The sequence below is a fragment of the Olleya marilimosa CAM030 genome (genome assembly GCF_000518485.1).
Lineage (GTDB): Bacteria > Bacteroidota > Bacteroidia > Flavobacteriales > Flavobacteriaceae > Olleya > Olleya marilimosa.
The window spans coordinates 461372-519042 of sequence record NZ_JADR01000001.1 but is presented as its reverse complement, the minus strand read 5'-3'; the positions used below and the strand labels follow the sequence as shown (position 1 = coordinate 519042).

The window sequence follows — 57671 nt, the reverse complement described above, 5'->3', positions numbered from 1 at the left end:
TCTTTGACATTGATGCTAAGCTAATTGCGCTTCAAAACGAAGAAGAGCAAACCTTTGATCCAAGTTTTTGGAATGATTCTAAAAGTGCAGAATTGGTAATGAAATCCATTAGAGAGAAGAAAAAATGGATTAATGACTACAACCAATCAAAAGTTTTAATCGAAGATTTAGAGGTTATTTTTGAGTTTTTTAAAGACAACGAAGCTACTTTATCTGATGTAGAAGATCGTTATGAAAAAGCCCTAACTTTAGTTGAAGATTTAGAATTTAGAAACATGTTATCTGAAGAAGGTGACAGTCTAAGTGCTGTATTACAAATTACTGCTGGAGCAGGTGGAACAGAAAGTTGTGATTGGGCAAATATGTTAATGCGTATGTATTTAATGTATGCCGAAAAAAACGGATTTAAAGTAAAAGAATTAAACTTCCAAGAAGGCGATGTGGCAGGAATTAAAACCGTAACTTTAGAAATTGAAGGAGACCATGCATTTGGATGGTTAAAAGGTGAAAATGGAGTCCACAGGTTAGTACGTATTTCTCCTTTTGATAGTAATGCAAAACGACACACAAGTTTTGCTTCTGTGTACGTCTACCCTTTAGTTGATGACACTATTGAAATTGAAATAAATCCTGCAGATATAGAAATTACAACTGCAAGGTCAAGTGGTGCAGGTGGACAAAACGTTAATAAAGTAGAAACAAAAGTACAATTAACGCATAAGCCAACCGGAATACAAATTTCTTGCTCAGAAACTAGATCTCAGCATGATAACAGAGCCAGAGCTATGCAGATGTTAAAATCGCAATTATATGAGATTGAACTACAAAAGCAATTAGCGCAACGAGAAGATATTGAAGCTGGAAAAATGAAAATTGAATGGGGAAGTCAAATACGTAATTACGTATTACATCCTTACAAATTAATTAAAGATGTTAGAAGTGGTCACGAAACAGGTAATGTTGACGCTGTTTTAGACGGAAATATAGAACCCTTTTTAAAAGCCTATCTAATGATGATGGGACAGCAAGAAGTTGATAATCAAAACCTTTAAAAATGATTAAAATATACCATAATCCAAGATGTAGTAAGTCTAGACAAGGTTTAAAATTGTTAGAAGACTCTAATCAACCATTTGAAGTTATTAAATATTTAGATAATCCTTTGACAACAAAAGAATTAAAGGATATCCTATCACTACTAGACATAAAACCCATAGATTTAGTTAGAAAAACTGAAGCTATTTGGAAGGAAAATTATAAAGATAAAACGCTTACAGACGCACAAGTAATTGAGGCCTTAATTAATAACCCTAAATTAATTGAAAGACCAATAGTTACCAATAAAAACAAGGCTGTTGTAGGTAGACCAACAGAAAAAATAACAACTATTTTATAGCATAAAAAATTAATAGCAACCAAAATTTCCCTTAAAAAAATGATAGTAATTTATCACAATCCTGAGTCTTCAGACTCCAACGCATGCTTAAAAATACTTGAAACACATAAACACGACCATGAGGTTATAAAATATCAAGACAAACCTTTAGATAAAATTAAACTTGTTAAAATAATTAACATACTAAACATTAGACCTGAAGAACTAATAAGAAAAGAAAGCAAAATTTGGGTCGAAAATTTTAAACATTTAGAGGACGATGGTCACATATTTAACGATGATAGCTTAATTGATATAATGATTGAATATCAAGACCTTATTGAAAGGCCTATAGTTATAAATGGAGAAAAAGCTGTAATAGGAAAACCAGCAAAACGTATTTTTGATATCATCCCACAACAAAAAGCATCCTTATAAATACTCATTTTTTATTTAACAAACCTTTAACCAAACCTCCTTAAACCTATCGGTATTTTTGCGGTCATACTAAGAAAACCAAACTTTATGACTAAAAAAATTATTTCCTTTTGCGTATTAATTTTATGCCTAAATCTTGCGTTGGCACAAAATAATGACCAAAAAATGGTAACCATTAAAGGAAAAATTCTAGAAAAAGACACCAATGCACCTTTAGAGTACGCAACCGTTGTCTTTAAAAACGCAACAAATCCAGCAGATCTTTCAGGTGGTATAACTGATGCTTCTGGAAACTACTCTGTAGAAATTAAATCAGGAACTTACAACGTTAGTTTTGAATATATCGGTTTTAAAACCGAAGTTATACCAAACAAATCTATAACAGATAATCAAACCTTTAAAACACAATATTTATCTATTGATGCCGAAGCTTTAGACGAAGTAGAAATTATTGCTGAAAAAACAACGGTCGAAATTAGACTTGATAAAAAAATATACAACGTAGGTAAAGATTTAACTGTACGTGGTGGAACCGTAAGTGACGTTTTAGATAACGTACCATCAGTATCTGTAGATGTAGAAGGTAATGTAGCTTTACGTGGTAATGATAACGTACGTATCCTTATTAACGGTAAACCTTCAGGATTAGTCGGACTAAATTCTACTGACGCTTTAAGACAATTACCAGCAGAATCTATTGAAAAAGTAGAAGTTATTACCTCACCATCAGCTAGATATGAATCTGAAGGAACAGCAGGTATACTTAATATCATTTTAAAAAGAAGTAAGTTAGAAGGACTAAATGGTGCCATAACAACTAATGTAGGTTACAATCCTTCAGCAGGAATTAACGGAAACATAAATTATAGAACAGGAGATATTAACATCTTTAATACTACTGGTTATAGCTACAGAGAAGCTCCAGGAAACTCCTTCTCTTCTACTCAATATAATTCAACCGGAAACTTTTTAGACGAAACAAATACTTTTGATCGTATTAGAAAAGGTCTTACTACAAATTTTGGTGTCGAATGGTATGTAAACGATTCTGCTTCATTAACTACTTCTGTTTTATATAGAGATAGTAATGATGAAAATAACACCACTAACCTTTTAGAGCAATTTGATACTAATCGTAATTTACTTTCAACAACAGTTAGATTAGATCCAGAATTTGAAGAAGATAAAACTATACAGTATGCTTTAAATTTTCAAAAAAATTATAGCGATAGTGGACATGTTTTAACCTTTGACTTTCAATATGAAGATAGCCAAGAAAACGAAAACTCTTTAGTACAAGTAGATAATATTATCTCAGAGCGTGTTGCAACTTTAGAGGACCAACAACAAATATTACTTCAAACAGATTACGTTTTACCAATTGGTGAAAACAGTCAATTTGAAGCAGGTTATAGAGGTAATTTTAACACGACTTCTACGGATTTTCAGGTAGAGTTATTAGATACAAATACTAATCAATTTGAACTAAGTACAGACCTAACTAACCTTTTAAACTTTAAAGAGTACCTAAATGCTGTGTATACACAATATGGTAGTAAAATTAATAAGTTTTCATTTTTATTAGGTCTTCGTTTAGAAAACACCCAATTAACTATTGACCAACCTACAACAGGAGATTACAACAAAAGAAACTTTACAGGATTATTCCCAACAGTAAATCTTAATTACGAGTTTAGTGATAGAGAAAATTTAACTTTAGGTTATGCTAGACGCTTAAGACGTCCTCGTGGATTCTTTTTAAACCCTTTTCCTTCTAGATCAAGTGTAACTAATTATTTTCAAGGTAATCCAGCTTTAAACCCTAGTTACTCTGGTCAATTTGATTTAGGCTACTTAAAGCGTTTTGGAAAATTCACTTTCAATTCTTCATTATACTATGCACACGCTACAGATGTATTTAATTTTGTGAGTTTTGATACAGGAGACACAGCTATTGTAAATGGAGAATCATTACCAATCATACAACGTACACCTATTAATTTAGCGACAGAGGACAGATATGGTTTTGAGTTTACACTAACTTATAATCCTTCAAGAAATTGGAGAGTTAATGGTAACTTCAACTTTTTTCAAAACGAAACAAAAGGAACGACTCCAAACGGTTTATCTTTAGACAACACTAACAATAGCTGGTTTGCACGTATTAACAATAAATATACATTACCAGGAGAGATTGATTGGCAAACTAACTTAAACTATAGAGGACCAAGTGAAGATGCACAAAATAAATCTGAAGGAATTTTTACTACAACAATGGCTTTTAGTAAAGATTTATTTGGCGACAGAGCTTCAATTGCTTTTAATGTAAATGATTTATTTAATAGTAGAAAACGTAAACAAACCACTTCTACTCCAACTTTTGATGCTTATAGCGAATACCAATGGAGAGAACGCAGCTTTAACTTAGCCTTTACATACAGATTTAACCAAAAGAAAAAACGCGAAGAGCGTGGAAGCTATGGTGGAGATGAAGATTTTGAAGGATAAAATATAATACCTATAATTATAAAATGTTGCTAATACTAATTAGCAACATTTTTTTTGATATCATACTAAAACAATTAGTATTTAATTATTAAAAACAAAAAAGGGAAACTCGTTAGAATTTCCCTTTTTTTATATATGATTGATTAAAATTAAGCGTTACGCTTAGCTTTTTTCTCCTCTTTAATCTCGTTTAAACGTTCTATTAAACTTCCTCCAATCCAATAAGGAACTACAAAAGTTATTAAAAATATCATTAACCAAAACCCTATGGTTAAGATAGTTAAAAATGCTAAAAAGCCTAAATATTGGTCAAATTCGAACATAATGTGTTTAATTTCTTGTTTATTATTACTGCAAAGATAAAGTAAACTTGTTTTTTATACAATACAAAGTCAAAAATTATTAACATAGTTGTTAATAACCTTAAATTCTATTTGGGTTTTACAGAACAATGCCCTCTTTTTTATTTAGAATATGCACCAGATGAGTAAGTTAACTCATAACTATGTGTATATACTTCAAACACAATACCAAAAGGATCTTCAACATAACACATTTTAAAAGGTTTTTCCTCTGGGTAATACGCTCTAATTGGCATGCGTTGCTTACCACCATAGGACACTATTTTTTCAACTAACGCTTCAATATTAGGATCCTGAATACAAAAATGAAATAAACCTGTATTAAAAGGATTAAATTCTGGAGCTTCTTTAATTCCATTTGGAAAAGAAAATAATTCTATACCAATACCATCAGACGTTGCAAGATGTGCAATTTCAAAGGTTGTCCAATCCTCTCCAAAAACGTCAATACACATTTGTCCTATTGCTGTGTCCTTTTCTTTTTTAACAATGGATGGTTCCATAATGATATACCATCCCATAACTTCAGAATAAAATTTAACAGCTGCTTTAATATCAGGTACCGTTATACCTACATGAGAAAATGATTTTGGATAATTTTTTATTGTTTTCATATTTATATTTTTTTCAAAATTACTATATATTTGCCTTATAGACAATAACTTACTTAAAAGTAATATAGTTACCTAAATGAGTAAATTGCTGATTTTCAATAAAATAAATTAATATTTAAATTATAATAATGAAATGTCCTTTAAATTATACTATGGGTTTGATTGGTACTAAATGGAAACCTTTAATACTGTTTCACTTATTAGATGGCGGTTTGCGTTCTGGAATACTACAACGTAAAATTGAAGGCATCTCTAATAAAATGTTTACTCAGACTGTTAGAGAATTAGAAAAGGATGGTTTGATTACTAGAACCATTTTTCCTGTAGTGCCACCAAAAGTTGAGTATAAACTAAGTAAACGTGGACAATCTCTTGAATCTATTTTAAGAAGTTTAGATAAATGGGGATTACAAGATTCAGAAATTAATAATTAAAACAACTTTTTATACATTGTTTTCTCTAAGTTATTTTTATAAAAATTTAAATAAGAGAGGATATTAAACCCTACAATTTTCGTAATTTTGTAAACTTAAAATTAATCAATCTTTATAATGGAATATAGAATAGAAAAAGATACTATGGGCGAAGTTAAAGTGCCTGCAGACAAGCTTTGGGGTGCACAAACAGAACGTTCTAGAAATAATTTTAAAATTGGTAACGTTGCCTCTATGCCTTTAGAAGTGGTATATGGTTTTGCTTATCTAAAAAAAGCTGCTGCTTACACTAACTGTGAACTTGGCGTTTTACCAATTGAAAAAAGAGATCTTATAGCTAAAGTTTGTGATGAGATTTTAAACGGTCAGCATGATGATCAATTTCCTTTAGTAATTTGGCAGACAGGTTCTGGAACTCAGTCTAACATGAATGTCAATGAGGTTATTGCTAACAGAGCACATCAAATTGCTGGTAAAACTGTTGGAGAAGGAGAAAAAACAATCCAACCAAATGATGACGTAAACAAATCACAATCATCAAACGACACGTTTCCAACAGGAATGCATATTGCTGCATACACTAAGATTGTAAAAACAACAATTCCTGGCGTAAAACAATTACGTGATACATTAAAAAAGAAATCTGAAACTTTTAAAAATGTTGTAAAAATAGGTCGTACCCACTTAATGGATGCTACGCCTTTAACCTTAGGACAAGAGTTTTCAGGTTATGTTTCTCAACTAGATCATGGATTAAAAGCTTTAGAAAATACTTTACCTCATTTAAGCGAAATCGCTTTAGGTGGTACAGCTGTAGGAACAGGTTTGAATACACCAAAAGGCTACTCTAAACGTGTAGCAGAATATATCGCTGAATTTACTGGACAACCATTTATAACAGCTCCTAATAAGTTTGAAGCATTAGCTGCACATGATGCTATTGTAGAAAGTCATGGTGCTTTAAAACAATTAGCAGTATCATTAAACAAAATTGCTAATGATATACGTATGATGGCTTCTGGACCACGTTCTGGAATTGGTGAGATTATTATTCCAGCAAATGAACCAGGAAGTTCTATCATGCCAGGAAAAGTAAATCCTACACAATGTGAAGCATTAACAATGGTTTGTGCACAAGTCATGGGTAATGATGTAGCTATTACTGTTGGTGGTACACAAGGACATTATGAACTAAATGTTTTTAAACCAATGATGGCTGCAAATATTTTACAATCAGCACAATTAATTGGTGATGCTTGTGTTAGTTTTGATGTTAACTGTGCAGCAGGAATAGAGCCTAATCATGAAGTAATTAAAGAGTTACTTAACAACTCATTAATGTTAGTAACTGCTTTAAACACTAAAATAGGTTATTATAAAGCTGCCGAAATTGCTAATACTGCACACAAAAACGGAACAACATTAAAGGAAGAAGCTATTAACTTAGGTTATGTAACTGCAGAGGATTATGACGAATGGGTCAAACCTGAAGACATGGTTGGTGCATTAAAGTAGCATACTAATTACATATAACAATTAAAAAACCGATAAGCTTACTTATCGGTTTTTTGTTAGTTAGTTATTAATTATAATAGGGATGGTTTAAATAACCATTACAAGTGTATAACTAATTATGTTTTTATTCATTAACATATGTTAATAAATGCTATAGTTTGGCTCTAATCCTACTTAATTGTACTGGAGTGATACTTAAAAATTTTGCAATTTGATATTGTGGTATCAAATTATCAATATTTGGTATTACTTTTCTTAATTTTAAATAGCGTTGTTTTGCATTCATTGTAAGTAACTCTATATGTTTTGCATCATGCTGACACAGTAATTGCTCTAAAAACTTAGCATGAAAACCAAGGACTTCCGTATTGGTTTCACAAATAGCTTTATACTTTAAATAGTCAACTTCGTAAATTTCGCAATCGGTTAAAGTTTCGTAAATACATTCAGAAGGCGATTGGGTTATTAAAGCACGTAGTGAGGCTAAAATAATTCTAGGTACAAAAATAGATTTTGTTACCTCTTTCCCATTTTCCAATCTAACATAGGAGCGCATAACTCCTTTATTTATCATATATATTTTATTAGGAACGTCTCCAATATTTACTAAAACAGTTCCTGATTTAACTTGCTTAATATGAGCTATTTCATAAACTAAATTAAAAGACGCTTCGGATATTGGATAAAATGAATTTATATACGATTTGATTTCATTGTAATACATTAGCTTTTAAACTTCCATAATTATTATTTACACACAAGCTAAATGTATCATTTTAAATGGTTGAGACTATAACTTTTCGATGTAGCGCATTAATTTTAATATAATAAGTAATGTAAAAAGAATTGTTCAGTACTATGCATTTTATCTATATTTGAACTTAAATTACTGTCCATTTTATGACTATACTTATTACAAATATCAAAGAATTACTTCAAGTTAGAGACGAAAATATTTTAAAAGTTTCTGGTAATCAAATGAAGCTATTACCTTCAATTAAAAATGCTTATTTATTAATTGAAAATGATACTATTGTTGATTTTGGAGATATGTCTGATGCTACTGGTATAATTGCTGATCAAACTATAGATGCTAAAGGTAAATTGGTCTTACCTACTTGGTGTGACTCGCATACACATATTGTTTATGCAGGTGACAGATCTCAAGAGTTTGTAGACCGTATAAATGGTTTAAGTTATGAAGATATTGCTAATCGTGGTGGTGGGATTTTAAATAGCGCCAAAACATTACAAAACACTAGTGAAGATGAACTTTATAATCAATCTGTTATACGATTAAAAGCTGTCATGAAATTAGGTACAGGAGCTATCGAGATAAAATCAGGTTATGGTTTAACACCTGATGCAGAAATTAAAATGCTACGTGTTATAAAACGACTTAAAAAAGATTTTCCTATAAAAGTAAAAGCTACCTTTTTAGGTGCACACGCATTACCACTAGCATTTAAAGACAATAAACAAGGGTATTTAGATCAGATTATAAATGACATGTTACCTCAAATTGCTAAAGAAAATTTAGCGCAATATATTGATGTATTTTGCGAAAAGGGATATTTTGATTTAGACGATACAGCACAAATACTTAAGGCTGGACAAGAGTATAATTTAACACCTAAAATTCACGTTAATCAATTTAATGCTTTTGGAGGCATTGCGTTAGCTGTTAAGCATCAAGCTATAAGTGTTGACCATTTAGAAGAATTAAATAACGAAGATATTATTGCTTTAAAAGATAGCAATACAATGCCAGTTGCATTACCATCGTGCTCATACTTTTTAAGCATACCCTACACACCTGGAAGACAATTAATTGATGCTGGACTACCTTTAGCATTAGCAACAGATTATAATCCAGGCTCTACACCTTCTGGAAATATGAATTTTGTTGTAAGTACTGCATGTATAAAAATGAAATTAACTCCAGAAGAAGCCATAAATGCTGCTACTATAAATGGTGCTTATGCAATGGGAATATCTAACCAGTATGGTAGTATTACCAAAGGGAAAAAAGCCAATGTTATAATCACTAAACCTGTATCAAGTTATAATTATCTGCCTTATGCTTTTGGAGACAATCACATAGATACTGTAATTATTAATGGCGAAATAGTTTAATAAAAAAACCTGAACGCATTTGCCTTCAGGTTTTTTGTTATGGAATAAACAATTAATATTAGTTCAAGATATTATCTAAGTGTAAACTCAGTACTTGAAACCAATTCGTTTGAGTTAAAAACGTTTACTTGGTAACGTCCTTTTTCAAAATCATCATCTGTATTATTAGTTACAAACTCACAGATATCTAGATTTCCATTTTCGTAATTAAACTTACTTATAATACTATAATTAAGGGTTTGCTCACCAAACTTAATTTGTTGATTTACACCTAAAATATTGTTTTTAGGGTCAATAACTTGGACATACAATTCTTTGTCTCCTGACTGTACTAATTTGTTTTTTGCAACTGTATAACATACTCTAATTTTATCGCTTCTTCCTGCTCTTTCTGTTGGAATAAGTTTACCATTATTACGTTCAATAACTCCAAAACCTTTTAAATTTGCTGTTGTTAAAACTGCAGCATTTTCAACAACTTCTGCAAGTGCTGTATTTTGTACAACTAGAGAATCATTAAACATTCTACTTTCTTCATATCTAACATTAGTACTATCTAACGTAGTAGCTAACTGCATATTCTCTACTTTTAATCTATCGTTTTCTGTTAATAAAATATCCATTTCATCCTGTAATGCTAAGTATTTCTTTTTATACTTCCATAAACTACTAACATTGTTTTCTGATACTTTTAATGAGTCTATTAAACTTTGAATACGCTCTCTAGCTTCGACTAAATTTTGATTGGTGACTTGACTTTCACTTAAAGCGACGTCATACTTTGCAACCATTGTATTTAAGTCGTTTAAAACGTCATTTTTTTCTTGTGTTAATTGCTGTTCGGTTTGTTGTTTATCCTTATACAAAGTCGATGTATAAATTCCGGTACCAATAAATAATGCTAAGGCTATACCTAATGCAACCTTTAAACCTGTACTTGCTGTTTTATTTGCCATAATTATTTGTTTTTAAATTGTAATCGTTAATTTTCTAGTTATACTTTAATAATAAAAACGTAATTTTATTTTTTCAAAACTACATAAAAGTAAATGGATAAATTAGTTTTATTTGATAACTCAATTATAAATAATCTACTTAATACACGTCTTGGCGAAACTAAATTTGGAGAACATATTAATACGTTAACCTGTGTTTCCAATATATACGATTCACTTAAAAATTTGGACGTCAAGTATGTTGTATTTGGTCTACCAGAAGCTGTGGGTGTTTTTGCAAACCATGGTAAATCAGGGACTTCAACCGCTTGGGAGGCTACAATTAAAGTTTTGTTAAATATTCAAAGTAATACTTTTACTCAGGCTAAAAATGTTTTGGTATTAGGACACTTGGATTTTACAGAAGAACAAAAACAGCTTTCTAAATTAAATCAAGATGACCCAAAGCATATTGCTAAATCTAGAAAATTAGTGGCTCAAATGGATACACATGTTGTAGATTTAGTCTCCAATATTGTAAAAGCAGGCAAAATCCCAATCGCAATTGGTGGTGGACACAATAATGCTTACGGAATGATAAAAGGGACTAGTTTAGCTTTAAAACAACCTATAAACAGTATAAATTTTGATGCTCATACAGATTTTAGAGCTTTAGAAGGAAGACATAGTGGTAATGGTTTTAGTTACGCTTACGCTGAAAGATTTTTAAAACGCTATTTTGCTTTTGGATTACACGAAAATTATACCTCTTCAGAAATATTTAGTCAATTTAAGGATAATAAGCATTTAGATTACAACACCTATGAAGCTATAGCAGTAAGACAAAGCTTAAAATTTAAAAAAGCGTTACGTCGCGCACAAAAACATATTAATACCACACATTTTGGGATAGAAATTGATTGTGATGCAATTATAAATACACCAAGTAGCGCACAAACACCAAGTGGTTTTTCGGTAGAAAACGCAAGACAATTTTTACACCATTTTGCAGCACTTGACAATGCAAAATATTTACATATCTGTGAAGCTGTGGCTAAAAATAAAAAGGCCTCACAAGTTGGTAAACTAATTAGCTATTTAATTACGGATTTTATACGCTCAAACTCTATAAAAAATGACTAAACTACAAATAGAATATATCAGGCTTTCATTTTCATTAATTGTATTTATATTTATAATAACGCTTCTTTTTTTTCATATAAACCAAGTACAGTTACAATGGTTTACTGCCTTAACAAGAGTTATGACTATACCTGCTCTACTATTAAGTATTGCAATTCCTTTATGGATGATTGTAGATTTATTTAGAAAAAAAGTAGCAGACAAGTCAATATTTAACCTGACCTTTTTTATATCTGTAATATCAATTTTATTGTTATTATTTGCAATTTATATTTTAAAATAAAAATGAAACCGACTATTAACATTATCCCTTTTGATAAAAAATACGCTAAAGATTTTTACATACTAAACAGAGAATGGTTAGAACAATATTTTTATGTCGAACCTTATGACGAAGAAGTTTTAAGTAAACCTGACCAATACATTATTAATCAAGGTGGCTATATCTTTTTTGCCAAATTAGAAGATCAAATTGTTGGTACCTATGCCTTTATGCCATTAAAAAACCAAGCTGGATTTGAGCTAACAAAAATGGCTGTATCACCAAGTTTAAGAGGTCTTAAAATTGGTCAACAATTACTAGAACATTGTATTAATTTTGCAAAAGCACAAAAATTTGAAAAGCTACTACTCTACTCTAGTCGTAAGTTAGAAAATGCTATTTACTTATATAACAAATTTGGTTTTAAAGAAGTCCAATTAGAAAAAGACTTGCCTTATAAGCGCGCCAATATTAAAATGGAATTTGACTTAAATAAATAAAAAAAGCACTAAATAATTTAGTGCTTTTAATTTAAAATCTAATAAGTAAACGGTTACTTTTTGATAAACTTTAAAGTATTTCCATCCTCTAATTTAAAAAGATATAAGTCACTAGATAAATTTTGAATATCTATACTTTCATTTTTTTCTACTTTACCTTTTAAAACTTGTTGTCCTAAACTGTTGTAAACTGTATAGTTTAAGGCCTTTTCCATGTTTGAAACTTTTATAAAGTTACTTGATGGATTAGGATATAATTTTAAAGATTCACTTAAAATAAAACTATCTACAGATAATGTAGGTAAGTTATATTTAGAAATTCTATTAGCATCAAATTCAGCAATGTAAACTTCGCTAGTATTAGCTGCTAAACCAATTGGAGTTTGTACTCCTGATACTAAATCTTCCTTAGTTGGTACAGCTGCCAGTATATCAACCTTTGAAACTTTATTTGCATTATATTCTGCTACATATAATGTGTTTGCGTTAATAGTTACATCTATTGGCGCATTAAAACCTGTAACAAAATCTGTACCTGTTGTAGCACCTGATGTAACATCAAGAGTAGATACTTTGTTTCCAGAAAACTCAGCAATGTATAATACATCATCTTTAAAAAAGATTCCGTAAGGTGCATTAAATGCGTTAGCAACTAAAACAGCTGTTGGTACTGCATCTGTAAGGTTTATTTTAAAGATCGAATTACTCCCTGTTTCTGCATAATAAAGTTCGTCACCTTTAATAGCTAAACCTGTAGGGTTGTTTAAACCAGAAATTACAGTTGATATTGTCGCTGTCGGTGTAGAAATATCGATTCTAGATATTTTATTTCCAAAATGTTCTGCAACATAAATAAAGTTTCCAACTGCAACGATACCCATAGGTCTATTTAAGCCAGTAATAACATTAGTTTTTGTTGTTGGTAATGGTGCTGTGATATCTAATTTAGATACAGTCCCTGTATTAAATTCTGAGATATACAAATCGCTACCAGTTAGGGATAATCTGTAAGGATTAGTTGTACCTGTTGTTACAACAGTTGTTTGAGCATTTATTGTAAAAATACCAAATACTAAAAATGATAATAAAATGTAAATGTGTTTCATAAGCGATTTTTAAAGTCCAAAAATTAGGACAAAATTAGAGAAGGGGTTATTTAATTAGGTTAAATAAAATTACAATAATAACTTCTTTATTGCTTTTGCAAAAGTAGATGTAAAAATGATAATAATAATTCCTTTTGTACCAATTTAATTACCATTGGTCGTTTTTTTCTTACAAACACCTAGCTTATTTGTAAAATATTTTATCGTAAAAAGGTTACCTACAACTACTTAATTTGATTACTTGTTTTGTAACGAATCTATTTTACGTTTTAGTTTAGCAATATCATCTGCTTCTCTTTTTTTGAGAATTGAGTCGTATTTACGTTGTAAGACTTCAAGAGACTCTTTTTCTTTTACAGTATTCCCTTTTAGGTCAGTGGTGTCAATAGCAATAAATTGGTCATTTAAATCCTTCATTATAGCTTCTATTGCTTTATCATCATCAACAAAATATTCATCAATACCTTCACTAGCTCTCCAAGCTTCGTTTAATTGATCATATACGGTTTTTTCCCATTGACTTGGGTGTTTAGCATCAATCCAAACAACATCTCTATATTCGCTATCAATTAATGCTAAATCTGGTGTTGCAGATCCATCAAATTGAGAACCTTCTGCTTTTATTGAAGATATTGTTCCTAAAAAAAACATACGCTTACGACCTGCTATATTTTTGATATATGGTCTAAACTCGACAGGTTTATTGACTGACCAATCGTATTCTTTTCTGGACTCTATAACTTTTAATGGCATTGCTGATACTCCTGCATAACCTTGTTTTTTTGAGGCATGGTCATAATAATAAAGTTTATTTGTTCCATCTGCTGGCACAAACACGCTAAAGGTTAAACTTGTACGTTCATCTCCTACTGGCTCTAAACCAAACCAATGATACAAACCGTTGTAAGCATCTGATTTTGAATCTGAAAAATCAAAATCTGTCACAAACGGTTGTTGATTTTGATCATCTGGTAGATTAGGTATTTTAACAGCTGTTTCCATATTCCAAGGTAATGGATCGCTAAATCCTCCTAAAAACTTAAGGGATTCGGCTTGTAAACGTGATACTTTTTCTGATAGTGTATTTTGACGTGTTAAGTAAGGATAGTTTTTCATCTCTTCAGGAGCGATAAAAGTTCCTTTACCAATCGTAACACGCTCTACATAATCACTAAAATCATGTGCACCACTATCTATTACCATTACACCACCAAAAGTTGGATAAGGAAAGAAAAAACCTTTCCATTTAATTAAACTTACCACTTCTACCCATTGTCCTGAATCATTTTTCATGTAAAACGTGTCACTTGGCTCGTAATTAAACAACATCCAAGGATTAAAACGCTGTACTACTGCATTATAAGTGTTTCTACTAAATTTTAGAGACTCACCTATGGAAAATGTAGCTGAAATTCGGTTTTCATTAGAGAAACGAGGAAAAGGTGTTGTGCTTGAGACTGAAAACACTTCTTCCGTATTATCACTAATCCCTTGCCACACATATTTTTCAGTAGGTTGAATAGCCATAGTCCATTTGTTCTCGTCATCCACTCTTACTAAGTGTGGTAATGAAACATCTTTGGTCTCTCCGACGCTTTCATTAGCCATAGAAAAAATGTTTCGTAAAGGTTGGATACGTTCGTTTTGCGTTAATGGCAATTCATTAATTTCAACTTTGTTTAAATTATTAAACACGTTATACGTTTTCATATAATCGTATAGTTGATAATGCCAACCTGCAACATAAAGCACTCCAAAAAAGGCTAATAGTCCAGCAAGTATCCCTAAACGTTTACCTGTAGATGCCGATTTACGGAAAGAACGAAGTCCAAAAAACAAAAGGATTGCACTTAATAAAATGACGAAAATATATTTACGAAAAAATAGTAATAAGGGTTGATAGTCATCCCTTAAAAAAAACAATAATGCTATTACAATTAGTGCCAAAATAATAACTATTGCTTTTTGCTTTCCGCCTTGATTCCAATACTTTTTAATCATATTTCTTTAATTTAGGTATACACCTTTACTTAAACCTAGTTGTGTTTTTTTGCTTAACTCCTAAAAAACTACATTAATCCTTTATCCTTAAGACGTTCTCTAGCGCTTTTTTCGGGTGCTTTAGGTGTCTCTTTTATTTCTTTTTTAGCTTCTTCTACAACTTTAGCATCTTTGTTTTTTAAGTCTTCTAAAAACTCTTTTCCTTTGTTTAGTCCGTCTTTAACAACATCCTCAAGACTGTCTGATTGCTGCTCAATCACCTCACCAGACTTAAGTACAAAGTTTGCTACGTAAGTCCCTATTAAAGTCCCGAAAATAGCAGAAGCAAATGCTGAAATACCATAATAAGTACTAAAAATAGCTATTGGAGTTAAAAACTGAATGATTAAAGCTACTATTAAAAATGTAAATGCAACAAATAACACTCTAGGTAAAACGTCTTGTTTATAGATAAATCCTTTTGGATTCCCTGGTTTCATCTGTAACTCTTTACTATTAAAAACTTTATTAAAAAAGCGATAAACACCATTGCTTTTAGACTCAGTCCAATAAATAAAAATTCCGAAAAGAATTGCTCCAAAAAATATAATAATTTCTAAACCCATGGTTTTACTTGTTTTTTGATTAAATAAAGGTCGCCATTGCAACCTCTACTAAATTAGTCTATAATTTTTAAATATTGTTACTTATGGTTTCAATAACCCAATCTTTAAATGAGTCATCCCAAGTATTATATTGCTTATAAAACTCTTCTTTATCATACCAATACAAGAATAATACATCTTTTGGAGCCACATTAATTAATAACTTCCATATTAAATCTTGATGCTTTGCTGTTAATGAAGAATGTGGTACGTGCAGTGAATTAAACAAATTATTATCGACTATATCTGCTATTTTGTATTGGTTACTTACTTCAAGTTTATCCAAATACAACTCGACTCCCATAACACGTTTTCTGGTTTCAATATCTAGTCTATTTAGGTAACTTTTAAACAAGACAGCGTCATTTAAAATATCTCGTAATGGATGTTGCGTGTCTTTTAAAGCCATAGCAAATTCCATTTTTTTAATACGTTGGTATCTGTCTGTATTTAATGCTTCTTCCAAATCATGCTCTATAATTACATGATTACGCAATTTGTCCATTAACTCTGGCTGCTCAATATGAAAGATGGTTATATCATGAATCGTATCTTTGATAGCTTCTTTATACCATTTTAAATTTTCAAAAACTATAATTGGAGATATAAAGTCACGTAAAACATAAACACCTCCAAACGACTTTGTGTAAAATGAATCTGTTTGATACTGTAAGCTATGTAAACTTAAGTCGCGTCCACGTAAATCGCCATACGTTTGGGCTGACTCTAAAAGTTTTGCATGTAAATCTTCATCAATAAAATTATTACCTTGTTTAAAGGTATCTATTAATTGTTGTTGCTGTTTTTGTATTTGATCTAAATTATTTATTAAATGAAATTTAATATAAACTTTATCGTATTTAAGCACGTCTAAAGGCTCATAAAAGGCATCTATATCTTGGTCAAAATCTATACAAATAGCAGAATCCCTTGTAATATCATTGATTTTTTGACCATGAACTTGAAACACTTGCTTCATCATCTCTCTATCAAAACTATGAAAAGGAGAATAAACAGGTTTTCCTTTTTGCAAAGGTGAAATAATAATGGCATGCGGATTAGCTTCACCATTATTAAGATACATAGTTGTTCCTTTTTCTTCTGCAATCTCTGGACTATAACCAATCCCATCAATTGAAAAATGGGTCAGTTTTGTTGGTGTAAACCCTAATTTTTGAAGGCATAGATTATAACGGTCTACTAACTTACCACTAATTGGAATAAGCTCACTTCTGTAAAGATTTGCTAGTTTAAGTTTTTGCATTACACCTAATTCTTTTCTTTCTTAAATTTTTTAATCATTTTAATATTACCTTCAATAGGAGATATAATCACTTCTTTATCATCTTTAAGAACATAAAATACATATAAACTGTTTTTACCTAGCATTTTAATATCTTGAGTTAATCCGTCTTCAAAGATTAATTTATGAGTTATTTTATAATCATTAGTTTCTACTCGTTTGTTAGTTTTATAACCACTTCCTATGCCTAAACCTATAAAAACAGAGAATACGTAAAAAGCTATCATTGTAATAACAGCGTCTTTAGCTTTGATTTTGGTTTGTGCTTTTTCTAATTTTAATTTATTTTTCCCTGATTGATACTTTGGTTTTTTACTTAACCATTTATAATATTTAGGTGTGATTTTAACCATAAAATAAGCCATAACCATGCTAAATATGACTGCTAAACCTAAGATTAAATTTCCTGTCATTACTGCTATTGGGCTAATTAACACATCTAAAACAGAGGAATATTCTAAAATGTTAATTCCTAAAAACTTATAGTAAATAGACTCGTATACAACACCTAAAATTAGTAAAAATAAATAACCAATAGACAAATAGTCTTGTAATCCAATTTGCGATAATTTACCATCATTTGTTTTATTGCTCATATACTTTATACTAACTGTTGTTAAATATCTTATTTATCTGTGCATACTGCAACAAACAAATGGTTTTTATATCTTCAATTTCGCCAGTAGTTATCATATTAACTGCAAATTCAAAAGGCATTTCTAACACTTCAATATCTTCGTGTTCACTATCTAAACCTCCTCCTTCATTAACCTTCATGTCTTCTGAGTATTCTGCAATAAAATAATGTAAAATCTCAGTTAAAGCACCAGGTGAAGAATATGCTTTAAACAATTTTGTTACCGAATTTACTCTGTAACCAGTTTCTTCTTCAATCTCTCTAATAATACAAGCTTCTGGTTGGTCGTTATCCAACATACCTGCACAAGTCTCTAAAACAAATCCAGAATCATTTCCGTTTAAAAACGTTGACACTCTAAATTGTTTTGTCAGAATGACCATTTTTTTAACCTTATTGTATAATAAAACTGTTGCTCCATCACCTCTATCATAAGATTCGCGCTTTTGATTTACCCAAGATTCATTTTTCATTTTATATGAAAACGATACCTCGTTTAACGTTGCCCAACCTTTATATAAAGTATTTATTACTACATTTTTTATTTTATTGCCCATTACTAAATAAGTCTCGTGCTTTAGTTTCTATATTTAATTGGTTGATTCTAGCATCTACTTTACGTTTAAAGTCGGTATCTGCAATTGTTGCTACATTATCTAAATATCTAACAACTTCTTGTCTTCTAATTTCCGAAAAATTTAAACCTTTCATGTTAGATTTCATTAATTCTTGCAACATATTAAACTTAGTTGTGTAGTCTTTTTTGAAATACGTTTCTGGATTTTCAAACCAGCTTTGTTCCAAATCAAAATCTGTTAAACGTAGTGATACTGCACTTTGGATATTACGTACATCTCTGGAAGAGAAAAATGGAAATATCTTCTGAATCTCTTTATATAAAGTCGCATAAAATTGATGCGAGTTTGTTTTATGTTGTGTTTCTGCTTTATCGTAAGCTTCCAACACACGTAATTCCGTTGGTTTATCTGACACGTTTAATATTTCTCCCATATTTGTTGCTAGACCTTGATCTTGCAAATATTTGTAATCTGCAGGTCCTTGCATATTAACAAAATCAGGCATGGTTTTATCCAATTTACTCCACCATAAATGGTCTTGATCTAAAAAGTCATGCTCACTGCGTGCTCCATCAATTTTAAAACGACCTTGGACACGCGATATAACTGCTTTATCTAACATTTCTGGAAGATTAGTAAACAACCCAATCGAGCTGTTACCATAGTTAACTGCGTAAGCACCTTCTGTATATCTTAAAAAGACACCAATGACCTCTTTTACACCTGCTGACACGCCTTGTGCTGTTCGCTCTTGCAAGTTATTTTCGGCATCATCAATAGGTGCAAAAATTAATTTTGAAGGATCTTGCATTGGTTTCATCCAATCCACCATCTTCTCAGCAGATCCACCTTGAAATGTACTAATTAAAGTATCTGGCATTGGATGAAATAAAAACGGAATATCTAAATGATCGCAATGTTCTTTTAATCTAGTTGCAATTGCAGCAATTAACATACTTTTTCCCGTTCCAGGAATACCGTAACCCATAAAAACTGGCATAAAACCACCAAGCTCTTGAAATGGGTTTTTCTTTGCTTCAAAATCGTAACTCAACATACGCTCTGTCAAACGTCTTGCAAAGTGTTTTGCATCTCTATTACCTACGATTTGCTCGAATTGTATTTTATTAAACTCAACACTTTTTGCGGTACCTTGAAAGGTGTTTTCCCAACCAGAAATAGCAAAATCACTGTTCTCTAGCTTATATGTTCTGTCAACAATAGTCTCGGTATACTCTAAACTACTTCTTCTTAAACTAATCTCTGCTAACAAGGCTTCAAAATATACCACAGTAAAATCTGCAACGTCTTTATCTGACTTAACAATATCTGGATGTGCTAAATATTTATCATAATAAAACAATGCGCAAGAGACACTTTTTAATGGTGATAGTAAAGAAACTTCTGGAATACCAGCAAATTTTTGCTTCATAACACTTAAATCGTCAGAAGCATGAGGTTTTAACAAGTGTAAAATTTTATAACCAGACGCAAATAACATAAACGCACTTGCTGTTTGCATCTTACTTTCATACTCACGTCTACCATCATTATCTAAAGCCGATTTACGCTCGTTGAGGCTAGATAAACCTGAGGCATCATAATAACTGTCTTTGATCCAAATCCCTAAAGTTAAACCTTCTTGTACTGCGTACAATGTTTGATTTAGCATTATTGGTATGGCTACCGAATCTGGTAACAACCGTTTTTTTAATGCTAAAATGGTTTTTGAAACTGAAGTTATTGACGCAGAAGATCCATTGTTTGCTTTTGACAAATACAATAAGATAGACTCGTCTTTAGCGTCTTTATCTTTATTTTTTGCACGTGCACCTTGCTCCCAACTGATACTTTTTAAGTATGATGAAGCTTCGTCACGAAGTACGTCTAATTCTGATTTTTTTATAGGGAAGGTTGAGTTGTGTTCCATGATTTATTGATCTTCTGTGCGCAGTATTTAGTAGTTAAAATGTACTTTTTACTGTTGCTGCTTTTTTATTTTTCTATTATTAAATCTGATACCTGAAAAGGTGGTTTTGCCAACTTATTCATAATCTCTGGATTTTTATTGTATAGTAATTGTATGATACGATGTGGTGCAAATACGTAGCCTTCTTTTATTGGTGTACTCCAATTTTGGAGTGTTTGTTTGCTAAAATATCCACCTTCTTTAAATTGGCCACCTGTAAATACTTCGTGTACTTTAAAAGATAAAGCATAGGCTTCTAAAGGGATTTCTTTTTTACCTATTGCTTCTAGAATGGTGTGCGTTAAATCGTTATCGTCTTTAGCAAACACGTTATGAAAAGCACCTATGTCTAAGCGTTTTATGTGTTTTGGAAATACATTTTTTAATCGTCTATCAATACCATAAGCCATGGTATCCATATTCATTTTACGATCTGCTACTGTTTTTAAAGTGTCATATATGTCTTCCTTTTCTTTTAATGGATCTTTACCATCATAATCAAAGTACATATAGCAAATAAAGGGACGGTTTAAGGAGACATCGTAAAAACTCCAACTGGTCATATAAGTTGCTTGACTACCTTCTGGCGCTTTTATAATTTTACCTTGGACAAAACGATTAAAAATATATTGCTGCTCTACTGATGTGTAATATACTATTGATGCTGCTTGAAATAATTTATCACGTCTAACAGGTTGTTTTTTACGTAATAATTGGTCCAGAAATTCGTCTTGAAGTTCTGACACATCTTTTAATTTGTTTAAATAGTTGTCGCGTAAAGACAGGTCGTTGTATAGGTATCTAAACTCTAAATAATTAGGAAAACCAGAATCTGTAACGTCTACCTTCATGTTGTCTTCCTCGTCGTACATATATTTGACACGCATGGCTTCTATAGAGTATAGTAGCAAGTCACAGTATTGCTTAAAGAAAACAATTTCTTGTGGAGTACATAAGTCATTTTGTTGTACGCCAACAATTAATTCTTTTAAGGCAAAATCTACCTTTTTGTGATAAAACACATATTGATCTTTACTATCTAATATAGATGAATCTAATGGTGTGACAATGTGGTTTATACTCATTTTAAATGTTCAATATTCAGTTGTTATAGTCCGTTTTAAGTCTGTTATAACTTGATTGTTTTAGTTGTAATTATCTTTTTTTTTTGGTCATATATTTAATGAAAGCCCAAACTAGAAAACCTGAAAAAAAGAGAATATTTGTCCAACCTATTATTTGACCTATAAGTGTATTACTGGTTTTTAGAATGTAGGTACCAAGTAAAACAAAACCTATCATGATTATAATTGCAATTACTAATCTTAATTGTTTTGACATTTTACTATTGGCTTTTATTTTTGATTTGCGCTTTAAGGCTTGAGTAAGCGCGTTAAGGATTGAAGTGGTATCCTTTTGCTTTTTTGCAAAAGATATAACGTAAAGCCTGACCTACTTTAGCCCTTAAAAGCTAAAGTAGGTAACGCTAAACTAATTTTAAGACAATAAATCGTCGCTAGAAGCTTCTGGTTTTGGTGCTCCTGCTGGTGCATCATCTCCTGAAGGTGTTGTATTATCTGAGTTATAATACTCTTCAAAAATCTCTTTCATGTCAATTCCGTAACGGTCTGCAAAATTCTTTTGGATATCCACATCTTTTGCTCTAATCTCATGCAACGCCTCTGCATAACTGCGATAAACACCTTGCATAACTTTTTCGTGCACTGGAATGTTGTCCATCATCTCTTGACGTGCTCTTGCACTTGCGGTATGCATTGATGCTAAAGTCTCTCCGATATGCTCGTCTGTTTTAACTCCTAAATGCTCTAAAATAGCAGCAAACTCTTGATCTGTACGTGCTTTTAAAGCCACGACATAACCGTCGTAATATTTAAGACGCTCTTCTGTATCTGACTTTAATTTTGCACGATGCGTTTGCAAATTACTACGTAATGATGTTAATACTTTGATTGTTAAATTATGCTTGTGTACAAAGCTATCTTTTGAAGCTGCTAGTGTTGTGTAAGCATTTTTAAGTCCTTCTAACTCTTCTACTTCTTGCTCTAGTTTTGTTACTTTGGATAATGCTTCTGAGTATTCTGTAGATTGCTTATCTGCAACTTCTTCTAATGCTTGACGTGCTTGTTTAAGTAATGCGTATTGCGTTTCTAATTTAGTTTCAGTTTCGGCTTTTTTCTCTAAAGCTTTGGTATGGTTTTTAGACGCTTCTACGATTGCATCTTGTAACTTATCTTCTACTTCTTTAATTTCTACCTCACGATTTTTAAGACGTGTTACTGCTGCTTGAGATTTGTATGATAACTCACTTAATAGTGTTTGTATATCTGCACTCTCGATACGTTCTTGAAACATTGCTTTTGCTTTATTGTCTGCTCCTGCACGTACTTTTTCGGCTGCTTCTAAAGCTTTTTCGGCAGCTTTAATTTTGCTTTTGCGTCCCCAAAGATTATTCCACCAAGTGTCTGGTTTGTTTTGTGCATCTTCTAACTCGATTTTAGCACGCTCTAATGCTTTTTGAGCATCGTCAATGACTTTTTGTTCAGTCTCGTTTAAAGATGAAAAACGCTCAAACAAGATACCAACCTCGTCTTGGTAATCTGTTAAATCTTTAATAGCATCTAAAAGTGTTGTACGATCTTTTTCTGCCATACCGACAACATCGTCCAAGGTTGCGTTTAAGATTTTTTGACGACTTTCTGGGTCGTCCTCTTGCGCTAATTTAGATTTCATGGTATCAATTGCTTTTCCCCAATTGACATCTACTTTCTCGGTTTTTTCGTTAGCGTTAGTTTCTAATAAATCAAAATCATCAGACATATATATTCTTATTTTTAAGGTTGGACAAATTTTGTGTAAGCAATTTCGTTAAAAAATATTAGTTGTGGAAATATTTGTTGCTCATATTATAAGTATTAATTGTTATAAAAATGTTACAAATAATTTTGACCAATAAAAAAGTAAGTATCTTTAGAATAAAATTTTTTAAAATGAAAACATTAGCACTACCAATAATGGCAATAGCCTTACTAATAACAGGTTGCAAAGATGAACCTAAAACAGAAATTATAAAAACTGACGTTGACACTACAGAAACTGTTAGTAAAACTTTAGAAATTACACCTATTAGTCACGCAACGATGGTATTAAATTATGGCAACGAAACCATATACGTAGATCCTACAGGAGGAAAAAAAGCGTTTGAAGGACAAAAAGATCCAACGATTATTTTAATTACAGATATACATGGTGACCATTTAAGTATTGATACTTTAAAAGAGTTAAATCTAAATAATGCCTTGCTAGTTGTGCCTCAAGCAGTAGCTGATACATTTGAAGCAGATTTTAAGCCTATGATGCGTGTTATAGCTAATGGACAAACTGCTGTGGTAAAAGACATACCGTTAGAAGCTATTGCAATGTATAATTTACCGCAAGACGATACCTCTAGACATCCTAAAGGACGTGGTAATGGTTATATTTTGACGTTTGGTAGAGAACGTGTTTACATCTCTGGAGATACTGAAGATATAACTGAAATGAGAGATTTACAAAATATTGATAAAGCATTTGTATGTATGAATTTACCTTACACTATGACTGTAGATAGTGCTGCAAGTGCTGTTTTAGATTTTAAACCTAAACAAGTATATCCATTTCACTACAGAGGAAAAGATGGTTTGAGTGATGTTTCAAAATTTAAAGCGTTGGTTAATGAAGGTAATCCTGATATTGAGGTTATCCAATTAGAATGGTATCCTGAAGAGAAATAATTATTATATTTGTTATATCCCCAAATTAATAAAATATGATTTTAAAAGACTTAATTTTAAATGTAATTATATTAGAAATTGATACTATTTGGCTACAGAAATTAACCACAATATTGTCCATAGCCTTATTAATAATGATTGTTTTGTGTACCTTGAATATTTATAAAGTATACCAACTTAAGAAAGAAATTAAAAGACTTAAAACTAAATAATCATGATTCTAGCTGTTCAAATAATATTTTGTATTCTAATATATACGTTAGTATTTTTCTTGCCTATTTATAGATCTTTTATGTTAAAAAAGAAAATGGAATAAAGCATTACGCCAATTTAACATTAAAAATAGCGAAATTGAAAGTATAGATTTATTCAATTACAAAACCAATAATAAACATATTTATTAAAGTGAATACCCACTTAATAGTAAATTAAAAAAATATAAACATGGATTTGTGGATGATACTTACTTTTTGGATGCTTTGTTTAGGATTTGTTTTTATTCTTATTTTAATAATAAAAAAACAAATAAAATTAGATAAAAAAGAAATTGCGCTTGATCTGGAGAATAAAAAAATAGAAACGTTATTAAAATCGCAAAAAGATAGTAATAACTATACAGATTTTACAAACGGTCATTTATATCAATAAAAAGAAGACATAAAAAAAAGCAGACTGATTAGTCTGCTTTTTTTATGCTTATAAATAGTAAGTTTATCTTACTAACTTTTTATATTTAATACGTTTTGGCATCAAGTCTCCACCTAAACGTTTTTTCTTATTCTCTTCATACTCACTAAATCCTCCTTCAAAAAAGTAGACTTGAGAATCACCTTCAAAAGCTAAAATATGCGTACAAATACGATCTAAAAACCATCTGTCGTGAGAAATCACTACTGCACAACCAGCAAAGTTTTCTAAACCTTCTTCCAATGCACGTAATGTGTTAACATCTAAATCATTGGTAGGCTCATCTAAAAGTAAAACGTTACCTTCTTCTTTAAGCGTCATTGCTAAGTGTAAACGGTTACGTTCTCCACCAGACAATAGTTTTACCTTTTTATTTTGCTCTCCTCCTGAGAAGTTAAAGCGACTTAAATAAGCTCTAGAGTTTACCTCCTTTCCTCCCATCAAGATTAACTCTTGCTCATCACTAAAGTTTTGCCAAATAGTTTTTTCTGGATCAATATTAGAGTGCTTTTGATCTACGTAGGCAATTTTTGCAGTTTCTCCTACTTTAAACTCACCTTTATCAGGCGTTTCTTCACCCATTATCATTCTAAAAATTGTAGTTTTACCTGCTCCGTTTGGACCAATTACACCAACAATTCCTGCTTGTGGTAAATTAAACTTTAAATCTTCGTATAATAATTTATCGTCATACGCTTTACTTACACCAATTGCATCAATCACGTTAGTACCTAAACGTGGACCATTTGGTATGTAAATTTCAAGCTTTTCGTCAAGTTGTTTTTGATCTTGACTCATTAACTTGTCATAATTTTTTAAACGTGCTTTTTGTTTTGTTTGACGACCTTTAGCACCTTGTTTAACCCATTCTAGCTCACGCTCTAAAGTTTTTTGTCGCTTAGATGCTGTTTTGCTTTCTTGAGCCATACGCTTAGATTTTTGATCTAACCAAGAAGAGTAGTTTCCTTTCCATGGGATACCTTCACCTCTATCTAATTCTAAAATCCATCCTGCTACGTTATCTAAAAAGTATCTATCGTGCGTTACAGCAATTACAGTTCCTTTATATTGTGCTAAATGGTGCTCTAACCAATGTACTGATTCTGCATCCAAGTGGTTAGTAGGCTCATCTAATAATAAAACGTCTGGTTCTTGCAGTAATAAACGACACAATGCTACACGACGTCTTTCTCCTCCAGAAAGAACACCAATTTTTTTATCACCATCTGGCGTACGTAACGCATCCATAGCAATTTCTAACTTTGTGTCTAATTCCCAAGCATTAGACGCATCAATTTGATCTTGAAGCTCTGCTTGACGATTCATAAGCTTTTCCATTTTATCTGGATCGCTATATACTTCTTCTAAACCAAATTGATCGTTAATTTTGTTGTATTCTTCTAATATAGCTACGGTTTCTGCAGCACCTTCACGTACCACTTCCATAACTGTTTTATCATCATCTAATTGAGGTTCTTGCTCTAAATACCCTACAGAATAACCAGGTGAAAAGACAACATCTCCTTGATAATTTTTATCTACACCTGCTATGATTTTAAGTAATGTAGATTTACCAGAACCGTTTAGACCCAAAATTCCAATTTTTGCTCCATAAAAGAAGCTTAAGTATATATTTTTAAGTACTGGTGTTTGAGCACTTTGAAAGGTCTTGGTCAAACCAGACATTGAGAAAATTACTTTTTTATCGTCAGACATTTATTGTAATGTTTTAATTATTAATTTGATTATACTCTTCCTTTAAGTGCGTTAAACACCCAAGCCACAGCAAAAAAACCGACACCAACAGCTGCAAAACCCCAACCTGCTACATCGTCGTATCTAAAGGCGCCTAATGCGATTAATGCTAATCCTACTATTATCATTATTGTGGTAGCCCAAGCTAACACAGTATTTTTATTCATTGCCATAATCTATTTTTAGTAAAATGTGAATTACAAATATCGTTTATTTATACAAAAAAAGCATCCTATTTAGGATGCTTTTTTGATAAAATTATACATATACTAAGACATAGGAACTTCTATAAAAAGTAATTGGGCATTGCTATTAGTATTAATTGTAAAACTATCTGTATCTGATACTCCTAAAGCATCTCTTGTAGATAACATATTATTGTGGATAGTTACGTCTCCAGAGATAGTCATTATATAGGTTCCGTGTGATTTACTTATAGTATTATAAGTGTAATTTTGACCTTGGGCTAAATCTATTCTGGACAGCTTAGCATCTTGGTGGATTTTTAAACCTTCATCCTGATTATCAATAGATGATACAATGGTCTGTAACTTACCTTGTCGCTCTTCCGCATTAAAAAAACGTTGATCATAACGTGGAGTAACATTTGTTTTATTTGGTATAATCCATATTTGAAACAAGCTTAAATACTCGTCTGTTTTAGCATTCATTTCTGAGTGCATTAAACCACTACCAGCACTCATAATTTGTACTTCTCCAGATTGAATGGTTTCCCATTTATTTCCCATAGAATCCTTGTGTTTAAGCGTCCCTTTTAATGGAATAGTAATAATTTCCATATTGTCATGTGGATGCGTACTAAAGCCCATACTTGGTGCGATAACGTCATCGTTTAAAACACGTAAGGCTCCAAATTGAATTTTTTCGGGATTATAAAACTGTGCAAAACTAAAACTGTGATTAGCTTGCAACCAACCATGATTTGCAAAACCACGATCTGATGCTTTATGTAGTATTGTTTTCATAATTATAAATTATTTATCTCATTTTATCTAACAAATCACTAAGCCTTCCTGCTTCTTCTTCCGTCAGTTTGTCTATCAAATTATGCGATGGATTATTGGGCTTAATTTTATCCAATAAAGCCAGTCCACTTTTTGTGATTTCAATTAAAACTACGCGTCTATCCTCTGGAAAAGCAATACGATTAATTAGTTTTTTATCGCAAAGTTTATCAGTCAAACGTGTTAAGTTTGGTGCACGTTCTACCATGCGCTCCTTTATAGTTTGCACTTTTATAGGTTCTTTAGCTCCTCTTAATATTCTTAAAATATTATATTGTTGCGGAGACAAACCGTAGGTTTTAAAAAAATCGTTTTGATAGCTGGTAATATAATTTGCTGTGTACAGAATATTAAGCATGGCTTTTATTCTGTTATTTTCAAATTTAGAATTAATGTCTTTGGCAAAATCACCCATGACTTTTAATTTATTATTTAAGTATTAAAGACGTTCTGCTAAAGTATTAACAGCTTGTACTAATGATGTATTAAGGTCTGCATCAACAATTTTTTCTTCTTTAAAATTATCATTAAATGATGGTAAGCTAAATTTAGCAACAATGTTTGCATCATGAATAGGAAATCTGTTTTCTGCAATTTCAAAGACTGATTGTCCTCCTCTAGCTCCTGGAGAGGTACTCATTAATAACATTGGTTTTTGCTGAAATAATTTTACATCAATCCTAGAGGTCCAATCAAATAAACTTTTAAAAATCGCTGTATAAGCTCCATTATGTTCTGCTAAAGAAATAATTAAACCATCTGAAGCGGTAATTTTATTTAAAAACTGTTGCGCATTGTCCGGAATTCCAGATTTACCCTCTAAATCCACGCTATAAGTTGGAACATCAAAATCGTTTAAATCTAAAACTTCTACTTCTGTATTTTTTAATAATGAAGACGCGTATGTTGCTAATTGTTTGTTGATTGAAGTCTTACTATTACTTGCTCCAAATGCTAATATTTTTTTCATTGTAGTTTATATTTTTTACAAATATACAAAAAATATAATATATGTTACACGGAAACTAATTCCTTGTTTAATATTAAAAATGAAACAAATTAAATATAAGTATACTAGTGCTCTAAAAGTAGATTTATTGTTTATAGCTTACAATTAAAAAATAGTAGTTTCATTAGACTATTTTCTTTTGTATTTTTACAACAAACAAAACAACTACAATGGATATTAACTTCAATAAAAACGAAGATCATAACAAATTATTACTTTCTGAACTTAAAACCAAATTAGCTAAAGTTAAGCTAGGTGGTGGAGAAAAACGTATAGAAAAACTTCATGCTCAAGGAAAAATGACCGCTAGAGAGCGTGTTAATTATCTTTTAGATAGCAACAAAAAAAGTATCGAAATTGGTGCTTTTGCAGGAGAAGATATGTACGCAGAACATGGTGGTTGTCCATCAGGTGGTGTTGTAGTAAAAATGGGTTACATAAAAGGTAAACAATGTATTGTTGTTGCCAATGATGCTACTGTTAAGGCTGGCGCATGGTTTCCTATTACAGGAAAAAAGAATTTACGTGCTCAAGAATTAGCAATTGAAAACAAATTACCTATCATATACTTGGTAGATTCTGCTGGAGTTTACCTACCAATGCAAGACGAAATTTTTCCAGATAAAGAACATTTTGGTCGTATTTTTAGAAACAATGCAATTATGAGTAGTATGGGCATTACCCAAATTGCTGCTATTATGGGAAGCTGTGTGGCTGGTGGTGCCTATTTACCTATAATGAGTGACGAAGCTATAATTGTAGATAAAACTGGAAGTATTTTTCTAGCTGGAAGTTACCTGGTTAAAGCTGCAATTGGTGAAACAATAGATAACGAAACCCTTGGTGGAGCTGATACACATTGCGAAATAAGTGGTGTTACAGATTATAAAGCTAAAGATGATAAAGATGCTTTAGAGAAAATTAAACGTATTGTAGATAAAATTGGAGATTACGACAAGGCTGGTTTTAACCGAAATGAACCACAAAAACCAAAAGAAAATCCACAAGATATTTACGGGATTTTACCAAAATCTAGAGCAGATCAATATGATATGAAAGAGATTATCAAACGATTAGTTGATAACTCAGAATTTGATGAATATAAACAGGACTACGGTAAAACTATAATTACAGCTTATGCTAGAATTGATGGTTGGGCAGTAGGCATTGTTGCAAACCAACGTACTTTGGTAAAAAATGCTAAAGGAGAAATGCAATTTGGAGGTGTAATATATAATGATAGTGCAGATAAAGCAACACGTTTTATTGCTAATTGCAACCAGAAAAAAATCCCATTAGTCTTTTTACAAGATGTCACAGGTTTTATGGTTGGAAGTAAAAGTGAGCACTCTGGTATTATAAAAGATGGTGCCAAAATGGTAAACGCTGTTAGTAATAGTGTTGTGCCAAAATTTACTATAATTTTAGGTAATAGTTATGGAGCAGGTAATTACGCTATGTGCGGAAAAGCTTATGACCCTAGATTAATTGCTGCTTGGCCAAGTGCAGAACTGGCAGTTATGAGTGGTAATAGTGCTGCAAAAGTATTGTTACAAATAGAAACTGCATCGCTTAAAAAGAAAGGCGAAACAATTACTAAAGAGAAAGAAGCCGAATTATTTAATAAAATTAAAGCTAGATACGATAATCAGGTATCCCCTTATTATGCTGCAGCACGTATTTGGACAGATGGCGTAATTGATCCATTAGATACAAGAACATGGATTAGTATGGGAATTGATGCTGCAAACCACGCTCCTATCGAAAAACCTTTTAACATGGGTGTTTTACAAGTATAGGTAAATGAAAAAACGGAGTTTATTTTTACTAATTATCACTTTTATAATCAGCTTTGGACTTTACCAAGTCTATGTATTTTATTTTGATAATAATGACAACATACAGTCTATTTATTTAGTACCTAAGGATGCAGTTTATATTATTGAAAGTCAAAAGCCAATAAATAATTGGAATGATATAAGCAAAAGCGATATTTGGAAACATCTAAACACTAACACCTATTTTAATACCCTTGCAAAAAACTTAAATAAGTTAGATACTATATTTAAGCAAAAGCAAGGGGTTTTTAATCGTATTGGAAACAGAGAAATATTAATCTCTGCGCACGTTTACGCGCCAAAACAATATGGTTTTTTATATGTTGTAGATTTACAAAAAATAGCAAAGCTAAATGTTGTTAAAAACAACTTAAATACTATTATAAACAGCAATTATAAAGTAAGTAAACGTCATTATAAAGAACATGAAATTACAGAAATTTATGACCTAAAAAATCACGAAACTCTTTACATTAGTTTTATTAAAAACCAAATGATTGCGTCCTACACGCATACTTTGGTGGAAGCCTCAATTGATCAATATAGTAATCCTGAGATTGGTAGAAATCTTAATTTTATTGAAGTCAAAAAACATGTTGGTTACAACGATATGTTTCGTTTATACTTTCAGTATGATTATTTAGATGAATTTGTTAATGTTTTTTCAGACACACCTGGAGATTTAACTAAAACCCTTAGTAAAAGTCTAGAATTTAGTGGTTTTAGTTTTGATTTAGAAAAAAACGCTATTATAGCTAATGGTATTACTAATACTAATAATCAAGCTTCAACGTATTTAAAAGCCCTTCAAAAATCAGGACAAGGTAAGCGTACCATTAAAAATATAGTCCCAAAAAACACTGCTATTTACTTAAGCTTCGGTTTTAAAAGTTTTGAAGACTTTTATTCTAATTTTGAAACTATTCAAAAAGAAAATCCTGAACAATTTAAAAGTTATGTTGAAGGTACTTCTCAAATAGAAAGCTTTTTAAAAATAAATCTCAAAACCCATTTTATGAGTTGGATTGATGACGAGATTGCTTTAATCCAACTTCACTCTAATGTATCTGACTCAAAAAAAGATGTCGCATTAATATTAAAAACAAAAGCGATTGACGATGCTAAAGACAACTTAGATTTTATATTAGAACAAATTAGAAAACGTACACCAGTAAAATTTAAAGAAGTTAATTACAAAGGGTACGCCATAAATTTTATGTCTATCAAAGGTTTTTTCAAAATCCTTTTAGGCGATTTATTTTCAAATATTGAAAAACCTTATTTTACAATTATTGAGGATTATGTAATATTTAGTAATGAGCCTAACACCTTAAAAAGTATTATTAATGCTTACACAAACAAAGAGACCTTAAACTATTTTAAACCCTTTAATGACTTTGACAATAGGTTTGATAATAAGTCTAGTGTGTTTGCTTACATTAACACACCTAATTTATATAATACAGCTTATGACTTTGTAGATATTGCAACTAAAAAACAGCTAAAAACTAATAAAGATTACTTTATATGTTTTCCGCAAATAGGCATACAATTAACACCAAGTAAAAACGACTTTAAAAGTCAATTAATACTAGAGTATCAAACGCCTGATAAAGTTAAGTCTAGCTATACTTTTGATGACGCTAAACCAAAAACAGTTATTACAACTCCTACTAGTCTTACAGAAGAGAACATTAATAAAGATACCGTTTTTAACATCCCAGAATTATATCCTTCAGATTTAACTGCTCGAGTGTTTACCAAAAAATATTCCAACGGAAACACTAAATTTTCTGTAGAGTTAAAGGATGGATTAAAACATGGTAGCTACGAAGCATATTATCAAAATGGAAATTTAAAAATTTCGGGTAAATATAGAAAAGACAAACAAGTTGGCACTTGGAAAGCGTATGATATAAATGAAAATTTAATTTTTAAAACACGTTTTTAAATACTAACTTTAAAATCAAAAACAGCCACTTTGATTTATAAAAAAATAGTTTTTCTAGTTACGCTACTTGCTTTTGCTACCAGTTTTTCTCAATCTACAGATTTAAAACCCTTGTTAAAAACGGATTATACCATTAAAAAAAATGTAGATACACTTCACGTCAAATATCCATTACACGCTAACGTTACTAGAGACAAAACCATAAAAAGTAAGGATACGACTGCTTTAAGTTTTGTTAAGGATTTTGATTTATTTAAAAATAATTACTTTTTAAGACATTATAAAAGCTTAATTTTTAAGCAAGATAGTAGTGCAATAATTTATCAATGGAAAGAACCTATTGTGGTTTACTTTGATCACAACATTCCGCAGGAAATTACAAAAAATATAAGTCAGTTTATTTTATCAATTCCCGAAATAGATAATCTAAACATAACTATTAGCAAAGATATAAACAAAGCTAATTATTACATCAAAATTGCAAATCAAGAAGTATCAGCTTTAACCAACAAGCAAAAAGCAGAAGCACCAAAAGACCTAATTGACACCTACCCTTTTTCTAAGATAATATACGATTGGAATGGTGATTATAATTATAAAATGTACTCTGGTGTATTACAAATTAGTCCATCCTATATTAACGATCCACAATTTTTGGATGACCTCAAAAAAGTGTTTTTTATCTCATTAATACAGTCTAAAGGCTATCGTGTTTATGACAACACCTCTATATTATCGTCTTCCAACTCCAATTTTTCAACTCTTGGTGCGATGGATATTGTGTTGCTTAAATACCATTACAAAAACTTATATAAATTTAAAGTAGACTACACTGTTTTTTCAGCATTAGAAAACTATTACAAACAATTAGCCAATGACTAAATCACTACTTATAGCCATCATATCACTAACTTTAGTGCAATTAGTACAAGCACAAACACCACACCAACCAAAAAACGTGCAATACAGGATGTCTTTAAAACAGTTTAAGGCTAAATATAAAATGCCATTAACTGCAAAAGACACTTTAAACTTTGTTTATGTAAATAATGACACCATGGTTATTGTAAAGGATTATGTCCGAAAACCTGGCACTAGCATACCTTACCAGTATAAAGACTCTACATTTTTAGACGTGTATAAAACTATAGCTTTTAATCATTACAAGGATTCTGTTAGCAAAAAAACTACCATGAAATATTGGAAAGACGACATTGCTATTTTCTTTTCCAATGCTGTAGATAAAAAAGTTAAAAAAGAATTTATGGCTTTCGCCGAAAAGACTTTACAACACGTTGATTCTTTATCCATAAAAGAAGTTAAACATGTCGAAGACTCTAATTATGTGGTTTATTACAATGATGGTTTTGAGTACGAATCAAGAATCAGTAATTATAAGAAATCCGACTATTATATGCATTGGAACAATAAAAATCAAATTTATAGATTATCTCTTAGACTTATAAAAGAAGACTTTTTTACACCTAATTTACGCTTAAGAGAATTAAAAAAATATTTTATAAAATCATTAGGGCATTTTGAGTTTAACCGAAACATAGACAACAAGCATTTTTTTTCTGGAAGCCATGATAATGATTATCAATTATCAGATTTTGATACTGAGATTATAAAATACCATTATTCCTACGGAATATGTAAAGGTACCAACTTAGAAACATTTGAAGACAATCATAAAAAAGCAAAAGAGTTATTAAAAAACAAGCAAATATTACTGAGCTTTTATCATGAGTTTGAATAAGTTTTAAAACCGTAATCATAAAAAAAAGGAACACTAAATAGTGTTCCTTTTTTATTATAAATAATCCAGAAATAACCAAAAACAAGATTACTTAAAAGTGCTTATTAATCTAACAAATTCTGCTCTGTATCCAGACTTATCTTCACCTCTACCTTTATTTGCTAACGCAATTACATCTTGGGTATTAGTATTATTGTAAAACTGAGACTCTCTTAACTGCATTCCAAATAACGCAACAGCACTAGCAAAATTCATATCTTCAGTAGCTTCTGTTATTTCATTTTTTTGTACGTGTATCATTTCAATACTTTTATCTTCATCAGGTTTCTTATATCTAAATTTAACGGTAAACAACTCATCATTATATTGGTTAGTTTCAGCTTTATTTTTTGTGTATTTTAAATCTATAGTGTCTTTTGCATACTCACTTTCAATGCCAACCGGAAGCACTTCATATAATGCGGTAACAATATGTCCTGCTCCAAGTTCTCCTGCATCAATTGCATCATTAACAAAATCTTCATCTGCTAACAACCTGTTTTCATATCCAATTAAACGATAAGCTTGTACATGATTAGGATTAAATTCTACTTGTATTTTTACATCTTTAGCTATAGTAAATAAAGTCCCACCAAATTCGGTTTCAAAAATACGTCTTGCTTCTTGCATGGTATCGATATACGCATGATTTCCGTTTCCTTTATCTGCTAAAATCTCTAACTTATCATCCTTATAATTTCCATAACCAAAACCTAAAACCGATAAAAAGACACCTGATTCTCTTTTTTTAACAATCAGTTTCTCCATAGCATCATTACTAGAGGCACCAACATTAAAATCGCCATCAGTAGCTAATATCACTCTATTATTTCCTTTTTTATTAAAATTTTCTTGAGCTAATTTATAGGCTAGCTCAATACCTTGACCACCTGCTGTAGATCCACCTGCATTTAACTGATCTAAAGCTTCAATAATTTTTGTTTTATGTTTCCCTGATGTTGGCTTTAATACTACTCCAGCTGCTCCTGCATATACTACAATAGCAACATTATCTTGTGGTCTTAATTGATTAACTAATAATTTAAAAGCCTCTTTTAAAAGTGGTAACTTGTTTTGATTACCCATTGATCCTGAAACATCAATTAAAAAAGTAAGATTGGCAGCTGGTAAGTTTTCATTATCATAAATTTTACCTTGTAATCCAATTCTAACTAACTTGGTATCTTGATGCCAAGGGGTTTTTACAACTTCTGTATTGATAGAAAATGGATGTTCATCTGTTGGTTGTGGATAATTATAATCAAAATAATTAACCATTTCTTCAATCTTAACCGCATTTGCAGGAATTAATTGTCCATTGTTAATCATACGTCTTACATTGCTATAACCAGCCTTATCTACATCTATAGAAAAGGTTGACAAAGGTGTTGCGGCTGCTATTTTAAATTTATTTTCGTGTATTTTAGTATAACTTTCGTTTAAAAATTTATGTTGCAATTCTTTATTTGTCTGTACAAGTTTTGAAATTTTGGCATTGTCTTTATTACCATCTACTGTCGTGATTATAATTACACCATTGGCACCTTGTGATCCATATAACGCTGATCCTTCTGCACCTCTAACAACATGAGTAGACGCTATTTTTTTTGGTGCTAAATTGACTAATTTTTCAGCCGAAGATATTTTACCATCAATAACAATAAGTGCCTCGTTTGTACCTGATACAGATCTATTACCCCTTAATACAATTCTTGTGGTTTGATTAACACCATTATTATTAGTTTTGATTTTTAGACCAGATACTTTACCTGCTAAACCATTGACTACGTTTGGGTTTGAAGTTTTTATAATTTCCTCTGATTGAATGGTCGTCACAGATTTTTTTACTTCGTCTTGTGATCGTGAAATCCCTAACATAGTAATTGATACTTCATCTAAACTACCGTTTTCTTGCAGAACAACATTAATGGTATTAGCATCTGTTACCACAACTTGTTTTGACTTGTAACCTAAATAACTAAACTCCAAAACATCCTTAACATTAACAGAAATACTATAGTTACCATCAAAATCAGATGTTGTCCCATTGGCAGTTCCCATTTGTAATACTGTCGCAGATGGTAATGGAATACCGTCTTGATCTGTAATAACACCAGATACCGTTTTTTGTTGTGCATGTAATTGTACTACCATAAATAGTGCAATTATTAAATTTAATCCTGTTTTCATGATAAGGTCGTTTTAAAGTTTAAAACAAACCTATAACCAAACTAAGGATTATAAAACCAGTATTTAGGGAAGCCCTATTTTGAATTAGGTAACACTACTTTTTAAGTAATTTAAGGGTTTTATGTCTATTGACTTTTCCTGAACTAGTTTCAGCGAAAGCTGGAATAGCATAAACACTTTTAGGTGTTTCAATTGGTGTTAAACTAGAAAACACATGAGTATCTAAAGACGTATTTTCTGCTTCAATCACTAATATTGCAACACTACCAAAAGTTTTATCATCTTCTGAAGCTATAAAATAACGCGTTTTAATTTTTGATTCCAGTTTAGCTTCAATCTGTTCCGGAAACAATTTGACACCTCCAGAATTAATAACATGATCTGAACGTCCTAACCACTCAAAAGTAGTTTTAGAGTGTAATTTAACCACATCATTAGTTATGATTTTTTTATTGGTTAAAAGTGGTGCGTCTATAACTAAACACGCTTTGTTATTTTGTGAAATTGTAATATTTGGTAAAATATTAAAGTATTGTGGTCCATCACTTTTTAATTGCTTAAGTGCAATATGCGTAATAGTTTCAGTCATACCATAAGTCTCAAAAATATTGGTTTTTAAAGTTTCTAACTTTAGCCGTAATGGGTTTGACAAAGGCGCTCCTCCAATAATTAGAGTTTTAATATTGCTGAGTCTGTGTAATGTTTTTTCTGCTTGAGCAGGAATCATAGCCACAAAATCATAATGCTTTTCAGGATCAAAAATAGGACTTGTAGTGGGTTGCACGCTATCTATTTCTAAACCTAAAACCATAGCGCGAACCAACATCATTTTACCTGCAATATAGGTAGCAGGTAAACACAATAAAGCAGAATTACCAGGTTGAATATTAAAAAAATCACCTGTTGCAATAGCGGAATTAACCATAGCTTGCTTATGCAATTTTATGGTTTTTGGCTTACCTGTAGAGCCTGATGTTTTAGCTAAAATGTAGTTACTGTTATCTAACCAGTGGGATAAAAAATCACCAATTTCTTTCTCAAATGGTAAACCCTCTTTAATAAAACTATAGGCAACCTCTTTTAAATCGTCAAAAGTATAATGTTTCCCATTAAGCCTAAATCTATTGTGTATCTTATCAAAGTTTGGTGTCATAGTTTAGTTTAAAACTTTATAATTCTCAGTAACAGGTGCTTCTATGGTTCCAAATAGTTTTTCTTTCCAATTGGTCCATTTATACACCTTTGCAAAAATTATTAGTAAAATAGGAAACACAACAAACACAGGAATAAAAATATCACCAAAGCCTTGTCCTGGTTCTGACACATCTTTTAAAACAGAATGTGTTTGTAATACTGTCCAATCTGCAGACACTAATAAAGCACCAAATAAATTATTAGCAGCATGAAACCCTAATGCAAGCTCCATACCATCATCCATTAAAGTTAATATACCTAAAAATAATCCTGTACCTATATAATACACCATCACACCATAACCTAGCTTACCAACTTCTGGATTAAAAACATGCATTCCTCCAAAAATAACCGAAGTCATTAGTAACGGAAACCATCTGTTTTTTGCTAGCATTCCAAAACCTTGCATTAAATATCCTCTAAAAATATACTCTTCTAAACTGGTTTGAATTGGTATTAAAAGCACAGCCACCAAGACTAAAATTAAAAAACGATTTAACTCAAAATTCCATACATAACTCTCTGGACTAATAAAATAATCAACTAATATCATCCCAGAAGTGATAATTCCCCAAAACAAAAAAGCAAATAGTACACGTTTCCAATCTATTTTTTTTCTAGCAGTTGTAACCGATTGTATTGTTTGACCATGCAAATATTTAACTGCTATAATTAAACCTATAAATCCAAAAGCAAAGGATAATAGCAATAAAAACAAATTTAAATTAGGCTCTAAAACACTCATTAACGCTTGCTCATCCATATCGTTAATAGAGCCACCATTAGCAACATATTTAAACATAGCAGCAATAGCAAATGGAAATTGTCCAACAATTGCAAATATTGCAATAATTAAAGATCCTACTAAATAACGCCAAAACTCGTGCTTAACATTAAAGGCTTGTTTTATAAAATCCATAGTTTAAAAATTAAAATTCCAATTAGTGTTTATATTATATTGTAATGTTCCATTTTTAACTTCTAAAGGCGAAGTAATATTATTGGTAAAAAGACTTCCTGTACCTAAACCTTGAGGTAAATTACTGTTTTTTGTATACGTGTATTGTGCAATTGCATTTAATCCAACATTACTCTCTAAAGCACTAGTAATCCACCAACCAATGTTTTGTTTTTCAGCAAGGTTTATCCAAGTATTACTACCTTTAAAACCTCCTATAAAACTAGGTTTTAAAATAATATATTGTGGATTTATAACCTGCAATAAGCTTTTTTTATCTACATCCTCAAACACACCAATAAGCTCCTCATCTAAAGCAATAGCTAAAGGTGTAACTTCACACAATTTAGCCATATCCTCAAGTTGACCAGCCTTAATGGGTTGTTCAATGGAGTGTAATTTAAAGTCCGATAAACGCTTAAGTTTCTCTAAAGCTTCAGTAGTACTAAAAGCACCATTGGCATCAACACGAAGTTCTATATCGCTTTCGCTGAAATTTTGCCTGATTCCCTTTAAAATATCCAATTCCGTTTTAAAATCTATAGCTCCAATTTTTAATTTAATACAATTAAATCCTGAAGCAATTTTATCTTCAATTTGTTGTTTCATGAAGGCTTGATCACCCATCCAAATCAAACCATTTATATCAATCGAAGCATTTCCGTTTGTAAAATCTGAAGGATATAAAACAAAAGGATTAGTGCTCTCTAGACTCTTAAAGGCCATTTCTAATCCAATTTGGATACTAGGAAACTGACTATTTTTAGCATACAAATAATCAAAACCTTTTTCAATATCTAAACAAGTGGACTTAAGTTGTGCCTCATAATCAGGTCTATCATCTGCACTTAAACCTCTTAAAATACCACATTCTCCAATACCACGTTTACCATCTTTTTCGATTATAATAAACCAAGTTTCCTTAGTTTTTAATATACCTCTAGAGGTTCCGCTAGGTCTTTTAAATTCTAAAATATGTTTGTAATACGATGCTTTCATAAGGATTTCAAAAATACTTAAATATTTTCGTAATTTCACCTAAAAAACTACGATTACATGACCTTTAAAAATAAAGTTATTTGGATTACAGGTGCTTCTAGCGGAATTGGAAAAGGGTTAGTTTTAGCCTTATCCAAATTAGATTGTCAAATAATAATTTCTTCAAGAAAAGAAACCGATTTGAACAAAATTAAGCAGTTGTGTCCTAAACCTGAAAACATTGCTACCTTACCCTTTGATTTGGCTAATTATGACAACATGAAGCCTATTGTAAATAAAGCTATAAGCCTTTTTGGATCTATTGACCTATTAATAAATAATGGCGGAATTAGTCAACGATCACTAATTTTAGACACAGATATTGCAGTGGACAAAAAATTAATGGACGTAGATTATCTTGGAACCGTTGCTTTAAGTAAAGCGTTATTACCACACTTTATAAAAAATCAAAGTGGCCACTATGTTGTGGTAACAAGCTTGATGGGTAAATTTAGTTCGCCATATCGTTCTGGATATTGTGGTGCAAAACATGCTGTGCATGGGTTTTTTGATGCTATGCGAATGGAACATCAAAAAGATAATGTAAAAGTGACTATAATCTGTCCAGGTTTTGTAAACACAAATATTGCTAAAAATGCTTTAATTGGTGATGGATCTTTACAGAACAGTCAAGATATTGCTACTGAAAACGGATTATCCATTACTACCTTTTGTAACCGTATGATAAAAGCCATACAAAAAGAAAAATTTGAAGCTTACATTGGTAAAAAAGAAATTATAGGTGTATATCTAAAGCGATTTTTTCCAAAATTGCTTCATCGTATAGTTATGAAAAGTCAAGTTAGATAATTATAATAACTGACCAATACCTAAAAGCAAGCTTAGTAACACTGTGGTTAAAGCCAATTTTTTAAGTTCTGGATCAAAATCCTTAGGATTATTAACCGACTTCACTGTTTTAAGATGCAATAGTAAAGGTATATAGGCTATAAAATAGATAAGATTAAACGGTGACTTGTAATATAATACACCAAATAATACAGATAAAACTATAGCGGTAATTACTAAAAAATAGTGATATTTTTTGGCCTTAACAGCACCTAATTTAACTGCTAATGTAATTTTGTTAGCAGTAACATCAGACACAATATCTCTCATGTTATTAAGGTTTAATACAGCTGTACTTAACAAACCTATGGCTATTGCAGGTAAAATAGCGATATAATCAATTTGTTTGGCAAACAAAACATAGCAACCTAAAACACTAACTAAACCAAAAAACACAAACACAAAGACATCTCCTTTACCTTTATAACCATAAGCATTATTACCTACAGTATATTTTATTGCAGCATAAATAGACAATGATGCTAATATAAAAAACGTAAAAGCTAGCAAAAGATGTTCTGATTTAAACGAAAAAAATATTAACGAAACCGTTAAGGCAATACTAATTAAAACATTTATTTTAATAGCATTAAACATTTCTTCTTTAGTAATGGCTCCAGACTGTAACGCTCTAGCAGGTCCAATTCTTTGATCGTTATCTGTACCTTTTACACCATCACCATAATCGTTAGCCAAGTTTGATAAAATTTGATAACTCAAGGTCGTTAGAATAGCAAATACAAAAATTATATAATCAAATACACCATTATATTTTGCTAAACAAGCTGCTACAATAATACCTGATATGGATAAAGGCAATGTACGTAAGCGCATTGCCGACAACCACTTTTTTAAGTCTTTCATATATTATGGAATCCATTGTTTTGGAAAGTTAGGTTTACGTTTTTCTAAAAACGCATCTCTACCTTCCTTAGCTTCATCTGTCATGTAAGCTAATCGTGTTGCTTCTCCAGCAAATACTTGTTGTCCTACCATACCATCGTCTGTTAAATTCATTGCAAATTTTAACATTTTGATAGAGGTTGGCGATTTTTCTAAAATTTCCTGAGCCCATTGGTAAGCAGTATTTTCTAGCTCATCATGAGGAATAACAGCATTAACCATTCCCATATCAAAAGCTTCTTGTGCAGAATAATTTCTTCCTAAAAAGAAGATTTCTCTAGCTTTTTTCTGTCCAACCATTTTGGCTAAATAAGCAGATCCGTAACCACCATCAAAACTTGTAACATCTGCATCTGTTTGTTTAAAAATAGCGTGTTCTTTACTAGCTAAAGTTAAATCGCAAACCACATGCAAACTATGTCCACCACCAACAGCCCAACCTGGCACAACTGCAATAACAGCTTTTGGCATAAACCTAATTAGACGTTGTACTTCCAATATATTTAGTCTGTGGTAACCATCTTCGCCAACGTAACCTTGATGACCTCTTGCTTTTTGATCTCCTCCAGAACAAAAACTATAAATACCATCTTTAGACGATGGACCTTCTGCAGATAATAACACTACACCTATTGATGTATCTTCACCTGCATCATAAAAAGCATCATATAATTCTTTTGTCGTTTTTGGTCTAAAAGCGTTTCGTACATCTGGTCTGTTAAAAGCTATTCTAGCAACTCCATTGCATTTACTATAGGTTATATCCTCGTAATCTTTTGCCTTTATCCATTTAATTTGCTCCATAAGATATCATTAATTTTTGAGGTCATAAAAATACGCAAATTTAAATTTTTAAGAGAATTAAAATTAAATTTAAGACACCGAATGATTATAATTATCTGTAACAATTTGGACATTATAAAAATACACACAAAAACCACAACTGCCTGATTAACAGATTATAAATAACATAAAGCTAATTCAAATAACTGCGTTTTAACCTATTTATTTGCTTTTTATCTATTTAAGAAATAAAACACTATATTTGGTTTCAGATTTTAGGACCACTTATTATCTTTGATATAGAATTAATAATCCATCTATAATGAATGTAATAAATTCTGAAATTTATAATCAGATAAAAGAAGTACACAAGTTTCCTATGGGTGATTTATTTTTCTTCGAAAATATGATTATTGCACAAGTTAATGAAGGTGAACATGTAAGCTTTAATAGCACTAAAACAGCTTTTAAATGTATTTATAATTATTACGAAGTTTTAAAAAAACCTTTTGGGATTATCTCAAATAGATTAAACAAATACTCTATTGAGGTTTTAGATTTACCAAAATACAATAAAAACTTACCTAATTTAAAATTTTATGGCATTGTAGGAAGCTCTGGTTTTAATAACATAAATATTAGCTTAGAAAAACAATTTAGCAAAATACCAGTATTAGCCTTTGATAACATAACAAAAGCTTATAATAACATAAATGATAATATATTAAATTCGTCTGATGATAGCGTGAAATTTAATATACCCTAAGCTACTATTTTATAGATGCTTAACAGCTACCTTTTAGAGCCCTAACCTCTTTTAGGTGGCTTTTTTTTGTCGTTTGACCTATTTATACAATTTTTTGTCGAAATTTTAAACATTAGGACTATAACAAGTTGCTAACTAATAGCTTGTGATTTAATTTTGTATACCAATTAATATTTATATGACAATTATTGATTCCACATTAGCAGAATTTATCTTGGATGTTCACATCACAGAACAAGGTAATTTTTATTTTCTTGATGGTATTGTGATTTCAGAAATTAACGAAGGTATTACCTATACTTGGAAAGAAGCTGAAAAAGTTATTGAAACTGTTCATGATTTTTATGGTCCAGAAATAAGTGTCTGTTATATTTCTAACCGTATAAATAACTATTCTGTTAAACCATCTGATTGGCTTAAATTTTATAGAAATAACAACACGCTAAATGGCTATGCTGTTGTCACAAAGAGTGAAAAAAGTTGGTTTAACGCACTAATGGAAAAAGTATTCTCTAAAGCGGAAGTCGAACGTTTTGAGGACTTATATGAAGCTATTGAGTGGGCTAGAATTAAAAATGACTTAGTAAATAAGACTAATCGTGCTTCTTAAGGTAAATCCCATCGTCTTTTAAGTCCACTAATTTTTGTTTATACAAAGTCCCTAGTGCTTTTTTAAAGGTTTTTTTACTCATTTGTAAAGTATCCTTAATGTTTTCTGGACTAGATTTATCAGTAAGTGCTAAAAAGCCATTATTATCTGTTAGCTCTTGCATAATCTTCTCTGCGTTAGGCTCTATATTTCTATAACCTATCTCTCCTAAACTAATATCTAGTTTATTACCTGGTCTTATTTTTTTAACAATACCTTTTAATTTATCTCCAACACTAATGTCTTGAAAGATATTGTCTTTATAAATTAATCCTGTATGTTTATTATTAACAATTACATTCATCCCTAAATCACTTGGATGAGAAACAATAATATCTACTTGATCATACTGAGATACAGTTAACTCTTTATTATCTAAAAAACGATTGGTTTTACTTGAAGCAACCAAACGCTCAGTAACCTCATCAAGATAGCATCGCACTAAATACCAACCTCCTTTTTTCATTGGGAAAGCTTGTTCTTTAAATGGACAAAACAACTCTTTTACCAATCCAAAATCTAAAAAAGCACCAAATTTAGTAACTTCATTACAACGTAACATAGCAAACTCGCCATCTAAAATGTATGGTTCTGTAGTTGTTGCGATAATTCGTTCTTCGTTATCTAAATATACAAATACCTCGATTTTATCACCAATTTCAAAATGTTCTGGAACATATCTATTAGGTAATAATACTTCGTTATTATCTGCATCACCTAAAAATAATCCAGGTTCTGTGTCTCTTAAAATTTCAAGTGTATTGAATTGTCCTATTTGTATCATTTTGCAAATGTAAGCATATAAAAAAAACGTTACAGAACTGTAACGCTTTTTTTATGTATTTTTTTTAATTCTATTTGTAAACAGACTCTTTTTTGAAATGTTTAGCTAATAAATAGTAAACCACTGCTCTGTACTTATTTTTATTTGATCTTCCGTAAGTTTCCATTACAGAATCAATTGCCTTATCTAAATCTTCGCTATCTGCTAATCCTAATTTTTTAATTAAAAAATTGTTTTTTACAGTCGCTAACTCTGATGCATCAGAACCAGATACAGTAGCTGAATCTTTATTATAAATTGATGGACCACAACCTATAGTTACCTTAGTTAAAAAATCCATATCTGCTGTTACACCACATTTGTCTTTTAAGTCTGTTGCATACTTTGCGATTAATTCATCACGTTTACTCATAATTTTAAATTTAGATTAATATTTTTAGCTTCTTAAAGGTACAATTTTTTTATATCTCTTTTTAAGCGAAAAAAAATATTATTACAATTACGATAAACGTCCATTTTTTTCGACGAAATTATTTTACAAACTTAAAATAATCTAATAAAATGTCATCATTTGTCCTTGAAGGTGTAAACACCTCTAATAATTTAGGTGTTTTTGAAGTGTTATAAAAATCTGACAAAGCTACTGAAAGTTCATTTTCTGAAGATGCTGTAGTGTATTCAAAACCATACATGCCACATAATTGCTTAGCAGTTAAATGATGTTTGGTTTCGAAAAAATAATCAAAGTTATCTGTATTTTTATGTCCTGGTAAAATTCTAAAAATCCCTCCTCCTTCGTTATTAATAACTATAATCCTAAAGTTATTAGGTATATAATTATTCCACAACGCATTACTATCGTAAAAAAAGCTTAAATCTCCAGTAATGAAGACGGTTGGATTATCTCTTGTTATGGATGCTCCAATTGCGGTACTTGTACTTCCATCAATTCCGCTAGTGCCTCGATTACAAAAAACGTCCAACGTTGGATTAATATCAAAAAGCTGTGTATATCTAATAGCAGAACTATTACCTACTTGTAATTGCGTATAATTTGGTATACTTTTTAGTAACACATCAAAGACTTTAAAATCTGAAAATGGTATTAAGCCCATGTATTGCAAATGCTTTTCGCGTCTAATAGCCATTTGGTTTTTCCAAAATGGGTTATAATCACTTTTTAAAGCTTTAGTTAATGGTATAAAAGCTTGGAAAAACGAGTTTATTGATTGCTTAAACACCTTGTTTAGCACAAAAAAGGTGTCATTTGCACCATTTTCTGCTACATGCCAATGTTGTGCTGGCTTATGGGTTCTTAAAAATTTCTTTATTTTTTTTGATACTATTAAACCTCCAAAGGTTAATAGTATTTCTGGTTGTAAGCCTTGTAACTCTTGCTCAGAAAGCGCACCAATTAATTTATCAATACTTGGACAAATATTATCGTGGTGTAAATTAGACGTACTTTCGGTTAATATCAATACACTATCATCTTCTGCTAAAACGTCAATAAAGTGCTGTTCTACGCTATTTGGAGCCAAAACACCAACTAATACTAACTTCTTTTTGGAGTTATTCCAAATTTCAGCGAAAGCGTTATAATTTTCCCTAACTATATTTTTTTTAGGTATTGGTACAACTTCTGGAGTTACCGTTAGCGCATCCACCATTTGATATAAAGGCTCATCAAACGGAATATTAACATGTACAGGGCCTTGTGTTGTTATTGCTATATTAAAGGCTTTATTAATTTCGGTTTCGTTGTATTGTTGGATCCCTTGTTGTAGCCCTAAAAAGCGTTCGATTTTATTCTCAATACTCTTCATTATTGGCAAGTCTTCCGCGAAAGCGTTTTGATTTTCAGGATTTAAATCTTGCTTTAAATTAGCCGAATATTGTATGTGATTTTTAAAAACGTTTTCTTGATTTATAGTCTGTCCATCTCCTATTCCTACCAAGTACTTAGGTCTATCTGCACTTAAAACCACTAACGGAACATGGCTATAATACGCTTCTGACACTGCTGGATAATAATTTAACAACGCACTACCAGAAGTACAAACCACTGCTACGGGATGCTTTATTTGTTGTGCGATACCTAATGCGAAAAAAGCTGCGCAACGCTCGTCCACAATACTATAACATTTAAAAAAAGGATCGTGAGTAAATCCAATGGTTAATGGCGCATTTCTGCTTCCTGGAGACAGTACAATGTGTTGGATATTCTTGGCTTTACAAAGCTGAATTACCGTTTGCGCTAAAGGTATTTTTGGGTGTTTCATGTGTTATACAAAAATACGAAACACAATTCCTAAATAAAACCATTATAAGAGGTTTTTAACAGTCTTAGATTTTGCAACGGTTTCTTCCCATTCGTTTTCATGTATAGAATCTTTTGTAATTCCGCCTCCAACATAGATTAATGCTTTGTTGTGCTTAATTTGCAGACATCTTAAATTAACAAACAAATGCGATATTGTTTTTACGGATCCGTAAGCGTTATTCTCTACATTTCTGCGATTGGTATTTCTTGTTTTGGCTTGTTTAATATTTATTTCGCCTAAAAAACCGGTATAATATTCACGATTATAGCCTTCGTTTTTTAATATAAACTGTTTAGCGTTTTCTTTAGGTAAACCGCAAACTGCAGGTGTTGGATGTAATTTAGCAATAACGGATTGTAATCCATTTTCAGGCTTTAATAGTCCAGAAATCTTAGTTTGCAAATGCAATAAATTCCCTGCTTTAATAGTCTCTGTAGTGCCCAAATTAATACTACTTACTGATGACTCTAAACTACCTACTATAAAATCCGTAACTAATTGCTGTTCTTCTTGTTCCTTGGACTGCCACTGGACATCAATTGTGTTTTTATATTGTTGTGTACCTGCAAGAGACATGGTTAAAAAGCGGTTGCCTTCTACTTTTAATAATGTTTCAGGCGTTGCTCCTAGCCACAGCCCTACTTTTGGGTGATACCAACAATACACTAGTGCTGTTTTATAGGTCGCTAACAGTTTTTTAAATAGTAAAAGCGTATTGTCTTCAGGAAAAGTTTCGGTTTCAACTCGAGATATCACTACTTTTTTAAAACTACCATCTTCAATTTTGGAAATAGCTTTCTCTACTATTTGCATATGTTTCGCTTTCGCTGAAACATTTATCGTGCTACTTAATTGGCTTTTAGCTTGATCAGGTTTACTATCAAACAAACAATCTATTACTTTGCTTTTATCTAAAGGAAATAATACCGTATTATCTTCATTTTTAAAAGGTGAAAACACAAAACCGCTATCCTCAAAATTTGTCGTAAAATGAAGCTGATTGCTATCCTGAAGCATTGCTTTTACCGCTAATTGATTGGGCTTTTTATACGCTACAAAAGGAAGCTGATTTGTGAACTGTTGAGTAAGCTGTTCAAAAAAATCTGAAGACGTCATAACTTACTTCTTTTTAGGTAAAGAAATGGTTGACAATTTGCATAACGAAATAAGGTTATCATCCTCATCCGTTACTCTAATATCTAGTAATTGCGTCGTACGTCCTTTATGTAAAAAGGTAGCCTTAGCGTAAACATAGCCTGAGCTAATACTTTTTAAATGATTAGCTGTAATCTCTAATCCTCTAATCATTAAATTTTCTGAATCTAAAAATATATGCGAAGCAAAACTACCAACGCTTTCTGCTAAAGCTGCTGTTGCGCCACCATGCAACACACCATCTGGTTGATGTACACGTGGTGTCACTGGCATTCTGGACACTAAAAAATCCTCGCCATAATCCACAACTTCTATCTCTAAGGTTTCCATTAAAGTGTTTTTGCTTGATTTATTTGCTATTGCTAACACTTGTGCTTTAGAATACTTCATGTATCTTTAATTTTAATGTAAAAATACAAAACATAGCGCTAAAATGACAGCTCCGACTCTTGAAAACAATCGTGTAAAACTAATACCTTTAGACTTAAGTAATTATAAACAATTAATTACTATTGCTAAAGAAACTGATTTAATTTATTATTCGCCTAATACCATTTCTACTCCTGAGACTTTAAGAGATTATGTTCAAACAGCTGTAGATGGTTTTTATAATAATACAACATTACCTTTTATTGTTTATGATAAACAATTCCAAGCCTTCGCTGGCAGTACTCGTTTTGGATTAATTAATCATAAAAACAAGGTTTTACATATAGGTTGGACATGGATAGGACATGATTTTCAGGGTACAGGCTTAAATAGTCATATGAAGTTTTTAATGTTACAATACGCTTTTGAAACTTTGAAATTTGAAAAAGTAGAATTTAGAATTGATGAGCGTAATAAAAAATCCAGAAAAGCGGTTGAAAAATTAGGTGCAACACTTGAAGGCATTTTACGTCAAGACACTGTAATGTCTGATGGTTTTAGACGAAGCACATGCTGTTACGGTATTTTAAAAAGCGAATGGCCTACGATTAAATTTAATACTTTTAAAAGATTTTAATCTGTAGTATAACACTCAAAACAAGCTTGAAGTTGTTCTGGAAGACTTAAATCTTCAGAGCCTTTAAGACGCTGTGTTACCAAACCTTTATTATCTATGGTCGTTTTAAATAATTTAGCATAGGACACTAAACTATCTCGTCTTGATTTTATTTTACTAATGATTTCCTCGCCATCAATTTTAGAAAATTGAGTTGGCCAAACTTTTAAAGCTTGCAGCAAAGCTTCATCATTAAGAAGTAATTGCAGTTGCTTTGCTTCTTGTATAAATAAGTTTTCTTCTGTATTTAATAAAAAATATTGATCAAATGGATAAACCAATCCTGGCATAAAATCTATTTCGTTATCAAATGGACGCAACTCTTTTACTAAGTTTTCATTAGACAAAATAGAAGGTATAATTCCCTCTAAATTAATAAAAGCATTGTCCCTATCTCCTGCAATTGGAATAGCTGTGTAAGTTTGATCTGTTTGCTGTAAAGCCCAACCCCATTGTTTAGTATGCCTATCCCAATCGCCAATTAACAAATCAAATAATCTTGCTCTGATAAGTGCAGGCTTATCAATAAATACAATATTGGTGTTACTTAATTTTAATTCTTGTAGTTTTTTGGTGTCAACGATTTTAGACACGTTGTTTAAGTCTGTCCAATTGGTTTTACTTTCTGTTTCGTACTCTAATAAAAATAATCTATTCCCATATTTGTTATTATACTCTCCCAATAGTCTTTGCTTTGGAAGAAATACCACTTTAGGTTTGGTGTTAATTATAGCTACTTTATTAGCTAGCTCAGCAGCTAATATAGCACTATATGGATGTTGTGCCGAAATACCATCCACTATAATATTTTCTAAACCTAGTGTTTTTGCTAGATCAGGAATAAGTTGTTTTGGATCTTTATTAACACCTCTAAGCGTTAATTCTATACCATTTTTAGTTTCTAGTTTTAAAGAATGGGTTTGTTTACCACCACCTTCTTTAGTAATTGTAACACCACCAAATAAAGTGTCTAAAAATAATACAGGAGCTTTAATTGGTGTTGACCAAGCAGCGCGATATTGCTCTCCTTGAAAAAGTTTTTTAATCTCATCTGCTTTATATAAAGCGCTTGCAGCTACTAATACAGAATCTAAATTATGAAAATCTATAGTATTAACATTATCAATATTAACTAACTGAGAGGTTTTAAATGTTTGGTTTGTAGATGACGTAGACCAATACAAAAGACCTATAAAAATTATAAGCATCACAATTAAAAAGTAAATAACTTTTTTTATCAATTTAGTCCTTCTTTAAGTTAATAAGTAAAATACTAAAGGTAAAACAAGTCTTTAAATTTTTGAAACTAGAATTATAAAAATTAAGTTAAATTATAAGTTTGTAGCATTTTAAAATGATTTTTTGTTAAAATCAATTAGCAACCCTTTTTAAAAATTCTTGTTCCGTTTCCCAAATTTCTGGGGAATAGTCTGAAGCTGTAAAATATTCAAACTCTATAATTTCGCCATTATTTAAAGTGTCTTTACCTATTAAATAAAAGTTTTCTCCGACATGCAGACTCTTAAAAGATTTTGCTGCATAAAAATATATTGTATCACCTATTTGATATTTTTTAACGGACTTTACCTCCTCTAAATCAAGGTTTGAATCTTCATTTTGATTTAGAGTATACTGTTTAAAGCGAATATTATTTTTATTCCATCGTATTGTGCTAATACTTTTAACTTGGATTGGCGTATTTAAAAGCTTTGAAAATCTAGAATCGTCAGAAATGTCTTGTCTAGATTCGTATATAATTGAAATAAAAAGAGCTGCACCTAATAAAATAATAGTCGCTAGAGTGACCTGCAAAAACTTTCTTATAGTTTTAGGCTCAATTATCATTGATTAATTTAAGCTATTAAATTAGCAACAATATCCTTAATAGGCAAAATAGCTTTTGTGTGCTCAATACTTGGACCAGCTACCCAAACGGTTTTGTAAGTTGCTTTTTTGGCTGCATTTTCAGTTGCTTTCATACCTATTGAAAAACGAATCATTTTAACCCATTTTTTCAATTTTTTATTTTTGTTCAATATGCGTTCTAGCCAAGTTTGTTTAGTACCAATTTTTTGTACATAAGGTGTGTTAATTACTGTACATGGTGTACCAGAGATACGCTCTGTCATGATAATATCCTTTTCGCCATAATCCACACATGCTTGCTTATACTCATCAGTAACACCAGCTTCAACAGATGCAATAAATGGACTTCCTACAGATACGCCTTCTGCTCCATAGCTTAACATTTTGTCAATATCTGCTTTGCATCCAACTCCTCCAGCAGAAATTACTGGTATATTTAAAGCTTTACTTAGTTGATTAGTTAATTCTTGTGGCGATAAATTACCTCTGTGTCCTCCTGCTTCATTATTAACTGCAATTGCAGCATCTGCACCTAATTGTTCTACTTTTTTAGCAAATCGTAAGTCTGTAACATCACAAAACACTTTAATTCCTGCTTTGTGTGCTTGATTTATGGTTTCTTCAGGACTTCCTAAAGATGTAATTATAAAATCGCAACCTTCTTCACATAATACTCTAAGTTGTTCTTTATACTTAATATTAGATTTATTCACTATCAGGTTAAATCCAAAGGATCCTCCTTCTACTTTATTTGCTTTTAACTCATGTATTGCTTCTCTTAATTGATCTAAAGTACGATAATTAAGTGCAGGAATACATCCTGCAATACCAGCTTTCATAGCTTCTGTGACCATAGCCACATTAGAGACCAAAAACATTGGCGCTTGAATTATTGGGTATTTTATATTTAAAAGTTGAGTTAATTTAGTTTGCATGATTATAATGTTATTTAAACAAATATAACAATAAATTTATTATGCATGCATAGTTTATTTTAAAATGAATTATTGTTTTATATTTTGTATTTAACCCTATTTGTAAAACCTGAAGTAGATTGGTTTTAAACAAAAAAAACGCAACCAAAATAATGGTTGCGTTTTAAATATTATGTGATTCTGATACTTAATCAGATCTATAATTATTTTACTTCTTCAAAATCTACATCTTCAACATCGTTTCCTTCTGTTGAATCTGCTCCTGCATTAGCATCTGGTCCAGGTTGTCCACCTTGAGCATCTGCTTGAGCTTTGTACATTTCTTCACTAGCTACTTTCCAAGCTTCGTTAATTTTTTCCAACGCTGGCTCGATAACTGCTATATCTTTACTTTCGTAAGCTGTTTTTAATTCTGCTAAAGCTGCTTCGATTGGTGCTTTTTTATCATCAGATAATTTATCACCAAATTCTTTTAATTGATTTTCTGTTTGGAAAATCATAGAATCTGCTTCGTTTAATTTTTTAGCATTTTCTGCTGCTTTTGCATCTGCTTCAGCATTAGCTTCAGCGTCAGCTTTCATTTTCTTAATTTCTTCTTCAGTCAAACCAGAAGACGCTTCGATACGGATATCTTGTGACTTGTTAGTTGCTTTATCTGTAGCAGAAACTTTAATAATTCCGTTTGCATCAATATCAAAAGCTACCTCAATTTGCGGTACACCTCTTTGTGCTGGTGGAAGACCATCTAAATGGAAACGACCAATAGTTTTGTTATCTGCTGCCATAGCACGTTCACCTTGTAATACGTGAATCTCTACTGATGGTTGGTTGTCTGCTGCTGTAGAGAATACCTGAGATTTTTTAGTTGGGATTGTTGTATTTGCTTCGATTAACTTAGTAAATACGTTACCCATAGTCTCGATACCTAATGATAAAGGAGTTACGTCTAAAAGTAATACATCCTTAACATCTCCAGTTAAAACTCCTCCTTGGATACCTGCTCCTAAAGATACAACCTCGTCTGGGTTAACACCTTTACTTGGTGCTTTTCCAAAAAATGCTTCTACTGCTTTTTGTACAGCTGGAATACGTGTAGATCCACCTACTAAAATAACTTGGTCAATATCAGATTTTGTTAAACCTGCTGCTTTTAATGCAGATTGACAAGGCTCAATAGTACGTTTTACTAAATCGTCTATTAATTGCTCAAATTTACTACGTGTTAAAGTACGTACTAAGTGTTTTGGTCCACTTGCAGTAGCTGTAATGTATGGTAAATTGATTTCTGTTTGCTCAGAAGATGATAATTCAATCTTCGCTTTTTCTGCAGCTTCTTTAACACGTTGTAAAGACATTGGATCTTTACGTAAGTCCATTCCTTCTTCGTTGTTAAACTCGTCTGCTAACCAATCTATAATTTTTTGATCAACGTCATCACCACCTAAGTGTGTGTCTCCATCTGTAGATAATACTTCAAATACACCATCTCCTAATTCTAGGATAGATACATCATGTGTTCCTCCACCAAAATCAAATACTACTATTTTTTGGTCAGTCCCTTTTTTGTCCATACCGTAAGCTAAAGCTGCTGCTGTTGGCTCGTTAATGATACGACGTACTTTTAATCCTGCAATTTCACCAGCTTCTTTAGTTGCTTGTCTTTGCGAGTCATTAAAGTAAGCTGGTACAGTAATTACTGCTTCCGTTACATCTTGACCTAAATAATCTTCAGCAGTTTTCTTCATTTTTTGAAGAATCATTGCAGATAATTCTTGAGGTGTGTATAAACGACCATCAATATCAACACGTGGTGTGTCATTATCTCCTTTAACTACTTTGTATGGTACACGTTCTGCTTCGTTTTTAGATTCAGAATATTTGTTACCCATAAAACGTTTAATAGAATAAACTGTTTTTGTTGGGTTAGTTACTGCTTGTCTTTTTGCTGGATCACCAACTTTAATTTCGCCTCCTTCAACAAAAGCGATAACTGAAGGTGTCGTACGTTTACCTTCTGCGTTTGGGATGACAACTGCTTCATTACCTTCCATTACAGAAACGCAAGAGTTTGTTGTTCCTAAATCGATTCCAATAATCTTACTCATAATTTTATATAATTTTAAATTTTGTATTGTAATTGTTACGATGACAATAAGTCAATGATTATGCCATAACATACTGACTGACATGATGGCAGAAATCTATCAAAATTGAAATGGTTTTAATTATTATATCTGTAACAAAAAACTATATTTGTCGCTCAATACTAAAACGATTTAGTGATATGGAGTGTATTTCGGTTTTTGACATGCTAAAGATTGGTGTAGGACCTTCTAGTTCTCATACTTTAGGACCTTGGCGTGCTGCAGAACGTTGGATTTATGAACTAAAAGAAGCTAACCTTTTTGACAGTCTACAAAAGGTAACCATCGACCTATACGGTTCTTTATCTTTAACTGGTAAAGGTCATGCTACAGATTTAGCAGTTATGTTAGGTTTAAGTGGTGCAGATCCAGAACGTATACCAACGGATACTATTGACATCATCATTGCATCCATTAATAATACCTCAAAATTAGTTTTAAATAACGAGCGTATTATTCCGTTTACTCCCAAATCAGACATTATTTTTAATAGAGCTTTTTTACCGTTTCACGCTAATGGCATTAAGTTTACCGCTTTTGCGGAAACCGAAATCCACACATCCACCTTCTACTCTATTGGTGGTGGTTTTGTTATAAAAGAAGAACGTACGGTCGATGCCGAAAATAAAGAATTAAAAAAAGAATTTCCGTATCCTGTTGACAAAGCAACCGAGTTGTTAGCGTTTTGTACAAACGAAAATAAAAGTATTTCTGAAATAGTTTTAGAAAACGAACGCTCTCTTAGAACCGATGAAGAGATTGACTTCGAGTTACATCGTATTTGGGATACCATGCTTGACTGTATGTTTATTGGTTGTCATACTGAAGGTAACTTACCTGGAGGATTAAATGTAAGACGTCGTGCTTTTGACACACACAAGCGTTTAAACATTGAAATGCCTTATACTACACCTCAAGAATGGTTAGAAAGCATTAGAAACAGTGAAGTTAAATTTAGACAAATATTAAAATGGGTAAGCTGTTTTGCTTTGGCTGTAAATGAAGTAAATGCTTCACTTGGTCGTGTGGTTACTGCACCTACTAATGGAAGTGCAGGTGTTATACCAGCAGTACTTATGTATTATATGGTTATAGAAAACCATGATGCAGATTTTGAAGACATTAAAAAATTCTTGTTAGTAGCTAGCGAGATTGGTAGCATCTTTAAAAAAGGAGCCACCATTAGTGCTGCAATGGGTGGATGTCAAGCCGAAATTGGTGTATCTTCTGCTATGGCTGCAGCAGCCTTATGCGAATTGCTTGGTGGTAGTCCAGAACAGGTCATGATTGCAGCAGAGATTGCAATGGAACATCATCTTGGGCTAACCTGCGACCCTATTGGAGGATTAGTACAAATCCCTTGTATAGAACGTAATAGTATGGGAGCAATTAAAGCCATTAATGCAGCCGAATTAGCCTTAGATACCGATCCTAAAAACGTAAAAGTCCCTTTAGATAAAGTGGTTGACACCATGTGGGAAACTGCCAAAGATATGAACACTAAATATAAAGAAACTAGCGAAGGTGGATTGGCTGTACGCGTTAATATGGCTGATTGTTAACCGTTTATTCTTGGCATTTTGATCTAGTATCAACTAGATAAAATATTTTCCACTCTTGATTAACTTTTAGTAATTGAAACGAGTTTACGCCACAATGACTAAGTTTGTCATTATACCAAAATTGATAAGGCGTCCAAACATTTGCCATATTACCATCAATTTGCACACTATAGCTTAACAATTTTTCAGAAAACGTATGGTCTTTTGGAATAGCAACAATCAGTTTTATAAAATCAGAAAAATTAGTGGTCGTTAATTCCAAATTACCATTAGTATTTTCACTTATTGATTGCATAACAACAGCTTTATACACAACGCTTTTAATTAACACAGAATCCTGATTATGAAACCCTTCAAAAAAAGTTGTAATGGTTTCAATTGCTTTTTCTTGTTCATCATTTTGAGATACACAAAAACTACTAAACATTATAAATAATACTAGACTAAATAGTTTCATAAAAAAATATTACAATTATTAGCTAAATATAAGTCTTTCAAAATAAATTAAAATTTAGAATAAGCCTTTAATTTAGTACATTTACATTCTATAATAAATAACAAAACATGTCTGTAGCAAAAAAAGAATATAAACGCGTTACCGTTAAATCATTAGTAGAAATGAAAAAAAATGGAGAAAAAATCTCCATGCTAACTGCCTACGACTATACTATGGCTAAAATAGTAGATGGTGCAGGTACAGACGTTATTTTAGTTGGAGATTCTGCCAGTAATGTAATGGCTGGACATGAAACAACATTGCCTATTACCTTAGACCAAATGATTTATCATGCATCGTCTGTTGTACGTGCTATTGACAGGTCTTTGGTTGTTGTAGATTTACCTTTTGGTAGTTACCAAAGTGATCCAAAAGAAGCTTTAAGAAGTGCTATTAGAATCATGAAAGAGTCTGGTGGACACGCTGTAAAACTAGAAGGTGGTAAAGAAATTAAAGAGTCCATTAAACGCATCCTTAATGCTGGAATACCAGTCATGGGACATTTAGGTTTAACACCTCAATCCATCTATAAATTTGGAACTTATACTGTAAGAGCTAAAGAAGAACAAGAAGCAGACCAACTAAAAGAAGATGCACTTATGCTAGAGCGCATTGGATGTTTTGCTATTGTACTAGAAAAAATACCTGCAAAATTAGCACAAGAGGTTGCACAAAGCGTATCAATACCTGTAATAGGTATTGGAGCTGGAAATGGTGTTGATGGTCAAGTATTAGTGTTACATGATATGATTGGTATGACTCACGAGTTTAACCCTCGTTTTTTACGTCGCTACATGAATTTATTTGAAGACATGAGTAAAGCGATTGCCCAATATGGTGAAGATGTTAAAAGTAGCGACTTCCCTAACGATAACGAGCAATATTAAAAACGGTTTAGTAACCCAAATCGTTTTATTAGACTAATTATCAATATTACTAAATGTCAAAAGTTTTATCTAATAAAGACAACCTTCAAGTTATTTATGAAGACAACCACATTATTGTAGTTAATAAGCGTGCTGGAGACCTTGTACAAGGAGATAAAACAGGAGACAAACCCCTAAGCGATGTCATTAAAAATTACATAGCAGAAAAATACAATAAGCCAGGAAATGTATATTTAGGAACTGTCCACAGATTGGATAGACCAACCACAGGTTTAGTTATATTTTCAAAAACAAGTAAAGCCTTACCAAGATTAAATAAGCTGTTTGTATCCAAGGATATTTCTAAAACCTATTGGGCTTTAGTAAAAAACAAACCCGAAAAGGAAGCTGACACATTAATACATTGGTTAAAAAAGAATCCAAAAAACAACAAGTCAACAGCTTACATAAAAGAAGTCCCAGATAGTAAAAAAGCCATTTTGCATTACAAAATAATTAAAAAGCTGGACAACTATTACTTACTAGAGGTTAATCTGGAAACAGGACGTCATCACCAAATACGCTCGCAACTATCAAGCATTGGATCACCAATAAAAGGTGATTTAAAATACGGATTTGATCGTAGCAACAAAGACGCAAGCATAAGCTTACATGCAAGAAACATACAATTTACACATCCAGTCTCTAAAGACGAATTAAACATTACAGCACCTTTACCCAAAGATCCTATTTGGGATGCTTGTTTGTAGGTATTGGGCGTTACCACAAGGGTCGTGTCATCCATTATATCTTTTTTTGCCATATATGGCAGCAAAAAAAGGATGCCATT

General features: G+C 31.5%; 57 protein-coding genes (1 of these 57 cut by a window edge). 23 read left to right on the top strand and 34 right to left on the bottom strand.

Going from position 1 to position 57671, the window contains the following annotated elements; translation table 11 throughout:
• The 4 genes from prfB to M890_RS0102565 all read left to right on the top strand — a co-directional run.
• Positions 1 to 1052 (top strand): peptide chain release factor 2 gene (gene prfB, locus M890_RS0102580; protein WP_157243249.1). Its coding sequence is split into 2 segments (ribosomal slippage): positions 1 to 4 and positions 6 to 1052, totalling 1110 coding nucleotides; it begins 59 nt to the left of the window's first position; the frame shifts between segments, so codons are not numbered across the junction.
• 2 nt (positions 1053 to 1054) lie between these two features.
• The gene (gene arsC / locus M890_RS0102575) at positions 1055 to 1396 is read left to right on the top strand and encodes an arsenate reductase (glutaredoxin) (RefSeq protein ID WP_028282022.1); all 342 of its coding nucleotides are present in this window, start codon (positions 1055 to 1057) and stop codon (positions 1394 to 1396) included.
• 39 nt (positions 1397 to 1435) lie between these two features.
• Positions 1436 to 1813: an arsenate reductase family protein gene (locus M890_RS0102570; RefSeq protein WP_028282021.1), complete on the top strand. Its 378-nt coding sequence runs from the start codon at positions 1436 to 1438 to the stop codon at positions 1811 to 1813.
• An 87-nt stretch (positions 1814 to 1900) separates the two neighbouring features.
• The gene (locus tag M890_RS0102565; RefSeq protein ID WP_028282020.1) at positions 1901 to 4321 is read left to right on the top strand and encodes a TonB-dependent receptor; all 2421 of its coding nucleotides are present in this window, start codon (positions 1901 to 1903) and stop codon (positions 4319 to 4321) included.
• 149 nt (positions 4322 to 4470) lie between these two features.
• On the opposite strand, the gene M890_RS16810 is transcribed toward M890_RS0102565, so the two are convergent.
• Together M890_RS16810 and M890_RS0102555 are read right to left on the bottom strand one after the other, a co-directional pair.
• The gene (locus M890_RS16810; protein WP_162874834.1) at positions 4471 to 4644 is read right to left on the bottom strand and encodes a hypothetical protein; all 174 of its coding nucleotides are present in this window, start codon (positions 4642 to 4644) and stop codon (positions 4471 to 4473) included.
• Positions 4645 to 4784: 140 nt separating this feature from the next.
• Entirely contained in the window at positions 4785 to 5297 is a 513-nt protein-coding gene (locus M890_RS0102555; protein WP_028282019.1) for a VOC family protein, read from the bottom strand.
• A gap of 128 nt (positions 5298 to 5425) precedes the next feature.
• On the opposite strand from M890_RS0102555, the gene M890_RS0102550 reads away from it, so the two are divergent.
• Both M890_RS0102550 and fumC read left to right on the top strand, forming a co-directional pair.
• Positions 5426 to 5731 carry a winged helix-turn-helix transcriptional regulator gene (locus tag M890_RS0102550; RefSeq protein WP_036597041.1) on the top strand — a complete coding sequence of 102 codons (306 nt, stop codon included), beginning with the start codon at positions 5426 to 5428 and terminating at the stop codon, positions 5729 to 5731.
• Between the two features lie 117 nt (positions 5732 to 5848).
• On the top strand, positions 5849 to 7246 hold the full coding sequence (gene fumC, locus M890_RS0102545; protein WP_028282017.1) for a class II fumarate hydratase: 1398 nt from the start codon (positions 5849 to 5851) through the stop codon (positions 7244 to 7246).
• Positions 7247 to 7397: 151 nt separating this feature from the next.
• Here the strand turns inward: fumC and M890_RS0102540 are convergent, their stop codons facing one another.
• Positions 7398 to 7970: a Crp/Fnr family transcriptional regulator gene (locus tag M890_RS0102540; RefSeq protein WP_028282016.1), complete on the bottom strand. Its 573-nt coding sequence runs from the start codon at positions 7968 to 7970 to the stop codon at positions 7398 to 7400.
• Positions 7971 to 8146: 176 nt separating this feature from the next.
• Between M890_RS0102540 and hutI the strand changes: the two genes are divergently transcribed.
• Positions 8147 to 9382 (top strand): imidazolonepropionase, encoded by a 1236-nt coding sequence (gene hutI / locus M890_RS0102535; protein ID WP_028282015.1) that lies wholly within the window; start codon positions 8147 to 8149, stop codon positions 9380 to 9382.
• A 71-nt stretch (positions 9383 to 9453) separates the two neighbouring features.
• On the opposite strand, the gene M890_RS0102530 is transcribed toward hutI, so the two are convergent.
• A complete protein-coding gene (locus tag M890_RS0102530) occupies positions 9454 to 10338 on the bottom strand; it encodes a DUF8428 domain-containing protein (protein WP_028282014.1) in 885 nt (294 codons plus the stop codon).
• 93 nt (positions 10339 to 10431) lie between these two features.
• On the opposite strand from M890_RS0102530, the gene M890_RS0102525 reads away from it, so the two are divergent.
• From M890_RS0102525 to M890_RS0102515, 3 genes are read left to right on the top strand one after another with little or no spacing between them, the layout of a single operon-like run.
• Complete coding sequence (locus tag M890_RS0102525) at positions 10432 to 11460, top strand: formimidoylglutamase (RefSeq protein ID WP_028282013.1); 1029 nt, start codon at positions 10432 to 10434, stop codon at positions 11458 to 11460.
• Complete coding sequence (locus tag M890_RS0102520; protein ID WP_028282012.1) at positions 11453 to 11743, top strand: hypothetical protein; 291 nt, start codon at positions 11453 to 11455, stop codon at positions 11741 to 11743. The genes M890_RS0102525 and M890_RS0102520 overlap by 8 nt, the downstream gene beginning before the upstream one ends.
• 2 nt (positions 11744 to 11745) lie before the next feature.
• Positions 11746 to 12222: a GNAT family N-acetyltransferase gene (locus M890_RS0102515; protein WP_028282011.1), complete on the top strand. Its 477-nt coding sequence runs from the start codon at positions 11746 to 11748 to the stop codon at positions 12220 to 12222.
• A gap of 53 nt (positions 12223 to 12275) precedes the next feature.
• Here M890_RS0102515 and M890_RS16335 read toward each other — a convergent pair whose 3' ends face one another.
• From M890_RS16335 to M890_RS0102465, 9 genes are all read right to left on the bottom strand, one after another.
• A complete protein-coding gene (locus tag M890_RS16335; protein ID WP_028282010.1) occupies positions 12276 to 13328 on the bottom strand; it encodes a T9SS type A sorting domain-containing protein in 1053 nt (350 codons plus the stop codon).
• 237 nt (positions 13329 to 13565) lie between these two features.
• Entirely contained in the window at positions 13566 to 15329 is a 1764-nt protein-coding gene (locus M890_RS0102505; protein WP_028282009.1) for a hypothetical protein, read from the bottom strand.
• A gap of 68 nt (positions 15330 to 15397) precedes the next feature.
• Positions 15398 to 15934 carry a hypothetical protein gene (locus tag M890_RS0102500; protein ID WP_028282008.1) on the bottom strand — a complete coding sequence of 179 codons (537 nt, stop codon included), beginning with the start codon at positions 15932 to 15934 and terminating at the stop codon, positions 15398 to 15400.
• Between the two features lie 67 nt (positions 15935 to 16001).
• Positions 16002 to 17237: a DUF6638 family protein gene (locus M890_RS0102495; protein WP_028282007.1), complete on the bottom strand. Its 1236-nt coding sequence runs from the start codon at positions 17235 to 17237 to the stop codon at positions 16002 to 16004.
• Between the two features lie 5 nt (positions 17238 to 17242).
• Positions 17243 to 17872, bottom strand: coding sequence for a hypothetical protein (locus M890_RS0102490; protein WP_028282006.1), 630 nt, complete (start codon positions 17870 to 17872; stop codon positions 17243 to 17245).
• A 10-nt stretch (positions 17873 to 17882) separates the two neighbouring features.
• Positions 17883 to 18470: an NUDIX domain-containing protein gene (locus M890_RS0102485; RefSeq protein WP_028282005.1), complete on the bottom strand. Its 588-nt coding sequence runs from the start codon at positions 18468 to 18470 to the stop codon at positions 17883 to 17885.
• Positions 18460 to 20421: an AAA family ATPase gene (locus M890_RS0102480; RefSeq protein WP_028282004.1), complete on the bottom strand. Its 1962-nt coding sequence runs from the start codon at positions 20419 to 20421 to the stop codon at positions 18460 to 18462. Before M890_RS0102480 ends, M890_RS0102485 begins: the two co-directional genes overlap by 11 nt.
• A 65-nt stretch (positions 20422 to 20486) precedes the next feature.
• A complete protein-coding gene (locus M890_RS0102475; protein WP_028282003.1) occupies positions 20487 to 21545 on the bottom strand; it encodes a hypothetical protein in 1059 nt (352 codons plus the stop codon).
• 412 nt (positions 21546 to 21957) lie between these two features.
• Positions 21958 to 23298, bottom strand: coding sequence for a coiled-coil domain-containing protein (locus M890_RS0102465; RefSeq protein WP_028282002.1), 1341 nt, complete (start codon positions 23296 to 23298; stop codon positions 21958 to 21960).
• 170 nt (positions 23299 to 23468) lie between these two features.
• Between M890_RS0102465 and M890_RS0102460 the strand changes: the two genes are divergently transcribed.
• Together M890_RS0102460 and M890_RS0102450 are read left to right on the top strand one after the other, a co-directional pair.
• On the top strand, positions 23469 to 24251 hold the full coding sequence (locus M890_RS0102460) for an MBL fold metallo-hydrolase (protein WP_028282001.1): 783 nt from the start codon (positions 23469 to 23471) through the stop codon (positions 24249 to 24251).
• A gap of 444 nt (positions 24252 to 24695) precedes the next feature.
• Positions 24696 to 24899: a hypothetical protein gene (locus tag M890_RS0102450; RefSeq protein ID WP_198018189.1), complete on the top strand. Its 204-nt coding sequence runs from the start codon at positions 24696 to 24698 to the stop codon at positions 24897 to 24899.
• A gap of 63 nt (positions 24900 to 24962) precedes the next feature.
• Here M890_RS0102450 and ettA read toward each other — a convergent pair whose 3' ends face one another.
• The 5 genes from ettA to M890_RS0102425 form a co-directional block, all read right to left on the bottom strand.
• The gene (ettA, locus tag M890_RS0102445) at positions 24963 to 26654 is read right to left on the bottom strand and encodes an energy-dependent translational throttle protein EttA (RefSeq protein WP_028281999.1); all 1692 of its coding nucleotides are present in this window, start codon (positions 26652 to 26654) and stop codon (positions 24963 to 24965) included.
• Positions 26655 to 26683: 29 nt separating this feature from the next.
• The gene (locus tag M890_RS0102440; protein ID WP_028281998.1) at positions 26684 to 26866 is read right to left on the bottom strand and encodes a CAL67264 family membrane protein; all 183 of its coding nucleotides are present in this window, start codon (positions 26864 to 26866) and stop codon (positions 26684 to 26686) included.
• A gap of 96 nt (positions 26867 to 26962) precedes the next feature.
• Entirely contained in the window at positions 26963 to 27679 is a 717-nt protein-coding gene (locus M890_RS0102435) for a pirin family protein (RefSeq protein WP_028281997.1), read from the bottom strand.
• A gap of 13 nt (positions 27680 to 27692) precedes the next feature.
• Positions 27693 to 28133: a MarR family winged helix-turn-helix transcriptional regulator gene (locus tag M890_RS0102430; RefSeq protein ID WP_028281996.1), complete on the bottom strand. Its 441-nt coding sequence runs from the start codon at positions 28131 to 28133 to the stop codon at positions 27693 to 27695.
• A gap of 24 nt (positions 28134 to 28157) precedes the next feature.
• A complete protein-coding gene (locus M890_RS0102425; RefSeq protein ID WP_028281995.1) occupies positions 28158 to 28688 on the bottom strand; it encodes an NADPH-dependent FMN reductase in 531 nt (176 codons plus the stop codon).
• Positions 28689 to 28897: 209 nt separating this feature from the next.
• Between M890_RS0102425 and M890_RS0102420 the strand changes: the two genes are divergently transcribed.
• The 4 genes from M890_RS0102420 to M890_RS0102405 are packed head-to-tail and all read left to right on the top strand — an operon-like array spanning position 28898 to position 34275.
• Positions 28898 to 30526, top strand: coding sequence for an acyl-CoA carboxylase subunit beta (locus tag M890_RS0102420; RefSeq protein WP_028281994.1), 1629 nt, complete (start codon positions 28898 to 28900; stop codon positions 30524 to 30526).
• Positions 30527 to 30530: 4 nt separating this feature from the next.
• The gene (locus M890_RS0102415; protein WP_028281993.1) at positions 30531 to 32516 is read left to right on the top strand and encodes a DUF3352 domain-containing protein; all 1986 of its coding nucleotides are present in this window, start codon (positions 30531 to 30533) and stop codon (positions 32514 to 32516) included.
• A gap of 30 nt (positions 32517 to 32546) precedes the next feature.
• A complete protein-coding gene (locus M890_RS0102410) occupies positions 32547 to 33398 on the top strand; it encodes a hypothetical protein (protein ID WP_028281992.1) in 852 nt (283 codons plus the stop codon).
• Positions 33391 to 34275: a hypothetical protein gene (locus tag M890_RS0102405; RefSeq protein WP_028281991.1), complete on the top strand. Its 885-nt coding sequence runs from the start codon at positions 33391 to 33393 to the stop codon at positions 34273 to 34275. The genes M890_RS0102410 and M890_RS0102405 overlap by 8 nt, the downstream gene beginning before the upstream one ends.
• An 87-nt stretch (positions 34276 to 34362) precedes the next feature.
• Here the strand turns inward: M890_RS0102405 and M890_RS0102400 are convergent, their stop codons facing one another.
• The 4 genes from M890_RS0102400 to M890_RS0102385 form a co-directional block, all read right to left on the bottom strand.
• Complete coding sequence (locus tag M890_RS0102400) at positions 34363 to 36504, bottom strand: VWA domain-containing protein (protein ID WP_028281990.1); 2142 nt, start codon at positions 36502 to 36504, stop codon at positions 34363 to 34365.
• A gap of 94 nt (positions 36505 to 36598) precedes the next feature.
• On the bottom strand, positions 36599 to 37657 hold the full coding sequence (locus M890_RS0102395) for an AMP-binding protein (protein WP_028281989.1): 1059 nt from the start codon (positions 37655 to 37657) through the stop codon (positions 36599 to 36601).
• 3 nt (positions 37658 to 37660) lie between these two features.
• Positions 37661 to 38617, bottom strand: a complete 957-nt coding sequence (locus tag M890_RS0102390) for a CPBP family intramembrane glutamic endopeptidase (protein ID WP_028281988.1) — start codon at positions 38615 to 38617, stop codon at positions 37661 to 37663.
• A 3-nt stretch (positions 38618 to 38620) separates the two neighbouring features.
• Positions 38621 to 39655, bottom strand: coding sequence for an o-succinylbenzoate synthase (locus M890_RS0102385; protein ID WP_028281987.1), 1035 nt, complete (start codon positions 39653 to 39655; stop codon positions 38621 to 38623).
• 57 nt (positions 39656 to 39712) lie between these two features.
• On the opposite strand from M890_RS0102385, the gene M890_RS0102380 reads away from it, so the two are divergent.
• Complete coding sequence (locus M890_RS0102380) at positions 39713 to 40504, top strand: SDR family oxidoreductase (RefSeq protein WP_028281986.1); 792 nt, start codon at positions 39713 to 39715, stop codon at positions 40502 to 40504.
• Here the strand turns inward: M890_RS0102380 and menA are convergent, their stop codons facing one another.
• Positions 40505 to 41407 (bottom strand): 1,4-dihydroxy-2-naphthoate octaprenyltransferase, encoded by a 903-nt coding sequence (menA, locus tag M890_RS0102375; RefSeq protein WP_028281985.1) that lies wholly within the window; start codon positions 41405 to 41407, stop codon positions 40505 to 40507.
• Between the two features lie 3 nt (positions 41408 to 41410).
• On the bottom strand, positions 41411 to 42250 hold the full coding sequence (locus tag M890_RS0102370) for a 1,4-dihydroxy-2-naphthoyl-CoA synthase (protein WP_028281984.1): 840 nt from the start codon (positions 42248 to 42250) through the stop codon (positions 41411 to 41413).
• 301 nt (positions 42251 to 42551) lie between these two features.
• On the opposite strand from M890_RS0102370, the gene M890_RS0102365 reads away from it, so the two are divergent.
• Together M890_RS0102365 and M890_RS15670 are read left to right on the top strand one after the other, a co-directional pair.
• Positions 42552 to 42995 (top strand): hypothetical protein, encoded by a 444-nt coding sequence (locus M890_RS0102365; RefSeq protein WP_028281983.1) that lies wholly within the window; start codon positions 42552 to 42554, stop codon positions 42993 to 42995.
• Positions 42996 to 43173: 178 nt separating this feature from the next.
• A complete protein-coding gene (locus M890_RS15670; RefSeq protein ID WP_036597036.1) occupies positions 43174 to 43605 on the top strand; it encodes a hypothetical protein in 432 nt (143 codons plus the stop codon).
• On the opposite strand, the gene M890_RS0102355 is transcribed toward M890_RS15670, so the two are convergent.
• The 5 genes from M890_RS0102355 to M890_RS0102335 all read right to left on the bottom strand — a co-directional run bounded on the left by M890_RS0102355 (position 43589) and on the right by M890_RS0102335 (position 48297).
• A complete protein-coding gene (locus M890_RS0102355) occupies positions 43589 to 44428 on the bottom strand; it encodes a CvfB family protein (RefSeq protein WP_028281982.1) in 840 nt (279 codons plus the stop codon). The two genes, M890_RS15670 and M890_RS0102355, sit on opposite strands and share 17 nt — an antisense overlap.
• Positions 44429 to 44498: 70 nt before the next feature.
• Positions 44499 to 44840: a DUF2853 family protein gene (locus M890_RS0102350; protein ID WP_028281981.1), complete on the bottom strand. Its 342-nt coding sequence runs from the start codon at positions 44838 to 44840 to the stop codon at positions 44499 to 44501.
• 118 nt (positions 44841 to 44958) lie between these two features.
• Positions 44959 to 46710, bottom strand: coding sequence for a 2-succinyl-5-enolpyruvyl-6-hydroxy-3-cyclohexene-1-carboxylate synthase (gene menD, locus M890_RS0102345; protein ID WP_028281980.1), 1752 nt, complete (start codon positions 46708 to 46710; stop codon positions 44959 to 44961).
• A 42-nt stretch (positions 46711 to 46752) separates the two neighbouring features.
• Positions 46753 to 47868, bottom strand: coding sequence for a chorismate-binding protein (locus M890_RS0102340; RefSeq protein WP_028281979.1), 1116 nt, complete (start codon positions 47866 to 47868; stop codon positions 46753 to 46755).
• A gap of 3 nt (positions 47869 to 47871) precedes the next feature.
• Positions 47872 to 48297: a PaaI family thioesterase gene (locus tag M890_RS0102335; protein ID WP_028281978.1), complete on the bottom strand. Its 426-nt coding sequence runs from the start codon at positions 48295 to 48297 to the stop codon at positions 47872 to 47874.
• Positions 48298 to 48340: 43 nt separating this feature from the next.
• On the opposite strand from M890_RS0102335, the gene M890_RS0102330 reads away from it, so the two are divergent.
• Positions 48341 to 48913, top strand: a complete 573-nt coding sequence (locus M890_RS0102330; protein ID WP_028281977.1) for a GNAT family N-acetyltransferase — start codon at positions 48341 to 48343, stop codon at positions 48911 to 48913.
• Here the strand turns inward: M890_RS0102330 and M890_RS0102325 are convergent.
• From M890_RS0102325 to dnaK, 4 genes are all read right to left on the bottom strand, one after another.
• On the bottom strand, positions 48910 to 50193 hold the full coding sequence (locus tag M890_RS0102325; RefSeq protein ID WP_232219119.1) for a hypothetical protein: 1284 nt from the start codon (positions 50191 to 50193) through the stop codon (positions 48910 to 48912). The genes M890_RS0102330 and M890_RS0102325 overlap by 4 nt on opposite strands.
• A gap of 130 nt (positions 50194 to 50323) precedes the next feature.
• Entirely contained in the window at positions 50324 to 50764 is a 441-nt protein-coding gene (locus tag M890_RS0102320; RefSeq protein ID WP_232219118.1) for a hypothetical protein, read from the bottom strand.
• A gap of 41 nt (positions 50765 to 50805) precedes the next feature.
• Positions 50806 to 51753: an NAD(P)H-dependent flavin oxidoreductase gene (locus tag M890_RS0102315; protein WP_036597034.1), complete on the bottom strand. Its 948-nt coding sequence runs from the start codon at positions 51751 to 51753 to the stop codon at positions 50806 to 50808.
• A 203-nt stretch (positions 51754 to 51956) separates the two neighbouring features.
• Positions 51957 to 53858 carry a molecular chaperone DnaK gene (gene dnaK / locus M890_RS0102310; RefSeq protein ID WP_028281973.1) on the bottom strand — a complete coding sequence of 634 codons (1902 nt, stop codon included), beginning with the start codon at positions 53856 to 53858 and terminating at the stop codon, positions 51957 to 51959.
• Between the two features lie 179 nt (positions 53859 to 54037).
• Here dnaK and M890_RS0102305 point away from each other — a divergent pair, with 179 nt between their 5' ends.
• A complete protein-coding gene (locus M890_RS0102305; RefSeq protein WP_028281972.1) occupies positions 54038 to 55459 on the top strand; it encodes an L-serine ammonia-lyase in 1422 nt (473 codons plus the stop codon).
• A 4-nt stretch (positions 55460 to 55463) separates the two neighbouring features.
• On the opposite strand, the gene M890_RS0102300 is transcribed toward M890_RS0102305, so the two are convergent.
• Positions 55464 to 55916 carry a 3-methyl-2-oxobutanoate hydroxymethyltransferase gene (locus M890_RS0102300; RefSeq protein WP_028281971.1) on the bottom strand — a complete coding sequence of 151 codons (453 nt, stop codon included), beginning with the start codon at positions 55914 to 55916 and terminating at the stop codon, positions 55464 to 55466.
• Between the two features lie 107 nt (positions 55917 to 56023).
• On the opposite strand from M890_RS0102300, the gene panB reads away from it, so the two are divergent.
• Both panB and M890_RS0102290 read left to right on the top strand, forming a co-directional pair.
• A complete protein-coding gene (gene panB, locus M890_RS0102295; RefSeq protein ID WP_028281970.1) occupies positions 56024 to 56842 on the top strand; it encodes a 3-methyl-2-oxobutanoate hydroxymethyltransferase in 819 nt (272 codons plus the stop codon).
• A gap of 53 nt (positions 56843 to 56895) precedes the next feature.
• Positions 56896 to 57591 carry an RluA family pseudouridine synthase gene (locus tag M890_RS0102290; RefSeq protein ID WP_028281969.1) on the top strand — a complete coding sequence of 232 codons (696 nt, stop codon included), beginning with the start codon at positions 56896 to 56898 and terminating at the stop codon, positions 57589 to 57591.
• Positions 57592 to 57671: the final 80 nt, after the last annotated feature.

What these genes read in the sequence shown, in the direction of transcription:
- arsC (WP_028282022.1), top strand. Translation starts at nt 1,055, where the DNA reads ATGATTAAAATATACCATAATCCAAGATGTAGTAAGTCTAGACAAGGT.
- M890_RS0102570 (WP_028282021.1), top strand. Translation starts at nt 1,436, where the DNA reads ATGATAGTAATTTATCACAATCCTGAGTCTTCAGACTCCAACGCATGC.
- M890_RS0102565 (WP_028282020.1), top strand. Translation starts at nt 1,901, where the DNA reads ATGACTAAAAAAATTATTTCCTTTTGCGTATTAATTTTATGCCTAAAT.
- M890_RS16810 (WP_162874834.1), bottom strand. Translation starts at nt 4,644, where the DNA reads ATGTTCGAATTTGACCAATATTTAGGCTTTTTAGCATTTTTAACTATC.
- M890_RS0102555 (WP_028282019.1), bottom strand. Translation starts at nt 5,297, where the DNA reads ATGAAAACAATAAAAAATTATCCAAAATCATTTTCTCATGTAGGTATA.
- M890_RS0102550 (WP_036597041.1), top strand. Translation starts at nt 5,426, where the DNA reads ATGAAATGTCCTTTAAATTATACTATGGGTTTGATTGGTACTAAATGG.
- fumC (WP_028282017.1), top strand. Translation starts at nt 5,849, where the DNA reads ATGGAATATAGAATAGAAAAAGATACTATGGGCGAAGTTAAAGTGCCT.
- M890_RS0102540 (WP_028282016.1), bottom strand. Translation starts at nt 7,970, where the DNA reads ATGTATTACAATGAAATCAAATCGTATATAAATTCATTTTATCCAATA.
- hutI (WP_028282015.1), top strand. Translation starts at nt 8,147, where the DNA reads ATGACTATACTTATTACAAATATCAAAGAATTACTTCAAGTTAGAGAC.
- M890_RS0102530 (WP_028282014.1), bottom strand. Translation starts at nt 10,338, where the DNA reads ATGGCAAATAAAACAGCAAGTACAGGTTTAAAGGTTGCATTAGGTATA.
- M890_RS0102525 (WP_028282013.1), top strand. Translation starts at nt 10,432, where the DNA reads ATGGATAAATTAGTTTTATTTGATAACTCAATTATAAATAATCTACTT.
- M890_RS0102520 (WP_028282012.1), top strand. Translation starts at nt 11,453, where the DNA reads ATGACTAAACTACAAATAGAATATATCAGGCTTTCATTTTCATTAATT.
- M890_RS0102515 (WP_028282011.1), top strand. Translation starts at nt 11,746, where the DNA reads ATGAAACCGACTATTAACATTATCCCTTTTGATAAAAAATACGCTAAA.
- M890_RS16335 (WP_028282010.1), bottom strand. Translation starts at nt 13,328, where the DNA reads ATGAAACACATTTACATTTTATTATCATTTTTAGTATTTGGTATTTTT.
- M890_RS0102505 (WP_028282009.1), bottom strand. Translation starts at nt 15,329, where the DNA reads ATGATTAAAAAGTATTGGAATCAAGGCGGAAAGCAAAAAGCAATAGTT.
- M890_RS0102500 (WP_028282008.1), bottom strand. Translation starts at nt 15,934, where the DNA reads ATGGGTTTAGAAATTATTATATTTTTTGGAGCAATTCTTTTCGGAATT.
- M890_RS0102495 (WP_028282007.1), bottom strand. Translation starts at nt 17,237, where the DNA reads ATGCAAAAACTTAAACTAGCAAATCTTTACAGAAGTGAGCTTATTCCA.
- M890_RS0102490 (WP_028282006.1), bottom strand. Translation starts at nt 17,872, where the DNA reads ATGAGCAATAAAACAAATGATGGTAAATTATCGCAAATTGGATTACAA.
- M890_RS0102485 (WP_028282005.1), bottom strand. Translation starts at nt 18,470, where the DNA reads ATGGGCAATAAAATAAAAAATGTAGTAATAAATACTTTATATAAAGGT.
- M890_RS0102480 (WP_028282004.1), bottom strand. Translation starts at nt 20,421, where the DNA reads ATGGAACACAACTCAACCTTCCCTATAAAAAAATCAGAATTAGACGTA.
- M890_RS0102475 (WP_028282003.1), bottom strand. Translation starts at nt 21,545, where the DNA reads ATGAGTATAAACCACATTGTCACACCATTAGATTCATCTATATTAGAT.
- M890_RS0102465 (WP_028282002.1), bottom strand. Translation starts at nt 23,298, where the DNA reads ATGTCTGATGATTTTGATTTATTAGAAACTAACGCTAACGAAAAAACC.
- M890_RS0102460 (WP_028282001.1), top strand. Translation starts at nt 23,469, where the DNA reads ATGAAAACATTAGCACTACCAATAATGGCAATAGCCTTACTAATAACA.
- M890_RS0102450 (WP_198018189.1), top strand. Translation starts at nt 24,696, where the DNA reads ATGGATTTGTGGATGATACTTACTTTTTGGATGCTTTGTTTAGGATTT.
- ettA (WP_028281999.1), bottom strand. Translation starts at nt 26,654, where the DNA reads ATGTCTGACGATAAAAAAGTAATTTTCTCAATGTCTGGTTTGACCAAG.
- M890_RS0102440 (WP_028281998.1), bottom strand. Translation starts at nt 26,866, where the DNA reads ATGGCAATGAATAAAAATACTGTGTTAGCTTGGGCTACCACAATAATG.
- M890_RS0102435 (WP_028281997.1), bottom strand. Translation starts at nt 27,679, where the DNA reads ATGAAAACAATACTACATAAAGCATCAGATCGTGGTTTTGCAAATCAT.
- M890_RS0102430 (WP_028281996.1), bottom strand. Translation starts at nt 28,133, where the DNA reads ATGGGTGATTTTGCCAAAGACATTAATTCTAAATTTGAAAATAACAGA.
- M890_RS0102425 (WP_028281995.1), bottom strand. Translation starts at nt 28,688, where the DNA reads ATGAAAAAAATATTAGCATTTGGAGCAAGTAATAGTAAGACTTCAATC.
- M890_RS0102420 (WP_028281994.1), top strand. Translation starts at nt 28,898, where the DNA reads ATGGATATTAACTTCAATAAAAACGAAGATCATAACAAATTATTACTT.
- M890_RS0102415 (WP_028281993.1), top strand. Translation starts at nt 30,531, where the DNA reads ATGAAAAAACGGAGTTTATTTTTACTAATTATCACTTTTATAATCAGC.
- M890_RS0102405 (WP_028281991.1), top strand. Translation starts at nt 33,391, where the DNA reads ATGACTAAATCACTACTTATAGCCATCATATCACTAACTTTAGTGCAA.
- M890_RS0102400 (WP_028281990.1), bottom strand. Translation starts at nt 36,504, where the DNA reads ATGAAAACAGGATTAAATTTAATAATTGCACTATTTATGGTAGTACAA.
- M890_RS0102395 (WP_028281989.1), bottom strand. Translation starts at nt 37,657, where the DNA reads ATGACACCAAACTTTGATAAGATACACAATAGATTTAGGCTTAATGGG.
- M890_RS0102390 (WP_028281988.1), bottom strand. Translation starts at nt 38,617, where the DNA reads ATGGATTTTATAAAACAAGCCTTTAATGTTAAGCACGAGTTTTGGCGT.
- M890_RS0102385 (WP_028281987.1), bottom strand. Translation starts at nt 39,655, where the DNA reads ATGAAAGCATCGTATTACAAACATATTTTAGAATTTAAAAGACCTAGC.
- M890_RS0102380 (WP_028281986.1), top strand. Translation starts at nt 39,713, where the DNA reads ATGACCTTTAAAAATAAAGTTATTTGGATTACAGGTGCTTCTAGCGGA.
- menA (WP_028281985.1), bottom strand. Translation starts at nt 41,407, where the DNA reads ATGAAAGACTTAAAAAAGTGGTTGTCGGCAATGCGCTTACGTACATTG.
- M890_RS0102370 (WP_028281984.1), bottom strand. Translation starts at nt 42,250, where the DNA reads ATGGAGCAAATTAAATGGATAAAGGCAAAAGATTACGAGGATATAACC.
- M890_RS0102365 (WP_028281983.1), top strand. Translation starts at nt 42,552, where the DNA reads ATGAATGTAATAAATTCTGAAATTTATAATCAGATAAAAGAAGTACAC.
- M890_RS15670 (WP_036597036.1), top strand. Translation starts at nt 43,174, where the DNA reads ATGACAATTATTGATTCCACATTAGCAGAATTTATCTTGGATGTTCAC.
- M890_RS0102355 (WP_028281982.1), bottom strand. Translation starts at nt 44,428, where the DNA reads ATGATACAAATAGGACAATTCAATACACTTGAAATTTTAAGAGACACA.
- M890_RS0102350 (WP_028281981.1), bottom strand. Translation starts at nt 44,840, where the DNA reads ATGAGTAAACGTGATGAATTAATCGCAAAGTATGCAACAGACTTAAAA.
- menD (WP_028281980.1), bottom strand. Translation starts at nt 46,710, where the DNA reads ATGAAACACCCAAAAATACCTTTAGCGCAAACGGTAATTCAGCTTTGT.
- M890_RS0102340 (WP_028281979.1), bottom strand. Translation starts at nt 47,868, where the DNA reads ATGACGTCTTCAGATTTTTTTGAACAGCTTACTCAACAGTTCACAAAT.
- M890_RS0102335 (WP_028281978.1), bottom strand. Translation starts at nt 48,297, where the DNA reads ATGAAGTATTCTAAAGCACAAGTGTTAGCAATAGCAAATAAATCAAGC.
- M890_RS0102330 (WP_028281977.1), top strand. Translation starts at nt 48,341, where the DNA reads ATGACAGCTCCGACTCTTGAAAACAATCGTGTAAAACTAATACCTTTA.
- M890_RS0102315 (WP_036597034.1), bottom strand. Translation starts at nt 51,753, where the DNA reads ATGCAAACTAAATTAACTCAACTTTTAAATATAAAATACCCAATAATT.
- dnaK (WP_028281973.1), bottom strand. Translation starts at nt 53,858, where the DNA reads ATGAGTAAGATTATTGGAATCGATTTAGGAACAACAAACTCTTGCGTT.
- M890_RS0102305 (WP_028281972.1), top strand. Translation starts at nt 54,038, where the DNA reads ATGGAGTGTATTTCGGTTTTTGACATGCTAAAGATTGGTGTAGGACCT.
- M890_RS0102300 (WP_028281971.1), bottom strand. Translation starts at nt 55,916, where the DNA reads ATGAAACTATTTAGTCTAGTATTATTTATAATGTTTAGTAGTTTTTGT.
- panB (WP_028281970.1), top strand. Translation starts at nt 56,024, where the DNA reads ATGTCTGTAGCAAAAAAAGAATATAAACGCGTTACCGTTAAATCATTA.
- M890_RS0102290 (WP_028281969.1), top strand. Translation starts at nt 56,896, where the DNA reads ATGTCAAAAGTTTTATCTAATAAAGACAACCTTCAAGTTATTTATGAA.